Origin of the sequence: Thioalkalivibrio sp. AKL17 (assembly GCF_000377885.1) — a bacterium.
Taxonomy (GTDB): Bacteria; Pseudomonadota; Gammaproteobacteria; order Ectothiorhodospirales; family Ectothiorhodospiraceae; genus Thioalkalivibrio; species Thioalkalivibrio halophilus.
The window spans coordinates 1-57,671 of sequence record NZ_KB898770.1; the positions used below are offsets into that span (position 1 = coordinate 1).

Consider the following 57,671-nt stretch of genomic DNA (forward strand, 5'->3'; position numbering starts at 1 on the left):
CTTGGGCTTGACCTTGCCCGCCTCCAGATCCCGAACCCACATGCAGTCGAGCTTGTTCTTGCTGACATCAATGCCGATATGAGCCATCTCGTCCTCTCGCCTTGTCCGTACAGCCTCACCCGTCCTTCACGGGGGGCTTGGATACCGTTCAAACTTCGAGATGAGAAGGGCGCGGGGACCGATCTACGGAGCAGGTTCAAGACCTCAGGAGGCCAACGGGTTACCCCGAGCCCGGTGCCACAGATGGTAGCGCTCCCTCTGCGACGACACACAAGGAGGCCAGCCCCCTGGCCGATCGGGGCCCGACGACCCTCCGAGGCGGATCGGCCGGAGGGCCGGCCTCCTACCGGTCGGGTGTAGTAGGAGGCCAGCCCTCCGGCCGATTTGGCGCCGATTCGGCCCCGATTCGGCCCCGATCCGGCCCCGATACGGCGGTCGGAGGCCCGCACTGGGGTATGATGCCGACATGGACGATACCGTGATCCAGCCCGTGATCCTCGCCGGCGGTTCCGGGACGCGCCTGTGGCCGCTCTCGCGCGAGGCGCATCCCAAGCAGTTCCTGGCCCTGCCGCATGCCGATGGCCCGACGCTCCTGCAGCAGACACTCGCCCGCGTAACCAGTGCCTCCCCCGGCTCGACCACGCCCCGCGGGAGGCCGGCCCTCCGGCCGACCAGCTCCGGCGCCCGATCGGCCGGAGGGCCGGCCTCCTACCGGGCAGGGTTTGGTTGTAGGAGGCCAGCCCCCTGGCCGATCCCCCCGGAGTCTGCTGCGGAGCCCGCCCCGGACCCCGCCCCACGCTTCGCCCCCGCCCGCGTCCTCGTCGGCGCCGAACACCGCTTCCTCGCCGCCGAACAGCTCCGCAGCGCCGGCCACACCGACCTGCCGCCACTGATGCTGGAACCCGAGGGCCGCAATACCGCCCCCGCCATCGCCCTGGCCGCCGCCTGTGAAGAAGCCGCGGGCCGCGACCCGCTGCTGCTGATCCTGCCCGCCGACCACTACATCGCCTGCACCCGCGACTTCCACGCGGCCGTGGCCCGCGCGACCCCGCTGGCCGAAGAAGGCTACCTCGTCACCTTCGGCGTTTCCCCCGAGCGCCCCGAGACCGGCTACGGCTACATCCGCCGCGGCGAGTCACTGGGCGACGGTGGCGCCCGCGTGGCCCGCTTTACCGAAAAGCCCGACGCCGCCACCGCCCGGCGCTACCTGGAAGAGGGCGGCTACCTGTGGAACGCCGGCATCTTCCTGTTCCGCGCCTCGCGCGTACTGGCCGAACTCGAACGCCACGCCCCCGACATCCCGCGCGCCGCGCGCGCCGCCATCGCCGGCGCCCGGCACGACCTCGACTTCCTCCGCCCCGACCCCGAGGCCTTCCGCCAGGCCCCCGCGCGCTCCATCGACTACGCCGTGATGGAAGCCACCGAGGCCGCCGCCGTCACCCCACTGGACGCCGGCTGGACCGACATCGGCTCCTGGGAGGCGCTGGCCGCCCTGCAGGCCCCGGACGCACAGGGCAACCACACCCGCGGCGACACCGTACTGGAAGACTGCACCCGCAGCCTGGTGGAAGGCCACGACACCCTCGTCGCCGCCCTCGGCCTGCAGGAGACTGCCGTGATCGCCACCCCGGATGCCGTGTTCGCCGCACCCCGCGACAGGCTCCCCGAACTGCGCGCCCTGGTCGAACGCCTGCGCGAACAGTCCCGCCCCGAGGTGCACCAGTACCCCACCGTGCACCGCCCCTGGGGCCACTACCGCAGCATGGAGACCGGCGAGCGCTACCAGGTCAAACACCTGCACGTACGCCCCGGCGCGCGGCTCTCCCTGCAGCGCCACCGCCACCGCGCCGAACACTGGATCGTGGTCGCCGGCACCGCCCGCGTCACGCGCGGCGAGCAGGTGTTCGACCTGCACGAGGATCAGTCCACCTACATCCCCGTCCACGGGATCCACCGCCTGGCGAACCCGGGTCCGGGGCCGCTGGAGGTGATCGAGGTGCAGACGGGGGATTATCTGGGAGAAGACGATATCGAACGGCTGGAGGGGCAGAGGACCGGGTAGGCCCCTTGTAGGTGACACGCTTTGTCACCTCGGGTGACGAGATTTGTCACCCTGCTGGGAGTGACGAAATTCGTCACCCCTGTTGGAGCGGGCTTCGCAAGTGAAATCCCGCATAAACAGAAAGATAGGCATTTTCATTATTTTGGCATGGGTGATGCATGACTCCGGGTGGCTACCCAAAGGTGGCTGGACTCTGGTCCCGCTAATCCATGTCAAGGAGACATACCATGCAGAAAATGCATCGCTCCGCCCAAAAGGGCTTCACCCTGATCGAACTGATGATCGTCGTCGCGATCATCGGCATCCTGGCCGCCATCGCGCTGCCGGCCTATCAGGACTACACCGCTCGTGCCCAGGCGGCAGAAGGACTTTCCGTAACCTCCGGCCTCCGCACCGATATCGCTGAGCGTGTGGCCACCGGTCGTACCGTCGATTTTTCGCCTGATGTGACCGAACTCGAACGCGGTGAATATATCGACTCTATCGAGTATGCTCATGACGGCGCTGATGGGCCGACGATTACTATCACTTGGGATTCGGAGAATTCGGGCCTGTCGGGTGATATGCTGCTGTATCCCCGTGACTGGGATGACGATGCGGACGCCGAGAATAACAACATTGCGGGCTGGATCTGCGCCGAACTGGATCTGCGCCGAAGATGGTGACATGGCCGAAAATCACCTCCCGGGTGGTTGCCGCGACGACTGATCTAGGGCAGTGAAGCGTCAGCCGGAGTCTTCTTCGGCACGGTGAGAAAGGCCGCCCTTCGGGGCGGCCTTTTTTGTTTCAGAAAATGTGTCTGACTCCTCATTTTTGGCACATGAAATGCTTTTTGTAGCTTGAGCGCTGGTGCAGAGGCCTCTGCAGGGTCGGCTGCTCCGGGCAATCCATAAGGCATTTATCGGGCTTCGAGGAGAGAGTCACCATGACAGGCAGGACGACGCAGGGCTTCACGTTGATCGAATTGATGATCGTTGTGGCGATCATCGGCATCCTGGCCGCGATCGCGGTTCCGGCCTATATGGAATACACCGCGCGGGCGCAGGCCGCCGAGGGTGTGACGATTACCGCCGGGTTGCGCCAGGACGTGGCGGAAAGGGTGGCTCAGGGAAGGAGCCTGGAGGGCATGAATACGGATGGCTATGATTTCGAGCCAGCGAAGTATATCCGTGAAGTGGAGCTGGAAAACGACGAGGATGATGGCCTGACGATCATAATTCGCTGGGATGGGGACAACTCGGCGCTCGGGGACACGAGCATGACGTTCCGGCCGAAGAATGCGGATTATGCGGATGACGGCAACGTGGCCGGCTGGTACTGCGCCGCAGCCGACGACATGGCCGAGCGGCACCTCCCGAGAGGATGTGTCGAAGAGTGATCCAAATGAACTCCCGGGGCAGTGCCAATCGACCATGATCGTGTCCTCGTTTTGCCCTGGCCTTGCGCACACGCGTGGGCGCGTAACCGGGTATGGGGGGCTCATTACATGAGTAAGCTCGCGTCGGGTTGGGGTGGTCGCCTCGGGTGGCTCCTGTGTTTGGGGTTTCTCCAGGTCGCCCCACTGTCTGCGGGTGAGATCACCGTCCACGCGGTATTCGATGGGCAAGCGGTGATCTCCGTGGACGGCGAGCGGGCCGTGGTGGCCGAGGGCGAGAGCGGTCCCGGCGGGGTTCGGGTGCTGCAGGCGGGCGGCGGGCGTGTGCAGGTGGAGTTCGCGGGGGAGACCCGCTGGCTGGACCGCGGGGCGGGGGCTTCGCGTGGTGGCGTGACGGGTGGAGCGGGTGGTGCCGCAGGGAAAGCCGTCGGCCCCGGGGTCACCGTGTACACCGATTCGCGCGGGGTGCACAGCCTGACCGTGGGCGTGAACGGCCGGGCCATCACCATGGAGGTGGACCGCGAGGCCGAATCGGTGATGCTGCGCGAGCGCGACGCCGAACGCGTCGGGGTGGACGCCGACGCCGGCAATACCGTGCACCTGCGTACCGAGCGCGGCCGCGTGAACGCCCGCCGCGTCACGCTGGATGAAGTGCGGGTGGGTGGCATCCGCCGCAGTGGCGTGAGCGCGGTGATCGTGCCGGACGATCACATCCACCGGGCGCGCCTGGGGCGGACCTTCCTCGATCGGGTGGAGGTGGAGCCCAGCGGTGACGCGCTGATCCTGCGGTAGGGGCGGTTCGCGCCGGTTCGCCTGCAAGCAGGCTCCTACAGACGGGCGGTGGGGCACCGTAGGAGCGGCCTCGGCCGCGAACCGGACGTGCGTTCGCCCGGGCTCCGGCTGTTCGCCTGCAAGCAGGCTCCTACAGGCGGGTGGGGAGGCTGTTCGCGTGCGGGCGTGCTCCCACGATGGGCGATGTGTCCTTGCCGGTCCACGGGGGGTATGGTCCAATATGCTCCATTCGTTCAGGGGGTGAACGGCGCCGGCCGTGCGCCGCCGTCCGGATCCCCCGCGTATCCCGGCACCGACGTGCCGAAAGCCCCTCGAAGGCGGTGAATTGCAGCGAGACGAGATCCAGTACCGAATTCTGAAGATCCTTCAGGACCATCCCGAGCTGAGCCAGCGCGAACTGGCGGAACGGCTGGGGGTGTCGGTGGGCAGTGCGCATTATTCTCTGAGGGCGCTCATCGACAAGGGCTGGGTCAAGGCGGGTAACTTTGCCCGCAGTGAGAACAAGACCCGCTACCTGTACAAGCTTACCCCGCATGGCGTGGCGGAAAAGGCCCGGCTGGCCCGTGCGTTCCTCCAGCGCAAGCGCGAGGAGCATGCCGCCATTCAGGCGGAGATCGCGGCGCTGGAGGAAGAGCTGAGGCAGAGCCGGTAGGAGGCCAGCCCCCTGGCCGATGGGGCCGTGTTGTAGGAGCGCAGCCCCCTGCGCGATGGGGCGTGTCCCGGGCCCGATCGGCCGGAGGGCCGGCCTCCTACGGTGTTGTAGGAGCGCAGCCCCCTGCGCGATGGGGCGTGTCCCGGGCCCGATCGGCCGGAGGGCCGGCCTCCTACGGTGTTGTAGGAGCGCAGCCCCCTGCGCGATGGGGCGTGCCCCGGGCCCGATCGGCCGGAGGGCCGGCCTCCTACGGTGTTGTAGGAGCGCAGCCCTCTGCGCGATGGGGGTGTCCCGGGCCCGATCGGCCAGGGGGCCGGCCTCCTACGGGGGCGGGAAATTAAAACAGACCAGGAAGGATGACGGAATGAAGATTGCAGTGGCCGGAACCGGTTATGTGGGCCTGTCGAATGCCGTGCTGCTGGCGCAGCACCACGAGGTGGTGGCGCTGGACGTGGTGCCGGAGAAGGTCGAAAAGATCAACCGGGGCGAATCGCCGATCATCGATGCCGAGATCGAGGAGTTCCTGGGCAACGGCTCCCTGAACCTGACCGCGACCCTGGACCCGCAGCAGGCTTACCAGGGCGCGGAGTTCATCATCATCGCCACGCCCACCGACTACGACCCGCAGACCAACTACTTCAATACCCGCTCGGTCGAATCCGTCATCCGCGACGTGCTGGCCATCAACCCGCACGCGACGATGGTCATTAAATCCACCGTTCCAGTCGGCTACACGCGCGAGATCAAGGCGCAGATGGAGACCGACAACGTCGTGTTCTCGCCCGAGTTCCTGCGCGAGGGCCGGGCGCTGTACGACAACCTGCACCCCTCGCGGATCATCGTCGGTGAACAGTCCGATCGCGCCGAAACCTTCGCCAACCTGCTGGCCGAAGGCGCCGTGGACGACGACACCCCGATCCTGTTCACCAACTCCACCGAGGCCGAGGCGATCAAGCTGTTCGCCAACACCTATCTCGCCATGCGCGTCGCCTACTTCAACGAACTGGACAGCTACGCCGAGACCCACGGCCTGGACACCCGGCAGATCATCGAGGGCGTGTGCCTGGACCCGCGCATCGGCAGCCACTACAACAACCCTTCCTTCGGCTACGGCGGCTACTGCCTGCCCAAGGACACCAAGCAGCTGCTGGCCAACTACGACGAGATCCCCAATAACATCGTCAAGGCCATCGTCGACGCCAACCGCACGCGCAAGGACTTCGTGGCCGATGCCGTGATCGCCCGTAACCCGAAGGTGGTCGGCATCTACCGCCTGGTGATGAAGAGCGGCTCCGACAACTTCCGCGCCTCCGCCATCCAGGGCGTGATGAAGCGCATCAAGGCCAAGGGTATCGAGGTGATCGTCTACGAGCCGGAGCTTCCGGACGACGAGTTCTACCGCTCCCGGGTCATCCGCGACCTCGAACAGTTCAAGCGCGAGGCCGACGTGATCGTCGCCAACCGCATCACCGACGACATCCGCGACCAGACCCACAAGATCTACACCCGCGACCTGTTCAACAACGATTAACGCTCCGTAGGAGGCCAGCCCTCTGGCCGATCGGGCCCGTCCGGAACCCCAATCGGCCGGAGGGCCGGCCTCCTACGGGGTGCCGGGTTGCCGCAGGAGGCCAGCCCCCTGGCCGATCGGGCCTGTCCAGACCCCAATCGGCCGGAGGGCCGGCCTCCTACGGGGTGCCGGGTTGCCGTAGGAGGCCAGCCCCCTGGCCGATCGGGCCTTGACCGAAGGCAATGGAATGCATTCCCAGAGATTTGAACGGCGGGTGACCGTAACGCGCCACGCGCAAGAACGAATGAAGCAGCGCGGTATCTCCGAAGCCGACCTCCTGGAATTGCTTGAGCGCGGCGACTTGCGTTACAAGGACGAGATACGGCTTTGGGTGGCGAAACACTTCGAGGGGCGGTCCGATAATCTTATCTGTGCAGCCGTGATCCTTGAGGAGCAGTTGGTGGTCAAAACCGTTATGCACCACTTTGACTGGAGAGAATGACGATGCGCACCACGTATGACGAAGCGGACGACGTTCTCGTGCTCCACCTCTCGGACAAGCCGATCACGCGCGAATGCTCGCAGGACTGGAATACCCATGTGAGCTACGCAGAAGACGGAACGATCGTCGAAGTCGTGATCCTCGAAGCATCCAAACAGGGCGCATGGCCACTCCTGCGATCCAGGGCCGCTTGATCCCCGTGACCCGCCAGAGGCGCGAACCTCACCTGTAGGAGCCCAGCCCCCTGGGCGATTGGGGTTCCGGACAGGCCCCATCGGCCAGGGGCTGGCCTCCTACGATGGGCCCGGACATCCTGTAGGAGCGCAGCCCTCTGCGCGACAGGAAGCCGAACAAGGCCCGATCGGCCAGGGGCTGGCCTCCTACGATGGGGCCGGACATCCTGTAGGAGCGCAGCCCTCTGCGCGACAGGAAGCCGAACAAAGCCCGATCGGCCAGAGGGCTGGCCTCCTACGGGGGGGCTGTGGCGCCAAACCACGTCTTTGTCATCCCGGTCGCGGCGAAGCGACAAGCCGGGATCTTTGGCGAAAGAGCAAGCGGTCGAGTTCGTCCTGGATGTGAATGAGCCCGTGCCGTACAATTCCTTCAAATTTGCCATACATGCCGGGAGGTGATCGTATGGAACAGGAAACCACCAAGGTGACCGTGCGCCTGCCCAAACAGGATGTAGAGTTCGCGAAGGCCTATGCCAGGGCACACGGGATGAGCATGACCGAGGTGATTGACCGCCATCTGCGCCACCTCCGAGCGCTCGAGCGGCATACGCCAAGCGCCGAGCTGGAAGCCATTACCGGCCTGATCCCCGCCGATGTGGATGCCGAGAAGGCCTATCACGACCACCTGCGCGACAAGCATTCATCGTGATCATGCTCGATTTGGACGTCCTGCTGGACGTTCTGCAAAAGCGCGAGCCGCACTATCGTGTTTCGGCGGCAGTCCTGGAGCAAGTGCTACAGGGCGAAGAAGCAGGTGCCCTCAGCGCACATGCGGCGACCACGGTGCACTACCTGGTCGCACGGTATGCGGATCGCACGTCTGCGGATCGGGCATTGAGCTGGCTGCTCCAGCATTTGCACGTATCCGCGGTGGGACGCACAGAACTCGAACGAGCCCGGTCGCTCGGTTGGGCGGATTTCGAAGATGCCGTGGTGGCAGCCACTGCCGAGCGCGCGGGTTGCGCGTCCATCATTACGCGCAACCTCAAGGATTTCGCCGGTTCGCCTGTGCCCGCGCTGACGCCGCAGGAGTTTCTGCTCCGCTAACCAACGTTGTATGGGGTTTCTGCGTACCAAAATCGGCCAGAGGGCTGGCCTCCTGCGGGGGGGCGAGACGACAATGGATGATGCAATGGAATTGATTACCCCATACGGCGGTACGCTCCGCGATCGGACCTGGCCGGTGCCCCGTCGCCGAGGGGGCTCGGCCACCGCAAACGCAGGAGGCCAGCCCCTGGCCGATCGGGCCCATCCGGTGCCCCATCGCCGAGAGGGCTCGGCTCCTACGGGGGTCGAAGCCACGATAGCCAAGGGTTCAACCCCTTGATCCGATCCATCCTGGACAGTCTGAAATGGAGCAGCCGCCTGGGCGCCAAGTTCTTCTGGGCGGCCCCGGCGGCGACCAGCGGGGTGGTGTTCTTCACGCTGGTTTCCCAGCTCTCCATGCTTTTGGCCTTCTTTCTCCCATTGAAGGTCATCATCTTGCTGGGATCGGACGGCATCCCGCGGTATTTCCCGCCGGCGTTCGAACAAGTGGATCGGGACCAGCTGATCATCAGTCTTTCGGTGGCCACAATCCTGTTCTACCTTCTCTATCTGGGGTCCGAAAGGCTGGTGGAGTGGGGGGCGGAGCGTGGTGCGGCCCGGCTTCTCGCCCGCGGGCGCAAGATGGTCCTGTTCGAGGGGCAGGACGAGATGGCGCGTCGCTCCTACAAACGTTATGCCTCGGCGCTTGCGGGCGGTATCTTCGTGTTTCTGGCGGTGGTCCTGCTGGTGTGGCTGTATCCGGCCGTGGCCGGGATCATTATTGCCTACCTGGTTCTCACTTCGGGTGTGCTTCTCGCCGCCCTGATCGTCAGCGAGTCGTTTCGTCAGCACCTCGATAACGCACTTTCATCGTGGACGGCCGTGCTGGCTGCACTGGGCTTCATGCTGGCCTTCATCTACCTGGTAATCGATTTCCTCTTCCGCGAACCGCCCGGGCTTATCCCGGCCATCATAGCGTTGCTTCTGTCGCGCCAGGCATTCAACCGGTTATCCGGCGCTGTCCCTGCCATTCAGCAATTGTATCGCCAGCGTCCCAAGCTGGACGCGCTGTTCTTTCACAAGGCGGCCTACATTCCCCGGTCCGGTGGGGAATCGCACCCGGTGCGTACAATCCTCCAGCCGGAGCAGCGCGAGCGCTGGGTGGGACAGGTCCTGTCGGAGCTGGTTTCGGAGTCGGCGGACCAAGGGCTGAGTATCCAATGGCTGGAACTCAATGTGCGAGGTGTCTACGCGCTCTGGTGTGGCACCGACTCGGGCGAGACTTATCTGGTCAAGCTGTTCGACAGGAACCGTTCCGGTCAGGCGCGTCACGAAGCCACGCTGCTGGCTTCGCCCCCCGGGACCCTGGCTTCCCCCGGCTGGCTGGGATCCACGACGATTGATGGCTGGCATGTCCATCTCTTTCGGTGTCCGGTGGCGGCGACGGAGCGGGTGCCTGCCTCAAAGAAGATGATCTGGAATTTCCGGTACCGGATGCTCGAAACGGAGCTGAGCCCGTCATTCTTAAAACAATATGAACGTTCCCGTTCGTATTTATGGCAGCGCCTGTCTCCATCGATGTTGACGGACCTTCGGGCGGCTGCGTCAGACGATGAGCGAGCCCGGCTGAACAGGCTCGAACACTGCTTTGAGCAGTGGCTGGGCTGGCTGGCAGCCACGCCGGTCGCTCTCGCATCGCCCGACGTGGGTCCGTTCACGGTCGTGCCCGCGCATTCATCGGGTCCCGTGTTGTTGCACTGGGGGCGGTGGTCCCTGGAGCCGGCCGGTTCCGGATGGCCCATAAATAAGGTAGGTTTTCGGGATCTTGGCACGGCATATCAACGGGCTTCACGATTCCGTGCTGCACACCACGCGGTGAGCCTGAACCAGCTATGGCTGGCGGCGCTGACCTTTCAACTCGAGTCCGACTGGCAGAAGGAACGATACTCCCAGGCACTGGGTCATTTGCCGCTTGTGGAGCAATGTCTCCAGGAACTGCAGGCAGGCGGTGAACCAGAGGTGGAAGCCGTTTGATGTACGGGACGTGCCTGATATGCTCCGCACCACGTTCGCGGCACCGGTCAGTCTCCGCCTTCGAGGTCCCGGCCATCACGCCGGGTCAGGGGGGGTGCATGTACCCGGGCCATGATCCCGACCCGTTCAAGGAACCGATCAGTGAATCACCTGAAAAACAAACGAATACTGGTGACCGGTGCGTGTGGCACGGTGGGCCGCGAGCTGGTCCGCCAGGCGCTGGAAGAGTTCGAGGTCGCCGAGTGTATCGGCATCGACAATAACGAGAGCGAGCTGTTCTTCCTCGACCAGGAGTTCGGTGCCGATGGCCGGGGCAAATTCTTCCTGGGCGATGTGCGCGACCGGGACAAGCTGATGCGTCGGCTGCGCGGCGTGGATGTGGTATTTCACGCCGCTGCACTCAAGCACGTGGGCCTGTGCGAGCGTTCGCCCTTCGAGGCCGTGCAGAGCAACATCCTGGCCATCCAGAACCTGGTGGGGGCCGCCTGCGAGAACGGGGTGGAGCGGGTGGTCTTCACCAGCTCGGACAAGGCCGTGAACCCGACCAACGTGATGGGCACGTCCAAGCTGATGGGGGAGCGGCTGATCTCGGCCGCCAACACCACGCTTCACGGAGACGGGCCGGTATTCGTCTCCACGCGGTTCGGCAACGTACTCGGTTCCCGTGGCTCGGTACTCCCCATCTTCAGGCGGCAGATCGCACAGGGCGGCCCCGTCACGCTCACCGACCGCGAAATGACCCGTTTTGTGATGAGCTGCGAGCAAGCGGTTCGCCTGGTGCTCGATTCGGCCCATCTGGGTTGCGGGGGAGAAGTGCTGATCACCAAGATGCCGGTGGTGCGCATCGAGGACCTTGCGAACGTGATGATCGAGCGTCTGGCTCCCAAGTACGGGCATGATCCGGCGAATATCGAGATACAGGAGATCGGCGCCAAGCCGGGCGAAAAGATGTACGAAGAGCTGATGAGCCAGGAAGAGACCGGTCGTACCTGGGAGCTGGACCGCTACTTCGTGGTGCGCCCCGCGTTCCCATCGCTTTATCGCGACATCGAGTACGACTACGAAAATCTGGTCTCGCGCGAGGTCACCAACCCGTACAATTCATCCTTGGAGCCGGCGCTCTCGCGCGATGAGGTAGCCCGCTTCCTGGAGGAGAACGGTCTGCTCGAACCGGCCGACTGCGCCGACGAGCCAGCCGAACGCAACTTTCCGTAAAAGGGTGCAACGATGCATATCCTGATTCTGGGTGGCGACGGCTACCTCGGCTGGCCCACCGCCATGCACTTCTCCGCACGCGGCCACGAGGTCACGGTGGTGGATAACTACCTGCGCCGGCACGCCTGCACCGATCTGGACGTCGGCATGCTCTATCCGGTGCCCACGCTGCCCGAGCGCGCCAAACGCTGGCACCAGCGCACCGGCAAGGAGATCAAGGTGGTCCTGGCGGATCTGGCCGACCCGGAAGCCATGCGCGGGCTGTTCGAAGGCCGGGTGCAGTACGACTGGGCCATCGACTCGGGCTTCACCGGCGAGCCGGACGTCGTCGTCCACTACGCGGAGCAGCCATCCGCCCCGTACTCGCTGATGAACTACAAGCGGGCCAATCTGACCGTCAGCAACAACCTGCTGGTCACCAACAACCTGATGTTTGCGCTGCGGGATCTCGCGCCGAACACCCCGGTGGTCAAGCTCGGCACCATGGGCGAGTACGGCACGCCCAACATCGACATCGAGGAGGGCTGGCTTGAGGTCGAGTACAAGGGCCGCAAGGACACCTTCCTCTACCCGCGCCAGGCCTCCTCGCTCTACCACACCACCAAGATCATGGACACGGACCTCATGTGGTTCGGCGCCCGCATGTGGGACCTGCGCGTGACCGACCTGATGCAGGGCCCGGTCTACGGCATCGAGACCGACGAAAACGAAGGCCAGGAAGATCTCTACCCCATCTTCAATTACGACGAGATCTTCGGCACCGTCATCAACCGCTTTATCGTCCAGGCCATTGCCGGCTACCCGCTCACCATCTACGGCGCCGGCGGACAGACCCGCGGCTACCTCAACATCCGCGACACCCTGCAGTGCGTGGCCAAGGCCGTGGAACACCCCGCTGGCCCCGGCGAACTGCGCATCTTCAACCAGATCATGGAAACCTTCAGCGTGCGCGAGCTGGCCGAGCAGACCCAGCGCGTGGGGCAGGCCCTGGGCTACCCGGTGGAGCTGCAGAACCTGGAAAACCCGCGCAAGGAAGCCGAAGAACACTACTACAACCCCACCTACCAGGGCCTGCTGGACCTGGGCGTCAAACCCCACTACCTGACCGACGAGGTGATGGAGGGCATGTTCCGCATTGCTGCCCGCTACCAGGAGAACATCCGCAACGACGTGATCTTCCGGGGAGTACGCTGGTAATGACGGATACGGCCGAGCAGGACGCCCCCATCCTTGCCACCCGGCCGCTCTCGGATGCGGCCATGGAACAGGTGCCGTACTGGAACCCCGGCATCCCGCCCTGGGAACCCGTCAAGGAACCGAACTCCAGCCTGCGCATCGCCGCCATCGTCAGTGATCGACTGTACGAGGGCCTGCGCTTCGAAGGCGAAGTGTTCCTGCTGACACCGGACAACGCTCGCCACACGCTGGATTACGGCGCGCCGGACCTGCTGATCGTCGAGTCCACCTGGGAGACCGCCACCGGCCACTGGTACCTCGCGCAGCCCGCGCCCGGGGCGGAGGCCGATGCGCTGCGCGAACTGGTCGCCCACGCGCGAAGCCGAGGCATCCCTACCGTGTACTGGTTCACCGAGGATCACGTCTACCACGAGCACTACCGCGAATTCGCCACACACTTCGACCATGTGTTCTGCGCGGATCCGGAAGAGACCCAATGCCTGCGCGCCGAAGGCATCCAGGCCGAGGATCTGCCACCCTGCGTGCAACCCGCCCTGTACAACCCGTTCCGCAAGCACGAGGAATACGACGCCATGGACCTCGGCGTACTGTTTGACGGCTGGGGCGACCTGGATCGCAACCCCGATCACTACGCAGTACTGGAAGAAGTGCGGGAGGAGCACCGGCTCAGCATTCTCGAATCGCGCTACCTTCTGACCAACAATCGGCTAAAGGCAGAAGAAAAGCACCAGGGCTGCATCCTTGGCTGCGCCACGCGCGAAAGCCGCATCCTCGCGCTGAAGTACGCCAAAGCCACCATCAGTTTCGAGAAGACGCTTTCCACCCCCACCACCCAGCGCTGGGAGGCCCTGCAGGCCACGGCCAGCTACTGCCCGGCCATCCATTTCGGCACCTTCCCGGAGGGTGACATCCGCCACGGTCTGGTCCAGTGCTTCGGCGAGGACCTGGACGCCCTGGTCGAGCTCATTCGCATGGAAGAGGACGACCTCTACCGACAGCGAATCGCCCATCGCGCCTGGCGCGCGACGCTCCAGAACCACACCTTCTCCCACCGCATCCGCCAGATCTGCCAAACCCTCGGAATCGCGCACGACTGGGACGAGTATCCGAAGGCCAGCGTCATCACCCCTACCTGCCGCCCGGACATGGTGCCGCAGGCCATCGAGACCTACCGCACGCAAAGCTACCCGAACCGAGAGCTGATCCTGGTATACAACGGCGTGCAGCCCGAAGAATTGCCCGAGGAGTGCGAGGCCCCCGATATCCGAGTGGCACATGTGCCCGGAGATCGCTTTGCTGGCGCTGCCTTAAATCTGGGGGCACAGCTCGCCAGCGGCGCTTGCTGTTTCCGCATGGATGACGACGACATCTATGGCGAAAACTACCTGCTGGACATGATGCTTTGGCTACGCTGTGCCGATGCCACTGTGTGGGGAAAGGGGCCGGCCCCCCTGAAATTCGAAGAAGCGCCGGAGGTGTACGTACGCCCCGGCTCTCGGCAGCCGTTCCAGATCGTATCGCCCGAGGTGCTTCACGCCGGTCAATTCTGGCTGTGCGGCAACTCGATCGCCTATCGGCGCACGCACCCGGAAGCCAGTGGCTACCGGGATGCGGCCCTTGGAGCGGCCGATACATTCTTTAACCGGGAGGCCGCATCGAATGCGATCGTTCTTGTTCTTGATCCGTTCAATGATGTGGCCGTCCGGCAGTCCGATTCCGGAGGACACACTTGGCGGATAAACCCGCAAGACCTGAAACGGGCTGCAGATTGCTACCCCGGCGTTGAGGACCTTCAGGTTTGAATGGCCCAAGCCCTGTTTTTGCGAACGAATTTTGGTGAACTGGGAAGGCCGGCAATAAAGCCCACTCAAACCCAAGATCGGCAGGTCAGGCCCGAGTGAAGGCGAGAAGTGAAAATTCCACCTTAAGCGATCGATGTAGAGTTAATTCGTTCTTGGGAGATTCAACAATGACGGCGCCGTGGATTAAAAAAAACTCTACAAATTTCCATCCGTGGAGTGCGCTATTAACAGAAATCTTCGGGCGGTGCACGGCATCTGATCAGGCAACCCGATGCGCCTAATGTTTATTTGCGAAAGCCTAGCCGTGGGTAAAGGGGGTGCTGAGCGCGTGATATCGGAGTTGGCGGACGAGATGGCTACTCGCGGTCACCTCGCTTATCTAGCGTATAAGGACCGTGGCGAGCCAGCGTATTCGGTATCCAGTGAGGTTGTTCTATTGCCATTCGCCGACTTGGACGACCTTCAGGCGAAAGCGGCCGATGCTGATCTCGATGTAATCGTTGGCTTCTACACACGGGAGAATGTCACGCGCTATGCGGCTTTGGCTGATGCGATCGGTATTCCTCTTGTGGTGCAAGAATGCACAAACCCGGATCGTGCACGGTTCAACAACTGGCGGTTAGCTAAAGTGTCCAGATTCCGCGCGAGCTGGGAGCGTGAAATCGTGACCTCCGCCGCCGCTCGCCTGCGCTTGGTCATGCCAGGGTATACCGACTCATTCGCCGCTTTCCAGCAATCCCAGATCCGGGCGATGCCCAACAGTTGCCCGAAAGTGGATGCCCGGGCGTGCCCGGATCAAAGTTTGGATGGGCGCTGGCGCATCCTGCTGGTGAATGGATTCAAGGGCAACAAGAACCTGGTGGATGCGGTCGCCGCCTTTGCCCGGCTCGCACCGCTGCACCCCGACTGGGTTCTGCGGGTGGTGGGGAAGGAGCCGTCGTGGGAGGCTCCGCATGCGAAACAGGTAGCGGAAATCCTTGATGAGCACGCGCTTTGGGGGCGTTTCGAGATCGCGGGGGCCACGGACGATATTGCTGCCGAATATTGCGGTGCTCATATCCACCTGATTGCCTCGCTCAGTGAAGGCTGCCCGACCGTCGTGCTGGAGGCCATGGCCGCGGGGCTGCCGAGTGTGGGCTTTGAGGATTGCCCCGGCACGAACGAGCTGATTCGGCACGAAGCCAACGGCTTGCTGGCCCGGGCCGATGATCGGGTGGCCGGGCTGTCTGCAGAGCTGGGTCGGTTGATGGTGGAGCCTGAGTGGCGCGCCGCTCTTGGGCGGCAGGCCGGACAGGATGCAGCCGAGTTCGATCCCTGTAACACCTATGATCAGTGGGAGCGGTTGCTCACCGAGGCGGCCGGCTACCGCGATGACCCGGAGCGGCTGTTTCGAGAGCAGTACGAAGTGGACCCCGAGCGCGCCCTGCATGCACGACGGATGCGAAACAAGATTCTGGAGAGATAACGTTGCCGATTGACGAGCGAAAGATATTGATCACGGGCGGATGCGGTTTTATTGGTACCGCGCTGATCCGGCGCCTCAGACTGCATTATCCCGGCGTTCGGCTCGTGGTTCTGGACAGTCTTCTGACCGGGACTCCCGAAGACCTGGGGTCAGTGGCACCGGTGCAGCGGATGACCGATGTTCCTGATGCACCGGATTCGGGTGCTGTTGTGCTGGTGGAAGGTGACGTACGGGATGCCTCAATGGTGGCGCGGTGCGCTCAGGGCTGTGATGGGATCGTGCATCTGGCGGCCAACACCGGCGTGGGCCCGTCGGTGGAGGACCCGCGGCTGGACATGGAGGTGAACGTCGGCGGGACGTTCAACGTGCTGGAGGCCGCTCGCCTGGAGGGTGTGCCGCGTGTGGTCTTTGCGTCTTCCGGCGCCCCGGCGGGCGAGGTGGAGCCGCCCATCCACGAGGAACTGCCGCCCCACCCGGTGAGCCCGTATGGCGCGTCGAAACTGGCCGGCGAGGGCTACTGCTCCGCCTATAACCGGACGTTCGGGATCGATACGGTCTGCCTACGCTTCGGCAACGTGTACGGGCCGGGTTCCGGCAAAAAGATGAGCGTGGTCGCGAAGTTCATCCGCCAGGCGCTGTCCGGCGAGCCCTGCCGGATCTATGGCGACGGCGAACAAACGCGGGATTTCCTGTACATCGACGACCTCATTCGCGCGGTCGAGCTGGCGCTTCTGCGCCCGGTCGGTGGCGAGACCTTTCAGATCGCCACGGGCATGGAGCGCACGGTGGGGGAGATGGCCGAATCCCTGCGCGAGTGCCTGGCCGAACGGGGCGTTGCCATGGAGATCACTCACGAAGGCCCGCGCCTGGGGGACGTGAAACGCAACTTCTCGGACATCACCAAGGCACGCAACCTGCTCGACTGGACCCCGGAAATGGAGCTGCGCGACGGTCTGAACCGGACCGTGCAGTGGTTTCTTGACGAAGGGAGGGGGGCGCGATGAAGACGGTTTATCTGCGCATCGGCGCCGACAACGCAAGGACGGTATCGATTACCAACCTTGCCTCGGGAAATCAGGACGTCTTTGGACGATTCGATTGCTTTGCGCTCCCGAGGAACGCTCTTCACCTCTTTGAATGGGTTCGTAACAGGAATGGCGTCGACGTGGCGAATGGATTCCATGACCGCAATGGCAGACGTCGGGCGGTGGTGGAAGGTTTCTTAGCGGACCATGAAAGTGGCGCGTATCGCGACACGAATATGCTGCTGGTTACAGAGACGCTTTGGGGCAGATTGTCCAAGCGTGATCTGGAGCCCGTACGTTCCGAGGTTGTCCGGTTTCTGCGTTCGATCCGCGAGACGTTTTCGGAGCACGAGTTCAAGGTGGTGCTGCACCTGCGGCGAATCGACCTCTATCTGGAGTCGCTGTACAAGCAGGACATCAAGGCCGGTCGGCCGGTAACCCTTGAAGGGCTCCGCCAACGGGTGACGGCAGAGCGGGCGTTTGCGTTCTTCCGGATGCTGGAAGAGGCCTTCGGGTCCGAGAATCTGATCGTACGGCCCTTCGAGCGTTCGCAGCTCCATAATGGCTGCGTCGTAGAGGACATGCTGCACACCATGGGCCTGAGCGATCACGTGGACGAATTCCGGATCGAGCATGGAAACGAAGGGCTGCACCGGGACCTGATGGAGGTTCTCGTCTCCATGAACGAACGGTACGGCAAGGTGACCCCGAACAACCGTCTGTTGCAGATCAGCGCCCGACTCGTCAAGGAGTACGGGTTCGAGGACGTGAAGTACCTGCTGGACCGGGCGAGCCGCGAGAAATTGCTGGACCAGTACGCGGAGTTCTACAGCTACCTGGCGCAGCACTATGGGGATGGCGAACCGTTCTTTCGTGATCCGCTGCCGGACGACGATCACCTCGCGTATGAACTCGATCCCGAACGTGCGGAATTGATCGAATCACTGGTGTTGGAGCAGGCAGACGATCAGATGGCACAGGTGGTGGCGCGATGAAGGCGGATGACGCAAAGGATGTTGTCTCGGGAGCAAGCAGCCCTGAAAAGGCCGCGACCGTCACGGTGGTTCTGACACCGGGCCGCAGCGGTTCCTCGCTGTTGATGGAGATCCTCGGCAATCTTGGCTCGGCGTTGTCGGACGATCTGATCCCGGGGCGTCTGGAGAACCCGCACGGGTTTTTCGAGGATGCGCAGGTGGTGGAGATCCACAAGGGTCTGATGTCCGATCTCGGGGTTCGACCGGGGCGCCCGATGCCCGAGGGCTGGCTGGATCAGCAGGTGACTCGGAAGGCCAAATGGGCGCTGACGGATCTTGTCCGCAAGCAGACCGGTTCCGATTCCGGCAACTGGGCCATCAAGGATCCGCGGATCTCGGAGCTGCTGCCGCTGTGGCTGCAGGTGTTCAACAGTGCGGGGGTGACGCCGCGGTTCGTGCTGGCGTTGCGCGACCCGGCTGCGGTGGCCACGTCGCTGCGCCGCGGTATCAATCGCGACGAACGGCTGACCGAACTCCAGTGGCTGTACCGCACCACACAGGCGCTCTACCACACGGCGGCAGACTGCTTCGTAGTGCATTACGAGGACTGGTTCGAGCGGCCGGTGGAACTGGCACAGGGCCTGGCGAGTTACGTCGGCCTGCCGGACGTTTCCGAGGAACAGGGACGCCAGGCGGTTGAAAAGGCGATCGACCAGCGCCTGGATCGCTCGAGCTGGCAGGAGTATGAGGTTCGTCACCCACTCGTGAAGCGCCTTTACGCCACGCTTCGGTCTTGTAGCGGGGTGGATTTCGAGCGAGCCAGCCTGGTGGATGACGTGCGTGAGTGCCACGGCTTGATCGAGAGCTTCAGTTGGTGGAGCGCCACAACGGGCGGCTCGACTCCGCCGCAAGCGAGTTCCGGCGGCAAGGAAGCGGCTGTACAAGGGGCGGGAGCTCCGTTGAGCGGGAACGAGCAAGATCAGGTACTGGCGTATCACAAGGTGCTCAGGGAGTTGAAAGAGGTCCAGGACGAGGTGGCGGAGTTGCGCGCGAGGCTCTACGCTTCGGAGCCCGTGGCAACCGCGGCGCCGCGCCAAACCGCCGGGAAGCAGTCAGCACCACCCAGTACCTCAGCCGCCAGAACATCGGGGCCGGATTGGACGAAATCCGTTCGGTACCGGGTGGGGGATGTTGTCGTCAATGGCTTTTCTCGCCCCGGGCGCAACACCCTGCGAATGCCGCGAGCGTTGTGGCGTCTGGCGCGCGAGGCGCGCAAGCAAGGTCGTGACGACACGGGCCGCCGTAAAACGGAGATCACGGCTGCAGAGCAGAAAGTGCGAGAGTCGGTGCGTTATCGCATCGGCGAAGTGCTTGAAGCAGCAGTCCGCCGTCCGGGCAAGAATACATTTGCGGCCCCCGTACGTTTGATCCGTCTCCTCCGCGAAGGCAAGCAGAGGCGGCGCACAAGGAGTGGAGGCTAGGGCATTGGCGGGCTGGAAGGGTCTATTGCGATCGTGTCTCGGACGCCGCTGGCCGTATCCTGCCGCGTGTCCCGTCCATCTATTGCATATCGGCAAGACGGGTGGGAGTTCAGTCAAGTTCGCGCTGGCGGATCACTCTGCGGTGGAGAAACAACGGATTATTCTCCATCGCCATCGGACCAGCCTGAGCGACATTCCGGAAGGCGAGAAGGTCTGTTTCTTTCTGCGTGACCCTGTGTCCCGTTTTGTGAGCGCCTTCTACAGTCGGCAACGAAAGGGTCAGCCCCGTTATTACTCGGAATGGAACGCGGTCGAGCGAGAGGTGTTCGGACAATTCGCCACTGCAAATGATCTGGCTATGGCGCTCGCCGACAAGGATTCGTCTCAGCACGATCTGGCCTTGAGGGCGATGGATGCGATTGGCCACTTTCAACCATATCGAAAATGGTATGGCAGCCTGGATGAGTTCCGACGGCGGCAGCGCGATGTCTTGTTTGTCGGTTTTCAGGAGGAACTGGAGATGGACTTCGCCAGATTTCTCCATGCCGTGGGTATCCGCGAAGAGCTGCAGCTACCGGATGACGACGTTGCTGCCCACCGCAATCCTGCGCACGCGGACCGAAGCGTGAGCGAACCGGGTGCCGCGGCATTGAAGGATTGGTACGCAGAAGATTATGAGTTCATTGCCTTGTGCAAGGAGTTGATGGACGGCCGAGGCTGTTGAGCAAGGCTCCGATCAGAGAGAACGTATGAGGAAGATTTATCGAAATCTGTATTCGCTGAGTGTCTTGCAATATGGGGTGTTGAAGGTCGCCGGTAAGGCATTTCGCGCGAGTGTACTCGCTTCTGTCCTGGACGGACATGACCGGGGTGCCCGCTGATGATGGGTCTGGTTGCGGTTTGGTAACGGGGAGCTGACAGGTATGGCGGAGGCAGACCGGGTCCTTGAGCGTATACATTATTGGCGGCCGGGTGTGGACCCATCTCGGCCGGCGTTGGCCGGGCGTTCCAGTCTTCGCATTGGACTTGTGGGTTCAAACGAGTTTTACCTCAATGTGGCCCCGGAGGGACAGCTCTTTTTGTTGGAGCCGGACAATTACGCCGAGGTGATCGAGACGGTATCGCTCGATCTGATCCTGGTGGAGTCCGCCTGGAACCCCTTGTCGAAAGGCTGGTACCAGTTCCAGCTTGACGGAACCCCGGCCCAGCACATGCTTCACGATTTACTGGAACGCGCATCGGAGCGTGGTTGCCCTTCCTGTTTCTGGTTGACCGAGGGAGTTGCTTACGCAGCTGATTATGCTGAAACGGCGCGTCGATGCGATGCGGTGTTCTGTGCCGACCACGCGGCAGTTGAGTCGTTTGATGCTCTCGGGGTTCGGGGGGCGTATCTGCCTCCCTGCGTCCAGCCAGCGCGCTTCCACCCGTTTCATGACGATCCCTTCCGGCGCGATCGCGGTCCAGCGGTCTACTTCGACGGCTGGGCAGATATCGACCGCGGTCTGGTGGAGAATGGGGTGTTGGAGGCGGTTGCGGACAGGACAGGCCTGTCGGTTTTTGAGTCGCGCTACCGCATGCTGTCCTCGCGGTTATCTGCGTTATCAGGGTTGGCACCAAACGTTGAGGGCTGCCTGACGCCGGGCCTGCATCCGGTGGCCTTGCGAAGTGCGGAAGTCGTCCTCTCTCTGACCGGCCCCGAATCCGAACGGGTGGCCCGGCAGTGGGCTGCGATGAAGGCTGCAGCGACGGGTAACGTGCTGGTGCACCTCGGAGAGCTCGAAGGGGGCGATATTCGCGGCGATCTGGTTCGCACGCATGCCGATCGAGAAGCGTTTCTCGCGGATATCGAATGGCTGCGGGAGCACTCGTGGCCCAGGGCGCGGTTGGCGCATATCACCTGGCGGCGTGTGATGCAGGAACACACCATGGCGCATCGGCTGGGGGACATCTGCGCTGCGCTGAATGTCGAGCATGATTGGAGTCCCGAGCCCTCTGTCTCCGTGGTGACGCCGACCCGGCGGCCGGAAAACGTGGAGCGCGTGCTGGAGAATTTCGATCAGCAGCGCTACCCGCGCAAGGAATTGCGCATCGTGGTGAATGGAGAAGTGCCCGCGGAAGACGGCCGTTGGCGGGAGCTTTCCAGGCGACCGGACGTGACCGTGGATGCCGTGCCGGCGGATCGCTTTGCGGGCGCTTGCATGAATCGGGGGCACGCAGCCTCACAGGCCGATTACGTTATGCGGATGGACGATGATGATCACTATGGCGAGCATTATATATCAGACGTGATGCTTGCCTTGCAGTGTGTGGACGCGGATGTGTTTGGCAAGGTGCCAGTGCCCATGCGATTTGAGGGGGAGACGTGCGCTTATCGAAGGCGGCAACGTTTCCATCCCTGGAGCGTGACCACGGGACAAACCCTTCGGGAAGGCAAGATGTGGCTAGGGGGCAATTCTCAGGGCTACCGCCGGCTGGCGATGGGTGCACCGGTATTCCCGGATGATGTGCCGGGAGCAGCGGATACCGTGTTCAACGGGAATTGTCCGGAGCATGCCACAGTCCTTGTGCTGGACCCCTTCAATTCGCTGGCAGAACGCACGGGGGATCCCCGAGCCCATACCTGGCGGATTGAACGCAAAGAATTCGAGGCCAATGCCGACATCCTCGAAGACAGTGCGGATGTCATGGTGTAGTGGAGACGGGACAGGATATGGCGGATTCCGAAAAGGACAACGAGCGAGATCCGCATGCGCGGTTGGTAGAGCTTGTGGAGGAAAATAACCGACTGCGGCAGCAGATTCATCAACTGGAAGGCGAGATCGAGGAATACCGGGTTCAGCTGGCCGGCAGTAGCGTCAATGGCCGTATGGGGGGCGCAGGAAATGCTCTGCGATGGCAGGTCGGGGATGTGGTCGTTCAGGGGCTCTCTCGCCCGGGCTGGGCGACGGTGCGTATGCCGGATCGGTTGATTCGACTGGTCTGGCGGGCATTTCGTCGCCGACATGCGGGCTGAGGTTCGTGCCTGCGCCGGCGGAAACCAATCCCGGGAGGTCAGTGCCTCAACGCCCCCGCGTGATCCTGGTCGCACCGGAACACCGCCCATGGGGGAACCGCATCGTGAGAGAAGCGGTGTCCCTGGTGCAGACAGGGGCCGAGGTGGTGGCCATCATGAAGATGGAGCATGGCTTCGAGCGCGACGGCGTCCGATTCGTGCCCGGGCCGAAGAGCCGCGGTCGAGCAGGTCGATTCCTGAGGCTCGGAAAGGTTCTACAGCAAATCATCGCAGAAGAGGGGGATGTTTATCATCTCCACAATCCCGCCATGATTCCGGTCGCGATAGTGTTGAAGGCCTTCGGTAAGAGGGTGATCTACGACACGCACGAGGACTTCAGCCGAAGGTTGATGATTCGTCGCTGGATCCCGCGCCCATTGCGGCGCCCTGCATGCTGGGGGGTATCGCGGACGGAGTTTCTGGTGAGTCGCATCGTCGATGCCACATTGGTGACGCAGGGTCGCCAGGTGGATGCCTTCGGTGGCAGGGCCACCTTGCTGCGCAATGCACCCGCGCTGGCAGGGGCCCGGGGGGAAACCGTAGCCGAGCTTTCCCGACGTTTTTCGGAGGAGCGCAGTTTCTACCGGTTGCTCTACGTCGGTAGTCTCTCTCGTGCGCGGGGTATCGACCGGATGCTGGACGTGCTGGCCGGCGTTCGCGCCAAAGGCCTGGATGCCCGCTTGTGGTTGATCGGGCCTGACGATGACGGTGTGGTGGAGGATCTGCGGACGCATCCGGCCTGGGATGCGGTGGATTACCTGGGCCTTAAGGGGCATGAGGAGGCGTTCGCCTACATGGCCAATGCGGATGTCGGGATGGCGATCCTCCCGGATGTGGCCGATCACGCGGATGCGATGCCCAGCAAGTTGTTCGAGTACATGGCGAAGGGGCTTCCCTTTGTAGCCAGTGATTTTCCGGTGTGGCGTTCGTTTATTGGTGATGAGGCGGGATGCTGGGTGGACCCCGCCAAGGCGGGTCAGGCGGTTGATGCGGTTTGCAAACTTCTTGCGGATGAGGAACGCAGGCAGGGCTGCGCTGAAGCCGGCACGAGCTTCATTGATCATTTCAATTGGGAAAACGAGCAACAGGTGCTGCTTGAAACCTACCGGCGCGTTCTGGCCCGGTAGCCAGGCATGGGCTCTGGGGAGTGCCCTGTCCTGCTCTCCTCTCCCGTAACCCATCAGGTGTTGGTATGTGCGGCATTGTCGCGGCGGTCGCCGCCAGGGATGTTTCGGACTTTTTGCTGTCCGGGTCTGCGGAAGCTGGAGTACCGGGGGTATGACTCTTCCGGTGTGGCGCTTCTGGGCGGGGAAGGCCTGCAGAGGGTCCGTGTGGCCGGACGTGTGGCGGATCTTGAGCAGGCGTTGGCGACTGAAGGGGCCCGGGGCTGCGCCGGGATCGCGCATACGCGCTGGGCGACGCACGGGGCGGCCACCCGGGACAATGCGCACCCCCATCGCTCGGGTGGGGTGGCGGTGGTGCACAACGGGATTGTGGAGAACCATACGGCTCTGCGCGCAGACCTCGAAGGGCTTGGGTATGTCTTCGCGTCGGAGACAGATACAGAGGTAGTGGTGCATTTGATTGAGGCGTGTCACTCGGGTGTGTACGGGGGTGATGCGGTCGGTTTGCCTCAAGCCGTTCAGCGCGCTGTGGGCTATTTGCAGGGGGCGTTTGCGCTGGCGGTGGTGCACGAAGATGAGCCGGATGCGGTGATGCTGGTGCGGCAGGGATCGCCGTTGCTCGTGGGGGTGGGTGAGGAGGGCATGTACGCGGCTTCCGATGCGGCGGCGCTGATATCGGCCACGCGCAGGCTCATGTAGCTGGAGAACGGTGATCTGGCACGACTGACGCGGGAAGGGTTCGAGGTGTTCGACGCTACCGGGGGTGCAGTGGAACGCGAGGTGGTGACCTCGGCTCTGCAGGGAGATGCGGTTTCGCTGGGACCCTACCGGCATTTTATGCAAAAGGAGCTTTTCGAACAGCCGGAGGCACTGGCGGCAACGCTGGGGCCGGTGGCGGCAGCCGAAGGGACGACAGAAGAACTGTTCGGTGGGTCGCTGGAGGCCGGTTGGTCGACGCGGGTGGATTCGGTCCTGATTCTAGGCTGCGGGACGTCCAGCCACGCGGGGATGGTGGCGAAGTAGTGGGTGGAAGAGATCGCGGGGCTGCCTTGCAACGTCGAGATCGCTAGCGAGTACCGCTATCGCCGATCGGTTCCACGAGAGTCACAGCTGGTGGTGGTGATTTCCCAGTCGGGTGAGACGGCGGACGTAATGGCGGCTCTGGAACATGCGCAGGCGCTGGGCCATCGCTACACGCTGGCTATTTGCAACGTTCCGGAGTCGAGCCTGGTGCGGCAGGCCGCGTTGAGCTTCATCACTCGGGCCGGGCCCGAGATCGGTGTGGCTTCGACCAAGGCCTTTACCACGCAGCTCTCCGCGTTATTCCTGCTGGTGTTGCTGCTGGCCAGCCGCCAGGGGCGCCTGAGCGCCGATATGGAGCGTGAATACCTGGCTGAACTGCGTCATCTTCCGGTGGCCGTTGGCAGGGTGCTGGAACTCGAAGACGCGGTGAAGGAGTGGGCGCGGGAGTTCGGTGACAAGCACCATGCGCTGTTCCTGGGGAGGGGACGCCACTACCCGATCGCACTGGAAGGTGCGCTCAAGCTCAAGGAAATCTCCTACATCCATGCGGAAGCCTATCCCGCCGGGGAGCTGAAGCACGGTCCGCTGGCACTGGTGGACGGCGAAATGCCGGTTGTGGTGGTGGCACCGAACGATGAGTTGCTGGAAAAGCTGCAATCCAACATGCAGGAGGTTTCGGCCCGGGGCGGGCAGCTGTACGTGTTCGCCGACGGGTGCGGGCCGGTGCAATCCGGCCGTGGTGTGAACGTGCTCCCGATGCCCGAGCACTACGGAGCGCTGTCGCCGGTTCTGCATGTCGTGACCCTGCAGATGCTGGCCTATCACGCAGCACTCCTGAAAGGCACCGACGTGGACAAGCCCCGTAACCTCGCCAAGAGTGTGACGGTGGAGTGAGTTACGACATCGTTGGGGGGGCTGTTTTGAGCACGGGAATGGGGGCGCTTGAGGGCGGGCCCCGGATTTAACGGGAAAATAAATCTGTCCCCAATTTGCCCACCTCCAGTTTGTCTCCTGTTCCCCGCGCGTATATGCTTATGGCATATCCTTTTCGAGGTGGGCCAGGCCATGAAACGACGCATCGCGAGCCTGTTCCGGAATGGTCGCAGCCAGGCCGTTCGGCTGCCGAAGGGTTTTACCTTTGATGCCGACGAGGTGGTGATCGAAAAGAGTGGCGACGCCTTGATCCTGCGCGCCAAACCCCGGTCCTGGGATGATTATTTTCGGGGTCCCGGCGAGACCCTTCCCGAAGACTTCCCCGATTCGATCGAGGATCACGTGGCGCAGGACCGCGAGGCATTGTGAGCCGTGCGCTACATGCTGGACACGAACATCTGCATCTACATCATGAAGCGCCGCCCGCCCGAGGTGCATGAGCGGCTGCGTCATGTTCCGGTGGGCGATGTGGGGCTGTCCGCCGTGGTGGTGGCCGAACTGCGGTACGGGGTGCGGCGCTCGCATTACCGCGAACGCAGCGAGGCCGCACTGGAACGCTTTCTGGCGTTCACGAAGGTCTGCGACTGGCCGGAAGAAGCCACCGAGCATTATGCCGACATCCGCGCGGAACTCGAACGCGCTGGCACGCCAATCGGCTCCAACGATCTCCTTATCGCGGCGCATGCCCGCGCCACCAACGCCGTCCTCGTCACCAACAATGGGCGGGAGTTCGATCGCGTGCCGGGATTGCAGGTCGAAAACTGGGTGTCGGCACACTGAGGGGGAAGGAGCCGCTCATTCCGGAAGATGTATCTGTCCCCGTTCGTGGTCGGTTTTCTATGTAAAGTGGTATCTGTATTTACAATTTGCATAAATGGCGGTAGGGTACGCGCATGATACCGCGCACTGCCGAAACACTGGTCAGGGAGCTGTTGAGCGGCTTTCCCATCGTCACGGTCACGGGGCCGCGCCAGTCCGGCAAGACGACGCTGGCGCGCGCGGTGATGGCGGATCGGCCCTGTCGCTCCCTGGAAGATCCGGATGTGCGTGCGCTGGCGCTGGATGATCCACGCGGGTTTCTGTCGCAGTGCCCCGATGGGGCGGTGCTGGACGAGGTTCAGCGGGCACCGGAATTGTTCTCCTATCTGCAGACCCATGTGGACGGCGATGGCCGCATGGGTCGGTTTCTGCTCACGGGGTCGCAACAGTTCGGGATGATGTCGGGGATCTCGCAGTCGCTGGCCGGGCGTTCGGCGTTTGTGGAGCTGCTGCCCTTGAGTCATGCCGAGTTAGTGGGAGCCGGACAGGCGCCATCGGCTCTGGATGCGATGATGTTCACCGGTGGTTACCCGGCATTGTATGACCGCCCGGTTTCTCCCCGTCAGTGGTTTCCGGCGTATGTGACGGCGTACGTGGAGCGGGATGTGCGCCAGTTGCTGCAGGTGCAGGATCTGGACGCCTTTCAGCGTTTTGTGCGGCTGTGTGCCGGGCGTAGCGGTCAGGTTCTGAACCTCTCATCCCTTGCGGCGGATTGCGGTATTACCCACAACACCGCCAAGGCGTGGATCTCGGTGCTGGAGGCCAGCTATGTGCTGTTTCTCCTGCGGCCGCACCATGCGAATTTCAACAAGCGGCTGATCAAGTCGCCGAAGCTGTATTTCTACGACACCGGGCTGTTGTGCTGGCTGCTGGGGGTGCAGACGCCGGATCAGCTGGTGGTGCATCCGTTGCGCGGGCAGGTGTTCGAGACGTACGTGATTTCGGAGTTGCGCAAGGCCTTTCTCAATCGCGGCGAGCCGCCGCTTTTCCACTTCTGGCGGGACAGTAATGGCAATGAGGTCGACCTGCTGATCGAGTGGGCGGGTGGCCTGGTGCCGGTGGAGATCAAGTCCGGGCAGACGTTGAACCGGGATTTCTTCACCGGGCTGGACCGCTGGACCGCGCTGGCCGGTGACATGGCCCGTTCGCCGACACTGATTTACGGGGGCGAGGGCGAGCACCAGCGCAAGGATGTGCGGGTACTGGGCTGGGAAAAGATTGGCGAGGTTGTGTAGATGTCGGGCATGCAGCGTGTGGACCGGACGTGCGGGAAGGCGTCCATGCCGCGGGTTTCTGTGGTGATGCCGCTGCACAACGCGGCGGATCGGGTGGTTGAAGGCGTGCGTTCGGTGCAGGGGCAGTCGCTGGCGGATTGGGAGCTGCTGGTGGTGGATGATGCCTCCACGGATGACTCGGTTGCGTGGGTGGAGGCCAGGTGGCGGGCCTTTTCGCGTGGATCAGGGCAGGACGTATACGAGGGCTCGTAAGTGGCTGTGTTGATGAGGCGAATCGATCCGCGTAACTTAGGGTAAGAATTTTTACCTTAAGGTGTGTCCGAGTGGCGGAATCCGGAGAGTGGGCGTTCTACGGCCGGCAGACGGAGCTGGGCCAGTTGCAGGAGATCCTGTCCAGACGGCGCTGGTTCTTTCTGCAGATTTCGGGGCGGCGCCGGATTGGCAAGACGACCTTGATTCAGCAGGCGCTGCAGGCGGCGGGCGTCTCTAAGACGCTGTACATCCAGATTCCGGATTCGGACCCGGCGGGGGTGGTGGCGGCTTGCAACGGCTACCTGGAGACGTTCGGGCTGGAGGAGCGTGTCCATAGCCTGGGCGAGCTGGCCCGCTTGATCGCGAGTCTGGCGGAGTCGGGGTATGTGGTAGCGCTGGATGAGTTCCAGTACTTCCATCGCAAGCCGCTGTTCGACTTCTGCTCGCTCCTGCAGGCGGAGGTGGACCGGCTGAGCGCCCGGGCGGGGCAGGTGCCCGGCGGATTGATTGTGCTGGGGTCGCTGCATGCGGAGATGACGGCGCTGCTGGATGACCGGCAGGCGCCGCTGTTCAACCGGGCCACGGACACGCTCGAGCTGGGGCATCTGGATATCGGGTCGGTGCTGGAGATTCTGCGCGCACATGCGGACGAGGACCCCGAACGCCTGCTCTTCCTCTGGAACCTGTTCGAGGGGGTGCCGAAGTTCTACCGGGATGCCTATGAGCAAGGTGTGCTGGATGCGGACCGCGAGACGCTGCTGCGCAAGCTGTTCTTTTCGAGTTCGTCGCCGCTTCGCAATGAAGCGGACAACTGGTTCCTGCGTGAACTGCGCGGGCGCTACGACATGGTGCTGCAGTTTCTGGCATCGCATCCCGGCTGCAACAACGCGGCGATCGAGGCCCATCTGGCGGAGGTCTCCGGTCCGGGAGAGGCACGACAGGTGGGTGGGCATCTGAAGATCCTCAGCGAGCGGTACCGGATGATCGAGCGGCGCCTGCCGATCTTTGCGCGACCGAAGGCTCGCAGCGGGCGCTACTACATTCGCGACAATTTTCTGCGCGCGTGGCTGTCGGCGCTGCAGAAGCCGGTTTCGGCCTCGGCCTTTCGGCCGATGGACATGCTCGTGTCGCAGGCCGATGAGCGTTTGCGCGAGGTTGAAGGCTATGCCCTGGAGGATTTGGTGGCGCAGCTTTATGAGGAGCGCAGTCGCCTGGGGCTGGGCGACTTTGCGTTGTCCGAACGGATTCGGGGGTACTGGGATCGCTCGGACGTGGAGATTGATTTGGTGGCGGTGTCGGAGGACCAGAGCGCTATTCGGTTCGGCTCCTGCAAACGCCAGGGCGAGAAGCTGGCCAGGTCCATTCCGACTCTGGTGGCTGCGGCGGGGCGGTTTTTGAGCGCCCATAAGGCTTACCAGAGCTGGAATGTCGAGTACGTTGCGATTGCGCCCCGGATCACCGAAGCGGAAGCCGCGGAGATCCGGCGCCAGGGGGCGGCTCCGCAGAGCCTTGGGGAGCTCTGTGATGGGTTGTGATCCGTCCACAGGTGGGAGTATGTCTCCGGCGGATTTGTCCACACCGCTGGTTTCTGTGGTGATGCCGCTGCACAACGCGGCAGATCGGGTGGTTGAAGGCGTGCGCTCGGTGCAGGGGCAGTCGCTGGCGGGTTGGGAGCTGCTGGTGGTGGATGATGCCTCCACGGATGACTCGGTGGCGCGGGTGGAGGCGCTGGCGGCGGAGGATGCGCGCATTCGGGTGTTGCGGCTGGAGCGCAATGGCGGGCCGGCGGTGGCGCGGAATGCGGGGATTCGCGAGGCGCGCGGGCGGTATATCGCGTTTCTGGATAGTGACGATGCCTGGGCGCCGGAGAAGCTGGCGCGGCAGGTGGCGTTGATGGAACGGGGCGTGGTGTTCAGCTTTTCGGCGATGGAGCGGTTCGACGAGCAGGGCCGGCGGTTGTCTGCGGCGGGGGTGCCGGAGCGGGTGTCTTATGCGGAAATGCTGAAGACGAACTACATCGGCTGTTCCACGGCCATGTACGATACGCAGTTCTTCGGCAAGGTGGAGATGCCGCTGATTGATCGGCGCCAGGATTATGGCCTGTGGCTGCGGTTGTTGAAGCGGGTGGAGTTTGCGTACGGGCTGAATGAGCCGCTGGTGCGGTATACGGTTCGGTCGGGCTCGGTGTCTTCGAACAAGCTGACGACGGCGGGGTACACCTGGCGGGTGTATCGGGAACTGGAGGGGTTCTCGTGGGTGCGGTCGGCGTACCTGCTGGGGCATCAGACGGGGCGGGCCCTGGTGCGGAACCGGTTTCCGCGTGTTGCCCGGTGGTTGGGGTGGTTGCAGCCGGTGGGGGAGTGATTGGGGGCAGAGTGTTGTTCAGGCGGTTGTCGGCTATACTTGTATAGCACCTGATCTGGAGGGAAACACATGTTGGCTTTGCGTCTACCCGAAGATGTCGAGAAGCGCCTGGCCGCCCTGGCGAAAGCGACGGGGCGCAGCAAGAGCTTCTATGCACGGGAAGCCATCATGCAGCATCTTGAGGAGCTCGAAGACATTTATTTGGCCGAGCAGCGCCTGATTGACCACCGCAAGGGAAGCGGAGAAACGGTCTCCATGGATGAGATGAAGCGCCGACTTGAGCTGGACGATTGAGTTCGACAAACGCGTAGAGAAAGATCTGCGAGCGCTCGACAAGAAGGCCGCGAATCGCATTCTGAAATATCTGGCTGAACGGATCGCGTCCGCGGACGATCCTCGCCGTTCAGGCAAGGCGCTTTCGGGGCAGTTGGGCGAATATTGGCGGTACCGCGTCGGGCCCTATCGCGTGCTGGCCATCATTGAGGACGAGGCGCTGCGTATCCTCGTTGTCCGGGTGGCGCACCGGAACCATGTATACCGACAGTAGCGCATTGGCCCCGGGCATCAATCTCCGCTTCGTTCATTGGTCCTCGCAGGCGGGTTTGGGCCCGCGCAGGAGTGGGCTCTGGCCGCGAATCGAACGGGTCGTGAACGGGATGGAGGACTGGATGCGGCGTGTGCTGGTGACGGGGGCTTCGGGGTTTGTGGGGCGGGCCGTGATGGCGCGGCTGGCCGAGGAAGGTTCGGGGCGGGCGCCGGTGGCCGGGGTTCGGCGGGCTGCCGGGGCGTTCCGGGAGGAATGCGCGCTGGGGCCGCTCGAAGAGTTCGGAACCGGCGGCGCGCTACCCGAGGGACTGGATGCGGTGGTGCATCTGGCGGGGCGGGCGCATGTGCTGGATGAGTCGGAGGCGGATCCGCTGGAGGTGTTCCGGCGGGTGAACGTGGAAGGAACGTTGAACGTGGCGCGCCAGGCGGCGGACTCGGGGGTCCGCCGTTTTTTGTTTGTGAGTTCGGTGGGGGTGAACGGGAACGTCTCGAGGCGGCCGTTTACGGAGCGGGATGTGCCGACGCCGCAGGAGCCATATGCCGTTTCCAAGTATGAGGCGGAGCAGGGGCTCCGGGAGCTGGCGGCGGAGACGGGAATGGAGGTGGTGGTGATTCGGCCGCCGCTGGTGTACGGGCCGGGGGCGCCGGGCAACTTCGGCCGTTTGCTGCGCTGGGTGCAGCGGGGGGTGCCATTGCCGCTGGGCGCGATCACGCGGAACCGGCGCTCGCTGGTGGCGCTGGATAACCTGGTGGATCTGCTGGTGACCTGTCTGGATCATCCCGCGGCGGCGGGGGAGACGTTCCTGGTGGCGGACGGGGAGGATGTGTCCACGGCGGGGCTGTTGCGCCGGGTGGGGGATGCTCTGGACCGGCCGGCGCGTCTGTTGCCTGTGCCGGTGGGGATGTTGCGGGCCGGGGCGGTGGCGCTGGGCCGGCGGGAGATGGCACGGCGGCTGCTGGATTCTTTGCAGGTGGATATTTCGCATACGCGGGAGACGCTGGGGTGGGAGCCGCCGGTGTCGCTGGATGAGGGGTTGCGGCGGGCGGTTGTGTCGTTGCGTCGTTAGGATTGGTGGTTTTCGGGCTTTGGCGGGGGCTTCGCGGCCGAGGCCGCTCCCACGGGGGGTAGCATTGGTTGTAGGAGGCCAGCCCTCTGGCCGATTGGATGTTGGACAGGCCCAATCGGCCAGAGGGCTGGCCTCCTACAGGGGGGTGGCAGCGGGGGCCTTGGAATGTGGTTGGGCGGGGGATATGCTAGGGGCATATGCAAAGGATCTGGGGTTTGGCCATGAAGCGGCGCACGGCGAGTTTGTTCCGGAATGGACGCAGCCAGGCAGTTCGGCTGCCCAAGGGTTTCGCGTTTGATGCGGATGAGGTGGTGATTGAGAAGCGTGGCGATGCATTGATCCTGCGGGCCAAGCCGAGATCCTGGGATGATTACTTCCAGGGGCCCGGAGAGACCCTGCCGGATGACTTCCCCGATTCGATCGAGGATCGTGTGGCGCAGAACCGCGAGGCGTTGTGAGCCATGCGCTACATGCTGGATACGAACATCTGTATCTACATCATGAAGCGCCGGCCGCCCGAGGTGCATGCGCGGCTGAGTGGTGTGCCAGTGGGGGAGGTGGGCCTTTCCGCCGTGGTTCTGGCGGAATTGTGGTACGGGGTTCGCCGGTCGAATCAGAGGGAACGTAGCGAGGCCGCACTGGAGCGCTTTCTGGCCTTTGCGAGGGTGTGCGACTGGCCGGAAGAAGCGGCCGAACATTACGGGGACATCCGGGCCGAGCTGGAACGCGTGGGTGCTCCCATTGGTGCAAACGACCTTTTGATTGCAGCGCATGCTCGGGCCATTGGGGCCGTGCTGGTAACGAATAACGGCCGTGAATTCGAGCGTGTATCCGGGCTGCAGGTGGAGAATTGGGTGGCGGCGCATTGACCGCGTGTCGGTATCGCGGCGGCGGGGGCTTCGCGGGCGAGCCCGCTCCCACAGGGGTAGCAGTCGGTGTAGGAGGCCAGCCCTCTGGCCGATTGGGGCTGTCCAGCATCCAATCGGCCAGAGGGCTGGCCTCCTACAGGGGGGTGTTGTTTTGCGTGGGTGATCGGCCAGGGGGCGGCGGGCTGCTTGGTTTATGGGTTGATTCCGATATTGATTGGTTATCGGGTTGGGCGCATAATCGGGCGTTATGACATTGCTTGCGCGAACACCCAAGCAGATTGGGACGATTGTGCGCCGGGTCCGGCGAAAGCAGGGCCTGACGCAGGCCGCTCTTGGCGAGAAGTCGGGATTGCGTCAGGAGACGATCTCCCTGATCGAGAACGGGAACCCGGCCACCCGGTTGGAGACCTTGCTTGCGGTTCTGGCGGCGCTGGATCTGGAGTTTCAGGTTGCTCCCCGTGCGCGGTCGACTGCGTCCATTGAAGAAATCTTCTGATGCCGCGCACGCGACGCCATCCGCCGCTGCGTGTCTTGCTGAATGGTCGCCTGGTGGGGTTTTTGGAGAAGTCGGCGGCCGGGGCGATCCGCTTTCGGTATGACGCCAGCTGGCTGGGCTGGGAGCACGCGCTGCCCGTCTCACTCTCGCTTCCGTTGCGGGAAGATGCCTACCACGGCGAGCCCGTGGCCGCGGTGTTCGAGAACCTGTTGCCGGATGCGGATGCCCTGCGGCGGCGTGTGGCGCAACGCGTGGGCGCGGCTGGGACGGATGCCTACAGCCTGCTGGCGGCGATCGGGCATGACTGTGTGGGGGCGTTGCAGTTTTCGCTGTCGGATGCGCAGGAATCCGGGCCCGCTGGAGGGATTCGGGGGGAGCCGGTCGACGATACGGACATCGAACAGCTGCTGGGCGGTTTGGCACAGGCGCCGCTGGGTCTGGGGAGCGACGAGGCTTTCCGCATTTCGATTGCTGGTGCCCAGGAGAAGACGGCACTGCTGTGGCATGAGGGTCGCTGGCTCAAGCCGCATGGCTCGACGCCGACTACGCATATCCTGAAGCCCGCGATTGGGCAGTTACCCAACGGGCTGGATCTGTCGGATAGTGTGGAGAACGAGTTTTACTGCCTGCGATTGCTGGCGGCGTTCGGTATGCCGGTGGCGCGTGCGGAGATCGGGCGCTTTGGGGGCGCGCGGGCGCTGGTGGTGGAGCGGTTTGATCGACACTGGGCGCGCGATGGGCGGCTGCTGCGCTTGCCGCAGGAGGACTGCTGCCAGGCACTGGGCGTGCCGCCGAGCCGCAAGTATCAGAGCGAAGGTGGCCCCGGGCTGGTGGATGTGCTGGGGCTGTTGCGGGGCAGTGATACGCCGGGGGCGGACCAGGCGACGGTGCTGAAGGCGCAGATCCTGTTCTGGCTGATCGGCGCCACGGATGGGCACGCCAAGAATTTCAGCGTATTCCTGCAGCCGGGCGGCGGGTACCGGCTCACGCCGCTGTATGACGTGTTGACGATATTGCCCAGCGTGGCCAGCCGGCAGGTCGAACGCAAGCAGGTTCGGCTGGCACTTGCTGTCGGGCACCGCAACCACTATCGGGTGGATGGCATCCAGGGTCGCCATTTTCTGGAGACGGGCGCTTCGGCCCGTCTGCCTGCGGCGATGGTGCACGAGGTCCTGGCATCCGTGGTTCTGCAGGCCCCATCCGCACTGGATCAGATGGAACAGGAATTGCCGGCGGGTTTCCCGGTTGCTATCCATGACGCTGTGCGGTGCTCGGTGGAAGCGGGTATTCAGTCGCTGGAGCGGGTTCTTTGAGGCCAGGCGCGCAGGGGCGGCGCTGGGTGCAGGAGGCCAGCCTCTGGGCGATGGGGGCGATGGGCTGGCGTGGGTGATCGGCCAGGGGGCTGGCCTCCTACGGGCGGCCCCGGCTGACCGGAAGCTGGTCGTCCTGAATGCGTGGGTGATCGGCCAGGGGGCTGGCCTCCTACGGGGGAGGGAGATTTTGTTGGCGTTTTTGGGATTGCTGGTGGCGATGGTGATGGTGGCGGGCCTGACGGGTCTGCTGCGTCGCTATGCGCTGGCGCGGGCGATGATGGATGTGCCGAACGCGCGCAGCTCGCACGAGGTGCCGACGCCGCGGGGCGGCGGGCTGGCGATTGCGCTGGTGGTTCTGGCGGGTCTGGCGGTGCTGGGTGCGGCCGGTGCGGTGGCGCCCGGGGTCATGCTGGGGCTGGGGGGTGCCGGGTTGCTGGTGGCGCTCGTGGGCTGGTGGGACGACCGGGGCGAGGTGCCGCCGCTGTGGCGTTTGCTGGCGCATTTTGTGGCGGCCGGCTGGGGGCTGGCGTGGCTGGGCGGGTTGCCGCCGTTGCCGGTGTTCGGGGTGGTGCTGGATCTGGGCTGGTTCGGCCATGCGCTGGCGCTGGTGTATCTGGTGTGGCTGCTGAACCTGTACAACTTCATGGATGGCATCGATGGCATTGCCGGGATCGAGGCGGTCACCGCGGGGCTGGGCGTGGCGGTGCTGATGGCCTGGCTGCTGCCGGGCGCCGACTGGCTGCTGCCGGCGCTGCTGGTGGCGGCCACGCTGGGTTTTCTGCCGTGGAACTTCCCGCGGGCGCGGATCTTCATGGGCGATGGCGGTGCCGGGTTCCTGGGGATTACGCTCGGGCTGCTGTCGATCCAGGCGGCGTGGGTGGCGCCGGAGTTCTTCTGGGTGTGGCTGGTGATGCTGGCGCTGTTCGTGGTGGATGCAACGTACACCCTGGTGCGCCGGGGAATGCGCGGGGAACGGGTGCATGTGGCGCACCGGGCCCATGCGTATCAGCACGCGGCCCGGTTGGCCGGTTCGCACGTGCCGGTGTCGCTGGGCGTGGGGCTCATCAACCTGCTCTGGTTGCTGCCGGTGGCGGCACTGGTGGCGCAGGGGCATCTGGATGGTGCACTGGGGGCGCTGATCGGCAGCGTGCCACTGCTTGCGGGTGCGGTGTGGTTCCGCGCGGGGGAGCCGGAGCAGCCGGAGTAGCCCCGGCCCGGGACCCGAGACGCGCGGGGACGGAATCGGTACCATTCGCAGATTCAATGACCCTATAAGTCGCCAACGGGAAAGAGCCAAGTCATGGATCTGATTGCCCCCTACGGCGGGACGCTTTGCGACCGCTACGTTGATGAATCCACCGCGCGCGAGCTCAAGGAGCAGGCGCAGGAGATGCCGAGCTGGGATCTGACCGAGCGTCAGATCTGCGATGTGGAGCTGCTGCTGAACGGCGGTTTCTCGCCGCTGACGGGCTTCATGCGGCAGGCCGACTACGACGGCGTGCTGGGCAACATGCGCCTGGCGGACGGCCAGCTCTGGCCGATGCCCATCACCCTGGACGTGAGCGAGGCGTTCGCCGAGCAGGCGGCGCCGGGCACGCGCATCGCGCTGCGCGATGCCGAGGGCGTGCTGATTGCCGTGATGGACGTGGAGGACCGCTGGACGCCGGACAAGGCGCGCGAGGCGCAGCAGGTGTTCGCCACCACCGACGTCGCGCATCCGGCGGTCAACTACCTGATGAACCGTGCCGGGGCAGTGTACCTGGGCGGCACGCTGCACGGGGTCGAGTCCCCGGTGCATTACGACTTCCGCAACTATCGCTACAGCCCGGCGGAGCTGCGCGAGTACTTCCGCAAGCTGGGATGGAACCGCGTGGTCGCGTTCCAGACGCGCAATCCCATGCACCGTGCCCATGTCGAGCTCACGCGCATGGCCGCGCGCCAGACCGAGGCTAACCTGCTGATCCACCCGGTGGTGGGCATGACCCGCCCGGGCGATGTGGATCACTACGTGCGCGTGCGTTGCTACGAGCACGTGCTGCGTCAGGCGCCGGAGCAGACCACCCAGCTCAGCCTGCTGCCGCTGGCCATGCGCATGGGCGGACCGCGCGAGGCGCTGTGGCACGCCATCATCCGCCGCAATTATGGCTGCACCCACTTCATCGTCGGGCGCGACCACGCCGGCCCCGGCCCGGGCTCCGACGGCGAGGACTTCTACGGCCCGTACGACGCCCAGGAACTGATCCAGAAGTACGCCGACGAGATCGGCATCGAGATGGTGCCGTTCCAGGCCATGAGTTTCGTGGAGGACCGTGCCGAGTACGTGCCGGCCGACGAGGTGCGCGAGGACGAGGAGGTGCTCAACCTCTCCGGCACCGAGTTCCGCCGCCGCCTGCGCGAGGGGCTGGATATCCCCGAGTGGTTCTCCTACCCGGAGGTGGTGGCCGAGCTGCGCCGCAGTTTCCCGCCGCGCCATCAGCAGGGCTTTACCGTGTTCTTCACCGGGCTTTCGGGTTCGGGCAAGTCCACCATCGCCAACGCCCTGCGGGTCAAGCTGATGGAGCTGGGCGGGCGCGCCGTCACGCTGCTGGACGGCGATATCGTGCGCAAGGAGCTCTCCAGCGAGCTGGGCTTCTCGCGCGAGCACCGCGACATCAACGTGCAGCGCATCGGCTTTGTGGCCAGCGAGATCACCAAGAACGGCGGCTGCGCCATCTGCGCCCCCATCGCCCCCTACACCGACATGCGCCGCCGCGTGCGCGAGCGCATCGAGGACGCGGGCGGGTTCCTGGAGATCCACGTGGCCACGCCGCTGGAGACCTGCGAGCAGCGCGACCGCAAGGGCCTGTACGCCAAGGCGCGCGCCGGCCTGATCAAGGAATTCACCGGCATCGACGACCCGTACGAAGAGCCGGAGCACCCGGAGCTGCGGATCGACACCCGCGAGATGAGCCCGGACGAGGCGGCCCACCGGATCCTCCTCAAGCTGGAAGGCATGGGGTTCATCCGCAACCCGTAACCGGTGGGAGGCCAGCCCCCTGGCCGATCGGGCCACGCCAACCCGCCGGGGCGGATCGGCCGGAGGGCCGGCCTCCTACGGGCCGGGGCCGCCGGGGTACCTCGTAGGAGGCCAGCCCCCTGGCCGATCGGGGCCTCGCCAACCCGCCGGGGCGGATCGGCCGGAGGGCCGGCCTCCTACGGGCCGGGGGGCGCCGGCGCACCCGTAGGAGGCCAGCCCCCTGGCCGATCGGGCCTGGCCAATCCACGGGGGCGGATCGGCCGGAGGGCCGGCCTCCTACCGGCCGGGGCCGCCGGGGTACCTCGTAGGAGGCCAGCCCCCTGGCCGATCGGGGCCACGCCGACCCGCCGGGGCGGATCGGCCGGAGGGCCGGCCTCCTACCGGCCGGGGGGCTGGCCTCCTGCGGGTCGAGGGCGCACGATAACCGAACAAAAGCCGAACAAGGATACGACATGAAGATCCTCATCACCGGAACGGCCGGGTTCATCGGCAATGCCCTGGCCCTGCGCCTGCTGGAACGCGGCGACGAGGTCGTCGGTGTCGACAACCTGAACGACTACTACGACGTCTCGCTCAAGAAGGCGCGCCTGGCCCGCATCCAGGACCACGAGCGCTTCACCGAGGAGCGCGTGGACATCGCCGACCGCGAGGCGATGCAGCGGGTGTTCCGCGAGCACCGGCCGCAACGCGTGGTCAACCTGGCCGCCCAGGCCGGCGTGCGCTACTCGCTGGAGAACCCGGCCGCCTACATCGACACCAACCTCGTCGGCTTCGGCAACATCCTGGAAGGCTGCCGCCACAACGGCGTGGAGCACCTGGTCTACGCCAGCTCCAGCTCGGTCTACGGCGCCAACGAGGAGATGCCGTTCTCCGTCCACCACAACGTCGACCACCCGCTCAGCCTCTACGCCGCGAGCAAGAAGGCCAACGAGCTGATGGCGCACACCTACAGCCACCTGTACCAGCTACCCACCACCGGCCTGCGGTTCTTCACCGTCTACGGCCCGTGGGGCCGGCCCGACATGGCGCTGTTCATGTTCACGCGCAAGATCCTCGCCGGCGAGCCCATCGACGTCTTCAACTACGGCAACCACCGGCGCGACTTCACCTACATCGACGACATCGTCGAAGGCGTCATCCGCACCCTGGACCGCCCGGCCCAGCCCAACCCCGAGTGGAGCGGGGCGCAGCCCGATTCCGCCACCAGCGCCGCCCCCTACCGGCTGTACAACATCGGCGCCCACCGCCCGGTGGAGCTGATGCACTACATCGAAGTGCTGGAAGAGAACCTCGGCAAGAAGGCCGAGAAGAACCTGCTGCCCCTGCAGCCCGGCGACGTCCCCGACACCTACGCCGACGTCGAAGACCTGCGCGCCGACACCGGCTACGAACCCACCACCACCGTCGAAGAGGGCGTCGCCAGCTTCGTCGCCTGGTACCGCGACTACTACCAGGTCTGACCCGCCGCCGTTCGCGGATGGGGGCATCACCGTAGGAGCGGCCTCGGCCGCGAACCGGAATTCTGGACGCAAGGAGATGCCAGTGACTGACGAGAACGGTCCCCGGTGGCGATACGAACGTGGAGAAGGGCGAACCAAGCACCTGTGGCACAATGATTACGCGGGTTTTGAGCCGTCGCCCAGGGGTCCGGTCGGAAAGTGCCCGAAAAGCATAACCCGTGACCTGGCCGAGGAACTGCTCAACAAAGAGGCGATTCCGTTCTACGAATCAGAGGACAGCCAGTGGCCCGATCGGTTTCACGCGGTTTACAGGGGAGTGATCTACGAAGCCGTGCCCACACAGCCCGGGTATTCCTACCATGCATATCCATGGCGTGGTGATCTTCGGGGCCCTACCTTTCTGACTCGCAAAACGCTGAAGGCGCTGCGAGAAAAAGCAGACAAAAGGGGCGAAACGAAAGAGCTTGAGAGCTGGCTCCGACAGTTCGGGGGAGCATTGCGATGATGTTCGGATACGCTGACGGATTACAGATCGAACTGGATCTGGAGCCGGCCTCGCTCGAGGGGCTTGCCGAAGGTCGTTGTCGCATGTTCCTGGCGGGTGAGCCGGTGTGGGTGGGCGAGGGCGAAGCACCGGACGGCTGCGGTGGGTACCTCGAGTGGACATGGGTCGACATGCTGGAATTTCTGGGGCGTTGGTGGCCCTGGCTGGTGCTGGAGGAGGATTATCCTGTACCTGTTTCGCCGGCATTCCCTTCCCAGTTTCTGGCCGAGTGCGAGCGCCGTTGGGACGGCATGGCAGACGAGCAGGTCGATGACGAAGAGCTGGAAGCCCATCGATTCCTGGCGCGTCACGACCTCGCATCGGCACCCAGGGGGCTGTTCCTGCCTTCCCTGATCATCATGCGACAGGGGAAGACCGCTCAGATTTCGGCTCCGGGGTTGCCGCGTGAGGTTATTCGCCCCTGGCGCGAGGTCGAGACAGTGCTGGAAGCCGCAGGCGAACATCTGTGCACCGCCTGCGCGGAAAGCACGCAGCCGCGTGCCCGTCAGGCCGTGGGTTGGTGGCAGGAGCGCCGAGAGCGAACCGAGGCTCGGGAGTGGATGCTGACCACGCGGCTCGAGGAAGATGCGCCCGGACGGTTCGAGCAGGCCGGCATTGATGCCGACGAATGGCAGTGGCCGGAACTGCGCGCCGTGGCACGGATGGCCTTCGACAGCGTTGTCAACGCCGATCAGCAGGCTGAATTGCTGCGCCGCATCGTGGATTGTCCCGCTCGCGCAACGCCCGAGCTCGATCGCATTGAAGCGGCGCTCGGGGAGCAACTGGACGATACCGAGCCCCCCTATCGGCAGGGCTACTGGGCGGCGAGCTGGCTGCGTGAGTGGCTGAGCCTGTCGCCCGAAGCCGCTGTGGAGCCGGGTGAATGGCTGAAACGCTGGGGTGTGCATGTTGAGGGCATCAATCTGGGAGCATGCCCGATAGAAGCCGTGACCGTGTGGGGCGAGCGCCATGGCCCCCTGGTGCTGGTCAACCACGCGTCGGAATCGCGTGCCGGTCACGAATACGGGGAGCGCGCCACACTCGCCCACGAGATTGCCCATCTGCTACTGGACCGGCAGGGCGCGCTCCCGGTGGCGGAAGTGCTCGGCGGACGAACACCGGAATACCCCGAGAAACGGGCTCGAGCCTTTGCCGCCGAACTGCTCTTGCCACGTGACGTGGCCGCCAGGGCCGTGGAACAAAGCGCCGACCTCACCGAGGCAGCCGAACGGCTGCGCGCCGATTACCGGGTGAGCCGGGAACTGCTGGCATGGCAGATCACCAACTCGGGAGCCGCAAAACAACTGCAGAGCCGTCAGGAGAAGGCACTGCTCGAGCAATGGCGCTCGGGGAGGGCCGGGGTAACTTGACCGGCACGGCCCGGGCCCCTTCCGGTTCGCGTAGGAGCGGCCTCGGCTGCGAACCGGACGGGCGTTCGCCCCGGGCTCAACCTGTTCGCTTGCAAGCAAGCTCCCACAGGGCCTCCCGGGCGTGGGGTTCGCCGTGGACCAGGCGGATGTCCTGCGGGCCGGTGCGGATGCCACGCACGAAGCGCAGGAGGTCGGCCTGGTCCGCATGGGCGGAATAGCCGCTGATGCTGTCCACCCCCGCGCGGATGGCGTAGCGCTCGCCGTCCAGCTCCACGTGGCCGCCACGGCCGGCGGCCTGGATGGCGCGGCCCGGCGTGCCCTCGGCCTGGTAGCCGACGAACAGCACGTGGTGGCGTTCGTCCTCCAGCATGGCCTTGAGGTAGTTCACAACCCGGCCGAGGGCTTCGAACAGATGATCGGCCCGTCAAAACCCGCCGCCAGCAGATACGGCAGCCGCCCGATGTGGTCGATATGCACATGCGTGACCACCAGCGCCCGGATATCCTCCACCGGAAACTCGATCGCATGGCGCTCCAGCGTATCGCCCGGCCCGTGGTCGCGCCCCTGGAACAGCCCGCAATCCACCAGAAACGAATCCCGCGCCGACAGCCGCAGCCGATGGCAACTGCCCGTCACGCCTTCGGCGCCCCCGTGATGCACGATCTCCATATCGTCTTCCCTGACCGTAAGCGAACCCCGACGATACATCGGACCATGCCCAAAGCGCACTTGATTCGCCCCATTTTTCGTGGCCCAATCCGCATCTCGTTCAAGCGGTGAACAACCCCGGTTCCCCGGTCCGGAACATCCGCTGCTCGAGGAGCGGGAGCCGGAATTGAGCCAATGGCTGAAGGGAGAGACGTCATGAACGCACAGGACTACGGGATCACGATACGCCGGGTTATCGAGGAGGGAGAAGCCTGCTTCGAGGCCCGGGTACGAGAGCTGCCGGACGTTGTCGAATACGCCGACACCCACGACGAGGCCTACGAGCTCGCGATCGATACCATCGAGACCACCGAGGCAGCGCTGAAGGAAAGCGGACGCGCGCTGCCGCAGCCCTTGCCGCCCGCGGATGACTTCAGTGGGCGCATTACACTGCGGGTGCCCAGAACGCTGCACCGCGCACTGGTCTCCCTGGCCGAAGACGAAGGCGTAAGCCTCAACCAGCAGATCGTCGCCGTATTGAGCTACTACGTCGGAGTGCAGACGCCAACCCGTACGGTTTTCGCCGAGTGGCATGCAGAGCCCGCCATTGCCCGACCCGGCGGCAAGGCTGCAACGGCTTGCCCGCAAATCATCCATGACATCGGCGCGGGCGACTCCAGCAAAGCCGATAAGTGGATGGCGCCAGCTGTATGACGGATTCCCCGATCCAAGCAGCCATCGATTGCCTGCGAATCCACGGGGTAAGCGTGCGCCAGTCCAGTGCCTGGCTGGCGGAAGATCATGACCCGCGGTTTTCACCCGTCGAGGCATACCAGCCGCAGTTCAAGCACCATGTGGAACGCAGCTATCTCATGGAAGTCCGCGAGGCGGAGACATCGTATTATGTCTTCCGGGTGTTCATCGGGCTGGGCCTGCGCTTGTTGCCAGCTTCTCCCGCTCGGGAAGGGGAAGACCCGGAGAAACACGAAGCCGGTGAGGCAGAAAGCGATGGTGTGCTGGCGCAGATCGAGGCGACATTTGTTGCGGAGTACGACACCGATACCGACCCGGGTCCGGAAGCGCTCGAAGCCTTTGCACAGAGGAATGCCAGCTACCACGTATGGCCATACTGGCGTGAATTCGTAAGCAATCAATGCGCCCGCATGGAGTTGCCGAGGGTCGTCATCCCGACGGTTCAGTTTGCTGTTCCGGCAGATACCCAATAACCCCGCATCCCGAACCCAACACCCGACCCTGAGGCCGCCCAGTTACCCCATGCTCAGCACCTACCGCAAAGCCCTGGCCCTGCTCAGCCGCAAGGAAAAACGCCGCGGCGGACTCGTGCTCGGCATGGTCATCGTCATGGCCGTGCTGGAAACCGCCGGCGTCGCCTCGGTCATGCCGTTTCTGAGCGTGCTGGGCAACCCCGAAGTGGTGCAGACCAACCCGGTACTCAACACCGTGTATGACGGCCTCGGCTTCACCTCGGTGGATGCCTTCATCCTCGCACTGGGTGCCGCCGCCTTCGGGCTCATCCTGTTCTCCGCCTTCTTCCGCTCGCTCACGCACTACGCGATGAACCGCTTCATCGAGATGCGCCGCTCGCAGAGTCCTGCCCATAAGGGTAGAGGCCATATCGTCCAGGGCATGGCCGAACACAGTGCACTTTGAGTTAACGCCAGGGAGCCGGTAACCCCGTTATGCACCACCTTGCCCATGTCCGGATACAGAACTTCCGCTCGTGTCGCGATGTTGCCCTCGCGCTCGGCGATTGCACCCCCATCGTGGGCTACAACAACGCCGGCAAGTCCAACGTGCTGGCCGCTCTCGAATGGTTCGTAACCTCCACGTCTCTGCGCGCAACCGACTTTCACGATGCGGAGAGCCCGGTAACGGTGGAAGGCACGCTCACGGGTCTGGACGGCGAGCACCTGACCAGAATCGCGGACAAGCACCGTACCAGGATCGAGCCGTACATCCGGGACGGGCAACTCCATGTACGGCGCACACAGCAGTCTCCCGGCGCGAAGAAGACCGAAATCCTCCTGGAAGTGCGCGATCCGACCGCCGAAGACGACAGCGATGGTGCCTGGAAGCGCAACCCCAGCGGGATCGATAACGCACTCAAGGCGCTGTTCCCGGAACCCATAAGTATCGGTGCCATGGAGGATGCGGCCGAAGACGCCACCAAGGCGAAAAACACCTCCACCATCGGCAAACTGCTGGCGCAGTTCACCGGCCCGGCCGAGGCCAGCCACGGTGCCGAACTGGAGCAGGCACTGGCGCCACTACACGACAAGCTCACGGCCACCGGCACCTCGCGCGCCGCAGAACTCAACCGGTTCGATAATGAGGCCACCGAAGCCCTGCGCCCCTTCTTCCCCGGTATCCAGCTCCACCTCGATATCCCCGTGCCCAGCGTCCAGGATCTCTTCGGCAAGGGCACCATCAAGGTGAGCGAACAGGGCCGCGATGCCGTCCGCGACTTCACCGCCCTGGGGCACGGCGCCCAGCGCAGCATCCAGATGGCACTCATCCGCTATCTCGCCGACGTCCGCGCCGACGAGCACGCGACGGCGCAGCGCCGGCTCCTGCTCATCGAGGAGCCCGAACTGTTCCTCCATCCACAAGCGATCGAGCAGGTGCGCACGGCGCTGGACAGCCTCTCTCACCACGGCTATCAGGTCGTATTCGCCACACATTCTCCCGTCATGGTGGACCGCGAAGCCGCGGCCAGCACCCGCATCGTCCGCAAGGATCCGGAAACCGGGGAGACCCGCATCATGCTCACGGCCCATGAAGCCCTGGAACAGCGTGTACAGGACGCGAACAAGCGCCTGCACGCGCTTTTTGCCCTGGAGAATGCCAACCACTGGCTGTTCAGCGATCGCGTGCTCATCGCCGAAGGCCCCACCGAGCGCTACCTGCTTCCCTTCATCTACGAAGCCGTCACAGGGCGAAAGCCCGCCGACGATGGCCTGGCCATACTCGGGCTGGATGGCGCTGGGAGCTTGCCCGAATCGCTTAGCGTCTTTCGGGAACTGGGCATCGAAGTACGTGCGCTGGCAGACCTGGATTTCGCCGCAAACCAGGCGGTACAGCACGGTCTCATCGCAAAGGATGACGAAGACCTGCGCGAATGCCTCAGCCAGATCCAGGGCATGGCGAATAACGACCCCGCCATTACCCTCGACGGCAACGGCCGCCCCCGCTCCAACAAAGACAACCCGGCGGGCAACAAGAAACCGGCTGTCGTGTTCCGGGAGTGGGCCGCCAGTCCGGCTGCCTTTCCCGTGACGGAGAACCTGCACCGCAAGCTCCGCCATCACCAAGTCTGGCTCTGGACAGGTGGAGACATCGAACACCACCTGGGCCTGACCGGACCCAAGGACATCAGCAGCTGGGCACCGTACCGCCAACGACTGGCGGGCGAGTCTTTCGCAGAGGTCGTAAACGATCACGAGGCGGTGACAGCATTGGTTCAATGGCTGCGACCGGGAGGGGCATCCGCGTGAACGCCGCCTCGTGGGCCAAGCGCATTCAGCGCCTGACGAGTGGTGACGGCCTGCGAGCGCAGCTTTTCCGGGGCGGCGTGGGCTCGTTATCCGTGAAACTGGCGAGCGTGCTCCTGGGGTTTGTGCTTGCGGTCATTCTGGCGCGTACCCTTGGCCCCGAGCAGTATGGCGTTTATGGATTTGTTCTTACGCTGGTCACCCTGATCGCAATCCCGGCGCAGGTCGGGTTGCCGCACCTGGTCGTTCGGGAAACCGCCAAGGCCGGCGCGAGTCAGGATTGGGCCCTGATGCGCGGCATCTGGCGCTGGGCGACTCGGTATGTTGCCGTAACCTCACTCGTCCTGTTGCTCGTCGTCGGTGCTGGGTTGTACTTTGCGGGGCAAAATCTCAGTGAAGCGCGGTATCAGGCCCTGATCATCGCTCTGCCTCTGATTCCGCTGATCGCCCTGGGGAACATTCGCGGTGCCGCCCTCCGCGGATTGCGTCGGGTCGTACTCGGACAGTTGCCGGAGAAGGTCATTCGTACGGCGGTGCTGATCCTGCTCGCTCTGGCCTTCCTGACCTGGGGTGTCGGGGCAGGATACGAATTTACGGCCAATACGGCGTTAGGGCTTTATGTGGCGGCGGCTGCCGTTGCCTTCCTCATGGGGGCGTGGCTCCTGTGGCGGGCGCGACCTGAGGGAGTCGTTCATGAGCCCACCCGTCGGACCGAGGGGCGGGAATGGCAGCGAGCCGTCCTGCCACTCGCGCTCATCAGTGGCGTGCAGGTTCTCAACAGCCATGTCGATGTGCTGTTTCTGGGCTTACTGCGTAGCGACGAGGAGGTTGGCCTTTATCGAGTGGTAATCCAGCTCGGAAACCTGGTGATTTTCGGCTTGACAGCCATCAACATGGTGCTTCACCCGCATATCTCCCGTCTGCATCAGCAAGGCAATCGAGAAACCCTGCAGCGCATGGTGACCAACAGCGCACGAGTGATACTTCTGCTCGCCCTGCCTCCGGTTGTCCTTTTTGTATTTTTCGGTGAATGGGTCTTGATCCTCGCTTTCGGGCAGGACTACACGTCCGCTCACGTCGCGCTTGCGATACTTGCCCTCGGGCAACTGGTCAATGCAGGCATGGGATCCGTCGGGGCGTTGCTGAACATGACCGGACATGAACGGGACACCATGCGCGGGATGCTCATGGCCCTCGCTCTTAATGTGGCATTGAATCTCCTGTTAATCCCGCTCTTTGGCATCGAGGGCGCCGCACTGGCTACTGCAATAACCTTTGCCACCTGGAACGTGTTCCTTTGGCGTATGGTCTGGAAACGCCTTGGAATCAAAAGCACAGCCATCGAGGGCTTCCGGTGACGCATACCCCGCGCCCGTCCGAGAAACCAGCAAAGCCCCGGCATGGTGGCGTATAAACAGGGAGCGCTTCATATGAAGATATTGATGCTCGGTATGGATGGCGTCCAGCGTGAGACGTTCAAGCGGGGCTGGACACCATTCCTGGAGTCCCTGATCGATGATGGTGAAGCTCTTGAGCTTGACGAGGATATTATCAGTCGGGGGTGGGTCGAGATCTTTACCGGTCGGCACGGAACGGAAACGGGAGCTCTCTATGAGCGACCTGAGCTCGATGGCAGCTACCGCTGGACAGACAAGTGCAGTCTCTCGGGAATCCCGGGCCTGGGAGAACGTGTCAAACCGATATGGCAGCAGCTGAACGAGCGGGGTTATCGAGTCGGTGTAATGAATGTCCCGACCACGAATCCAGCACCAAAAGTTGATGGCTTCTTCGTCTCCGGCGGCGGCGGCGGACGGGGCGTGCAACAGGTTGTCGCCGAGGAGCAAGTCTATCCCCACTCAGTGAAGGCCACGCTGGATGCCATGGGATACATTGTGGACGAGCGGCTAGGGTCCTTGCTTGATGAAAAGGCTCTCTATGAACCGGAAGATTTTTTCCAGCGTCTGGCCCAAATGGACGCTCTCAGATGTGAAGCATTTTCGGACCTGTCGTGCAAATTTGATGTGGATCTCGGTTTCGTGGCGAATCGCTCCATGGTGATGGCGGAATCGTTCCTTCTTCCGGAGCTGGACCGAAAACAGCGAGGACAAACTTGCAACGAGGAATTGATCGAAGCAGGAAAACGATATTACGGGAAGATTGATGAGGCGGTGAGAAAGCTGCGGGATGAGTTTCCTTCCAGCGAGCTGATTCTTGTCTCGGACCACAGCACTGCCGCAAGAACTCACTCAGTCAACTTTAATGCGGTTCTGAAGGAAATGGGCTATCAAATACCAGCGGCGGGGCGCAGCGGGATCATCTCGGCTTTGAGAAAGCTGCGTAGAAGGCTTCCGTCGTCTTGGGTGCGCCGAGTAAAGAACAATACTGCGATTACGAAGCGAGTTAGGTCCGTTACGCCGTTCGATCCAGGGGAAAGCCTGGCCTTCATGATTACGCACCATCAAGCGAGTCACGGGATATTCCTGAATGATGAACATCGATTTGGGGGCCCGGTGACGGTATCGGAAAAACCGCAGTTGGCGTCGCAGTTGCTCCATGCGTTCAATGAGCATCCGGTTGCGAAAGAGCATGGTATGTGGGCGCAAATACCGGACGTGCCGGATTGCGAGTTCCGTGATGCATATCCCGACTTATATGTACGGCTTCCCGAGGGATATACACCCTCTACCGAAAAGGCAGATTTTGTGTCGGAGTTTGAGTATCGGGATGAGCCTATTGATTTGCGAACGATTCGCACCAGGGGAGGGCGCGTGAGCGTTAAGGGGCACTATCCGCTTGCGGTCGTATGCGGCGGACAATGGTGTGTCGCGCCATCAGAAGGGCGCAAGGATCTCCGTTTGATTTACGATCATGTTTTGGCTCGATTCGAATGAGCGTCCAGCTCGTTTGGTGGTGGTATGAATTCCGTGGCCGCACCAAGGTGGGCGCGGGGATTAAGGGTAAGACCCCTGATAATTAGGGCGTAGAGAGTGGGTTCGCAAGAATGACGAAGATTTTTCTATCAGGGCATAGGGATTTTGGCAACCGGGGATGCGAGGCGATTGTTCGTTCTACCGTGGATATTGTTCGGAAAGCGATTCCTGGCGCCGAATTTGTGGTTCCTAGCACGAATATCGAACGGGATCGAGCACTCTGGCCGGAAGCGGAAGGGTATGGGGTTACTTTCAGTGATTGTTTGAGGCAGTCGATCCCCATGAGAGTGTTCGGTAAGGCTCGCAAACGCCTGGATCGGTTGAACAACCGCTATCCGCCTGTTCGGCCACCGGCGGGTGCACGTCGTCTGATTGACGATTGTGATGCGGTTCTGGCTGTTGGTGGGGATAACTATTCTGAGGATTATTCTCTTCCATTTATGCCGGTTATTTTGGATCGGTATGCGATGGATCAGGGGCTGCCCGTTGTCTTGTGGGGAGCGTCTGTGGGGCCTTTTGGCCGGAGCAAGAGGTACGAAGAGTTCATGGCGCGCCACATGCGTCGCTACTCAATGATTCATGTGCGTGAGGCGAGGAGCGAACGCTACTGCAGGGAAGTGCTGGGTGTAAGTCGGCTCAGGAGGTTTTCGGACCCTGCGTTTGCCTTGGAGCCACAGACGGAGGGTCTCTTCGAACTCGGGGAGGAGAACTACATTGGCGTGAATGTCAGTCCGTTGGTCCTGGGAAAGCTCGGAGAACGGGCGGAGGCTTTCATCAGGGAGTTGGTGTGTGCTCTGAAGGCGGCCCATGATCAATACGGGTTCACGGTGCTTCTGCTTCCTCATGTGATGTCATATCAAGGTCCGAATGATGACCGGAAGGCGCTGGATAAGGTAAAGCGTGGGCTTGATTCGGAAGGGGTAGCCAACGTGGCGGTCACCGATGAAATCAATGCCGCGCAAATAAAGGGCCTGATTCGGCGGTGTCGGGTGTTCATGGGCGCGCGGACCCATGCAACGATTGCCGCGATGTCCATGGGGGTTCCGGTGATTTCCATCGGGTATAGCGTCAAGGCGACTGGTATCAACGAAATGGTCTTCGGTCATGATCGCTTCGTAGTGGATTATCGTGGACTTGAGTCGGCGGGCCTGCTGGCGCGGATAAATGAGGTGTTGGAGGCCGATGAGGCGGTCGCTGGAGAGAGTGTTCGAGAAAGATTGCGAGCGGATGCGGAAAGGGCGGGGGAATCTTTTCGTGAACTGGTCCGGCCGCGTTCGGGTGCGCAAGAGACTGAACGATCCAGCGGTACGAATGGGGCAGGTTGAATGAGCCGGGTCAGTGTCGTCATCCCGAGCCATGAGCGGCATGAGGAAGTCCTGCGTGCGGTGCGGAGCGCGCTCGCCCAGACGCTGGCGCCAGTGGAGGTGATTGTCTCCAACGACGGGCCCGATGCCGAGAAGAGTCGTTTGCTGGCGGAGCTGGGGGACGAGCGCGTGCGGTTTGTCGAGGCGCCGCGGCGCGGGAGCGCTTCGGCGACGCGAAATTTCGGTGTGCAGCAGGCCCGTGGGGACTGGATTGCACTGCTGGATGACGATGATGTCTGGCTGCCGGGCAAGCTGGAGGCGCAATTCGCGGCACTGGAACGCAGTGGCCTGGAGGAGGCGATTCTGGCCGGGGTCGAGGTGGTCTATGCGGATGGAGAGCGTAGCCATGTGCGACCCTCGGGCGTGGTGCCTTCGGGAGTGCCCGTGTCCGAAGTGCTGTTCTGCGGCTATGGTGGCGCAAACACTTCGACGCTGATGGCGCCGCGCTGGGCTTTCGAGAAGTATCCGTTCGACGAGGAACAGGAACGCCACGAGGACTGGAGCTGGATGCTGGAGGCCGGGCAGGAGCTTGGGTTGGTGGTGGCGCCGGAGGAGGTCTGCGAGCGCCATCTGGCACCGGGCGAGGGTCTGAGCCGACCCGGCGGATACCCGTTCAGCCGGGGGTGGTATGACGGGCACAAGGCCCTGATGACGCCTCGGGCCCGGGCTGCGTTCGTGGCGAACATCCTGTCGCGTAAGGCCGCTCACGACCGCAAACTGGGCGCGCTTACGTGGATCGTGGCAGAAGTGGCACGCCAGCGAGGGTTCAGCCGAACGAACCTGGTTCGTCTGGTCACGCCATGGTTGGTTCCAGCCCGGGTGCGGAAGGCGATCAAAGCCGCGAGGGTGGGTCAATGAGTGGCAAAGCCCCGAATTTCTTCATCCTGGGCGCACCCAAGTGCGGGACGACCTCTCTTGCGCGCTGGCTGGAGCAGCACCCGCAGGTGTTCATGTCCTCCATCAAGGAGCCGCACTATTACAGCGTCGACCTCGCCAATCGGAGTATTCAATCGGCGGATCGCTACGCCAGGCTCTTTGACGGGGTGGCGGAAGCGCATCGGGCAATCGGGGAGGCGTCAACCTGGTATCTGTTTTCGCAGGAGGCGGTTGCCAATATCGAACGGGAACACCCGGGTGCCCGGTATATCGTTATGACGCGGGACCCGGTGGCGATGGCGCATTCGCTCTACCATCACAACCGGCGAGTACTGCACGAGGATCAGCCGACGTTCGAGGCGGCCTGGCGGCTGCAGGAGCAACGGGCGATCGGGCGGCATTTACCCAGGGACTGTACCGAGCCCGCATTTTTGCAGTATTTCGCGGCCTGCAGCCTGGGCTCGCTGTTGCAGAGGCTCTATGTGCAGGTACCTGCGGAGCGTGTGCTGCACGTGCCGCTGGAATGGATGCAGGAAGACCCGGCACGCCAGTACCGGCGGGTGCTCGGGCATCTTGGCGTGGACGATGACGGCCGCGAGGATTTTCCACCGGCGAACGAGGCCAGGGGCCACCGGAGCCGTGTGCTGCAGAAGGCCCTTCGGCTGGGTGGGCGTATGCGTGTTGCGCTCGGCGTCAACAAGGGGTTTGGTCTCGGGCGGCTGAATGAGCGGGCCCTGGCGAAGGAAACGCTTTCGCCGGAGTTTCGCGCGGAGCTGGAGGCGGCGTTTGCGGAGGAGCGTGCCCTGCGGGAGCAGTTTGTGGCCGAAGCGGCGGACGGGGCCGCAAACTCGCATCCGAACGCTGCGGACGAGAAGGTGCATCCGTGATCCGGGGTACCCGGCCCGACAGCCCGTACCTGGCGCTGCTGCCGCTGGAGCGCGGCGCAATTATTGGCGGGCTGTTGTTGATTGTGGTGCTTAGCGGCATCGTTTCGTTCGGGGCGGAGCACGGGTCTCATCCGCTGCTTTTTGGCGCATTCCTGGTCTATGTGGGCGTGCTGGCCTTGCCGCTGTTCGGGGCCTTTCTGCGTACACCGGGGCTGTTCCATCCCCTGTTCTTTTACGCAACCTGGACCGGGTTGCGGTCCCTGCTCACGGGCGATGCCGTTCTGGGGGCAACGGGGCTGGAGTTTCACCGGGCTCTGCCGGGCATGGGGCGGACCGAGCTGGAGATGGTTGCGGCCCAGTCGTTCTTGCTGGAAGCGCTCGCGCTGGCCGCCCTGTATGTTGGCTACGGGCTGTTTCGGAACATTCGGGTGCCGCGGCTGCGCCAGCCTGCACAGCCGAGGCGGCTGGCGAAGGCGGCGGTTCTATGGATGGCGCTGCCTACAGCGGCGGTGGCGATACTCGCCATGGAGGCCGGGGGGCTGGGCCAACTGCTGCTCCAGCGCGGCATTGCCTCCGATCAACGCATTGGCGCGGAGATTGGCGGGCAGTGGCACTACCTGGCGGGTGTGGGCACGATTGTGCCGGTCGTATGGCTGGCCTTCGACCGCTATGCGGTGAAACATCCCGTGTTCTGGATGGTGGCGCTGTTCGCCGCATTTCTGGTGTTCGCAGCTACAGGTTCGCGAAGTAGCGCGATATGGCCGTTTATCCTGATCGCCCTCATGTGGGCGCTGCGGAACCGGACGATTCCATATCGGGCACTGTGGGTGGCAGCGGGCATCGCGATCGTCCTAGTCGGCCTGTTGGGCGAATTCCGGGCCGCCACACGTGGAGCGGCTACGCTGGCGGACGTCGAGTTCCAGGCCGAGATCTGGTCCAGCGCCCAGGCCGGCTATGGCGAGATGGTTCGGCACAGCACGACCAATAACGGGCAGATCGCCGTTCTGGGGAGCGTGCCCGGCCGAGTGGATTACCTCCTGGGCGAGTCGTATCTGTCGATTCCGTTCGTGGTGATTCCGGGCAGGCTGTGGCCGGGGGATACGCCGGCTGCGGCTGGCAAACTGAATGCCACCTATATCTACGGAAATCCCCTGAGCGGCATACCCACCGGGCCGGTGGGCGAGGCGTACTGGAACTTTTCCTATCCCGGGGTGGTAATGGCTTTCCTGTTGTTCGGCGGGGTGTTGCGGCTTGCCGCATCGCTGTATCGGACCAACCCCGAGCATCCACTGATTATTCCGGTTTATCTGTACACCATCATGGCCCTCGCGCCGGGAAGTAACGAGATCTACAACTTCGTTCACGCATTCGTTCCAGTGATTGGCTTTTATCTGTTCGTTCGCGTGGTGGACCGGATTCGGGTGGGCGGAACATCTGCTCGGCGCGCGGCTGGAGTGGGGGGCGGCCAATGAAAGTCTTTGCCTACATGCCGACCCCGGGCGGTCTGACCGGGGCGCCCCGGAGGCTGCTCACCCTTGCCTCCGTCCTGCGTGAGCAGGGCATCGAGATGTGTATCGCCACCCAGCGCGACAGCGACCTGTTTCGGGCGGCGGAGGAACAGGGGCTCGATACGGTGGAGGTGGAGCCGGTCGGGGTGCTCCGCCAACGTCACGGTGCGTTGTTCGGGGGTAATGCCGTATTCCGCCTGAAGGCGCTGTTCAGCCTGCTGGTGCAGAACCTGGGTATCGCGCGGAAGATTCGGAAGCACGGTGCGGATGTCGTCTGGATTCGCGGCAGCAAGGGGATTGCGTTTGCCGGGCTGGGTGCGCTTCTGAGCCGGCGGCCCCTGGTATGGGACGTGGATTACGAGCTGCCATCCCGGGGTGTTGTGCGCTGGCTGCATCGGCTGGGGCTGTGGGCGGCCAAGCGCGTGGTATTCCAGTATTCGGCTGCGCCGGATGCGATTTTCGGTCTGGAGCTGGCCGCGCGGTACCGACAGAAGTTCCGGACAATCATCCCCGGCATCGATCTGCCATCGCTGGAACCGTTCCGGGCCAAGCGAATGGCGAGCGAGCGCCGGGAGGGCGATCCGTTTGTGATTCTTCAGGTCGGCACGATCTGCGATCGGAAGAATCAGCAGCTGTTGATTGATGCGCTCGGCCGAGTACGGCAGGCACGCCCGGATGCTCCGATTCGCGTTCAGTTGGCCGGCGGGGTGTTTGAAGAGGCCTATGCCGAGGCTTTGAAGGAAAAGATCAATGCCGCGGGGCTCGGCGAGGACGTGGAGTTCCTGGGTTGGCGCTCGGATGTCCACGAACTGATGGCGAGCGCGGACGTATTGGCGATGCCCTCTCGGGACGAGGGCGTGCCCAATACGGTGCAGGAAGCGATGGCCATCGGCCTGCCCGTGCTGGTCAGCGAGGCCGGGGGGATGCCGGAAGTCGTCACCGAAGGGGAGACCGGGTGGATTCTGCGGGGGGACAGCCCGGAGAGCTGGGCGCACCGGATCGGGTGGTGCCTTGAGAATCGGAAGGGATTGGATGAAGTCGGGCAACACGCTACCGAGTTTGCGGTGGAGCGCTTTGGAACCTGGCAATGGGGTGCGGAATACGGGCGGCTGATTGCCGAAACATGACAACGCTGATCTGAATTAAGAAGCATCCCTTGGCTGGGTTCTGCGCATATTTGTATCGGTTCAGGAGTATGTATGGTTGATGGTATGGAAGAGTATCCGCTTCGTGCGAGATGGCAATGCCCGAAATGTGGCGGGAGTATAATCGAAAACGGATTGGGGTTGGTATGCGATGCTTGCGGGAGTGAGGCCGCCATTGATGCAGCTCACCGCCGTATAGAATGGCTTGGGGATGATGTTACGGGAGCCATCGCTTCGGAAAGAGAAAAATATGACCAGTGGGCCGAGTCTGTATCTGTAACGAAAACGGCGCCGGAGAATCGAGGTCGATGGTGGGGTGGAAGTCCGGGGCTTTCATGGGCGAAAAAGAAGCTTCAGGGTGCCCATGGGGGAGAGGCAATCCTTTCTGGAAAAGATGTTCTTGACATAGGCGGGAGTTGTTTGGATTCCTGGAATTTATTGTACGAGGGTGCCAGGCTTCTAGCGCAGGTGGAACCGTCGCCAGAGTCTCAGGCTTTGGGGAAAAAGAGGCTACAGGTGGAGCTGGATTTGTCTGAATCGGATCTTGTTCGTCAGGCCGAGTTTCATACTGCAACCTGCGAAGCGCTTCCGTTTAAAGATGAAAGCTTCGACTTCGTGTTCTCTCGCGCGACGATTCATCACACGCACCGGCCGCAGTCATTTGATGAGATATATCGGGTGCTCCGTCCGGGGGGGTGGTGTTAATGATAGAGCCAGTGTTTCCTCGGGTGCTTTATAAGTTAATGTGGTGGGCGAGGAGGGTTCGCAGGGTTGATCGGGGTACAGATGACCCGCTCACCGTTGAAGATGTTTACATGATGAGATCGAGATTTCAAGATGTTTCCTTGTATCGAACCGGAACGGGGTTGTCGCGCGTTGAATGGTTGATGAGGAAGATTGCAGGGCAAAATGTTAAGTCGAAGGATTTGTGGTTCGGGAGGTGGGAGAAAAAGATAGGGCAGGTCCCGGTGATATCTCGGCTCTTTGGTGGTAACAGCGTGATCGTGGGAAAAAAATGATGGCAGTGGGCAGTTTTTGCTGGCCGGAGCCAGAGGAGATACGCATTGCGGTCATCGGCCTGGGCTACGTGGGCCTGCCGCTGGCGGCGGAGTTCGGGCGCGTGTTGCCCACACTGGGGTTCGATATCGACGCCCAGCGCGTGGCGGAGCTGAACCGGGGGCATGATCGCACGCGGGAGGTGGAGCCGGAGGAACTGGCGGCGGCCACGCAACTGGAGATGACGGCGGACCCGGCGGCGCTGGCGGACTGCAATGTGTTCATCGTGACGGTGCCCACGCCGATTGATGCGCACCGGCGGCCGGATCTGGGGCCGCTGCTGGCGGCCAGCCGTACGGTGGGGCGGGCGCTGGGCGAGGGCGATGTGGTGATCTACGAGTCCACGGTGTATCCCGGGGCCACGGAGGAAGACTGCGCGCCGGTGCTGGCGGCGGAGTCCGGCCTGACCGTGAATGAAGGGTTCTTCCTGGGCTACAGCCCGGAGCGGGTGAACCCCGGGGACAAGGCGCACCGCATTCCGGACATCGTGAAGGTGACCTCGGGCTCCACGCCGGAGGTGGCGCGGTTTGTGGACGAGCTGTACGCGCGCATCATCCGCGCGGGTACGCACCGGGCGCCGAGCATCCGCGTGGCCGAGGCCGCCAAGGTGATCGAGAACACCCAGCGGGACGTGAACATTGCGCTGGTGAACGAGCTGGCGCTGCTGTTCGACCGGCTGGAGCTGGATACCGAGGCGGTGCTGGCGGCGGCGGGCACCAAGTGGAACTTTCTGCCGTTCCGGCCCGGGCTGGTGGGCGGGCACTGCATTGGGGTGGACCCGTACTACCTGACGCACAAGGCCCAGGCGGTGGGCCACCATCCGGAGATGATCCTGGCCGGGCGGCGGGTGAACGACGGCATGGGCGGGCATATTGCCGACCGCCTGGTGAAGGCGATGATCCGCAAGGGCTTCCCGGTGGTGGGGTCGCGCATCCTGGTGATGGGGCTGGCGTTCAAGGAGAACTGCCCGGATGTTCGCAACACCCGGGTGGTGGACATCATCGAGGACCTGCAGGGCTACAACGCGCAGGTGGACGTGTGGGACCCGTGGGTGGATGCGGCCGAGGCGCGTGAGGAATACGCCCTGGACCTGCTGGAAGGTGAGCCGGATGCCGGTGCGTACGATGCGATGGTACTGGCCGTGCCGCATCGGGAGTTCGTGGCGCTGGGCGGCGAGGGCGTGCGCCGCCTGGGGCGCGAGAATGCCGTGGTGTTCGACGTGAAGTCGGCCCTGCCGCCCGAAGCGGCGGATTTGCGGTTGTAGGGCGTGCGGCTTCTCTTTGTCGTCAACGACTTCGGCTTCTTTGTGTCGCATCGGCTGGCCGTTGGCGTGGGTGCCCGGGATGCAGGGTTTGATGTGTACGTGGCGGCGCCGGGCGAGCCGCCGGCGGAGCTTGGTGAGCAGGGCCTGAAGGCCGTGCCGGTACCGATGTCGCGACGCGGTGCCAATCCGTTCGCCGAGGCGCGTTCGCTGTGGGCGTTGTATCGGCTGTTCCGGCGGCTGCGACCGGACCTGGTGCATCTGGTGACGATCAAGCCGGTGCTGTACGGCGGGATGACGGCACGGCTGGCGCGGGTGCCGGCGGTGGTGTCCGCGATTTCCGGATTGGGGACGCTGTTCACCACGTCCGGCGGGCGTGCCGGCTTGATGAGACGGGTTGCCCAGGCCATGTATCGCGCAGCCCTGGGCCATGGAAACCAGACTGTGATCCTGCAGAATCCGGATGATCGGATGGCCTTGATCGGGGAGGGTGGTCTCAGGGAGGAGAAAAACGGAGATCATCCGCGGCTCGGGAGTGGACCTGGAAGGGTACGCCTGCCACGCCGAACCGCCCGGAACCCCCGTGGTGGTGATGGCGGCTCGTCTGCTGCGCGAGAAGGGGATCGTGGAGTTCATCGAGGCCGCCCGGCTGGTGGTTGCGCGGGGAGTCCAGGCCAGGTTCCTGGTCGTGGGCGACCCCGATCCGGGTAATCCGTCGTCGGTCAGCGCGGAGGACGTGGATCGGTGGAAGGCCGAGGGTGTTGCGGAGTTCCTCGGTTTCCGGCGAGACATCGCCCGGATCTTCCGTGAGAGCCATGTGGTGGTTCTTCCGTCCTATCGAGAAGGGCTGCCGAAGGTGCTGATCGAAGCGGCGGCCTGTGGCCGGGCGGTGGTCACCACGGATGTGCCCGGCTGTCGCGATGCCATCGAGGACGGCGAGACTGGGGTGCTGGTGCCGGTGCGCGATGTGCCGGCGCTGGCCGATGCGCTGCAGGCGCTTGTGGAAGACCCGGAAAGGCGGCAGGCCATGGGGCGTGCCGGGCGGGCGCTGGCGGAGCGGGAGTTCGCGATCGAGAAGGTGGTGGATGCCCACCTGGAGATTTACAGGCGTTTGCTGGGTTCAAGGCAGGCAGGAATGGACACTTGATCCAGTTACAGAGGAGGTACGCGGCGTGAGCTTTATGCTGTTCATGGATGAAAGCGGCCAGGACCACAGGCATTCTCCCTATGAGGTGTTGGCCGGCGTGTGTGTGGAGGATCGGGACCTCTGGAACCTGGTCTGTGAAGTACAGGATGCGGAAAGGACTTTCTTCGGCCAGCGGATCTCGCCGGATGAGCTGGAGCTCAAGGGCAAGAAGCTGCTGAAGCGCAAGACGTTCCGCTTGGCCGGGCAGATGGAGGCGATCACGCCGGAGCGAAGGGCTGCATTGGCGCGTGTGTGTCTTGAAAAGGGGTCGAGGCAGCGTCGTGAGGATGCCGGTGCAACCGGTCCCACCAAGGAAGAGCTTACGGCCTTGGCTCAGGCGAAGATCGCCTTCGTGGGGCACTTGCTGGAGATTTGTGCGCGTTACCGCGTGCGTACGTTTGCGAGCATCGTGGATTGCGAGGCTCCGCGACCGGAGGGGCAGCTTCTGCGCAAAGATTACGCTTACCTGT

54 protein-coding genes and 3 pseudogenes (1 of these 57 running past the window's edge) are annotated in these 57,671 nt (G+C 63.6%); 55 read left to right on the plus strand and 2 right to left on the minus strand.

Annotation, left to right across the window (positions count from 1 at the left end):
* Positions 1–466 precede the first annotated feature (466 nt).
* The 40 genes and pseudogenes from D577_RS0112005 to D577_RS0112195 all read left to right on the plus strand — a co-directional run bounded on the left by D577_RS0112005 (position 467) and on the right by D577_RS0112195 (position 40,828).
* Positions 467–2,062 carry a mannose-1-phosphate guanylyltransferase/mannose-6-phosphate isomerase gene (locus D577_RS0112005; protein ID WP_018947713.1) on the plus strand — a complete coding sequence of 532 codons (1,596 nt, stop codon included), beginning with the start codon at positions 467–469 and terminating at the stop codon, positions 2,060–2,062.
* A gap of 236 nt (positions 2,063–2,298) precedes the next feature.
* Complete coding sequence (locus D577_RS0112010; protein ID WP_244263464.1) at positions 2,299–2,727, plus strand: prepilin-type N-terminal cleavage/methylation domain-containing protein; 429 nt, start codon at positions 2,299–2,301, stop codon at positions 2,725–2,727.
* A 260-nt stretch (positions 2,728–2,987) separates the two neighbouring features.
* Positions 2,988–3,440: a pilin gene (locus tag D577_RS0112015; protein WP_018947715.1), complete on the plus strand. Its 453-nt coding sequence runs from the start codon at positions 2,988–2,990 to the stop codon at positions 3,438–3,440.
* Between the two features lie 231 nt (positions 3,441–3,671).
* A complete protein-coding gene (locus tag D577_RS0112020) occupies positions 3,672–4,229 on the plus strand; it encodes a TIGR02281 family clan AA aspartic protease (protein ID WP_018947716.1) in 558 nt (185 codons plus the stop codon).
* A gap of 325 nt (positions 4,230–4,554) precedes the next feature.
* Entirely contained in the window at positions 4,555–4,881 is a 327-nt protein-coding gene (locus D577_RS0112025) for a MarR family EPS-associated transcriptional regulator (protein ID WP_018947717.1), read from the plus strand.
* A 364-nt stretch (positions 4,882–5,245) separates the two neighbouring features.
* A complete protein-coding gene (locus D577_RS0112030) occupies positions 5,246–6,412 on the plus strand; it encodes a nucleotide sugar dehydrogenase (RefSeq protein ID WP_018947718.1) in 1,167 nt (388 codons plus the stop codon).
* Positions 6,413–6,638: 226 nt separating this feature from the next.
* Positions 6,639–6,893, plus strand: coding sequence for a DUF4258 domain-containing protein (locus D577_RS0112035; protein WP_081618834.1), 255 nt, complete (start codon positions 6,639–6,641; stop codon positions 6,891–6,893).
* Between the two features lie 2 nt (positions 6,894–6,895).
* Positions 6,896–7,087, plus strand: coding sequence for a DUF2283 domain-containing protein (locus tag D577_RS0112040; protein ID WP_018865174.1), 192 nt, complete (start codon positions 6,896–6,898; stop codon positions 7,085–7,087).
* A 442-nt stretch (positions 7,088–7,529) separates the two neighbouring features.
* Positions 7,530–7,775, plus strand: a complete 246-nt coding sequence (locus tag D577_RS0112045) for a DUF6364 family protein (protein ID WP_018947721.1) — start codon at positions 7,530–7,532, stop codon at positions 7,773–7,775.
* Positions 7,772–8,173 carry a PIN domain-containing protein gene (locus tag D577_RS0112050; RefSeq protein ID WP_018947722.1) on the plus strand — a complete coding sequence of 134 codons (402 nt, stop codon included), beginning with the start codon at positions 7,772–7,774 and terminating at the stop codon, positions 8,171–8,173. Before D577_RS0112045 ends, D577_RS0112050 begins: the two co-directional genes overlap by 4 nt.
* A 276-nt stretch (positions 8,174–8,449) precedes the next feature.
* Positions 8,450–10,186: a hypothetical protein gene (locus D577_RS0112055; RefSeq protein WP_018947723.1), complete on the plus strand. Its 1,737-nt coding sequence runs from the start codon at positions 8,450–8,452 to the stop codon at positions 10,184–10,186.
* Positions 10,187–10,327: 141 nt separating this feature from the next.
* Complete coding sequence (locus tag D577_RS0112060) at positions 10,328–11,401, plus strand: polysaccharide biosynthesis protein (RefSeq protein ID WP_018947724.1); 1,074 nt, start codon at positions 10,328–10,330, stop codon at positions 11,399–11,401.
* A gap of 12 nt (positions 11,402–11,413) precedes the next feature.
* On the plus strand, positions 11,414–12,598 hold the full coding sequence (locus tag D577_RS0112065; protein ID WP_018947725.1) for an NAD-dependent epimerase/dehydratase family protein: 1,185 nt from the start codon (positions 11,414–11,416) through the stop codon (positions 12,596–12,598).
* Positions 12,598–14,400, plus strand: a complete 1,803-nt coding sequence (locus D577_RS0112070; protein WP_018947726.1) for a glycosyltransferase — start codon at positions 12,598–12,600, stop codon at positions 14,398–14,400. The genes D577_RS0112065 and D577_RS0112070 overlap by 1 nt, the downstream gene beginning before the upstream one ends.
* A gap of 451 nt (positions 14,401–14,851) precedes the next feature.
* A complete protein-coding gene (locus D577_RS14100) occupies positions 14,852–15,865 on the plus strand; it encodes a glycosyltransferase (RefSeq protein ID WP_208854545.1) in 1,014 nt (337 codons plus the stop codon).
* Positions 15,866–15,891: 26 nt separating this feature from the next.
* Positions 15,892–16,869 carry an NAD-dependent epimerase/dehydratase family protein gene (locus D577_RS0112080; RefSeq protein ID WP_244263458.1) on the plus strand — a complete coding sequence of 326 codons (978 nt, stop codon included), beginning with the start codon at positions 15,892–15,894 and terminating at the stop codon, positions 16,867–16,869.
* Positions 16,866–17,885, plus strand: coding sequence for a hypothetical protein (locus D577_RS0112085; RefSeq protein ID WP_155985571.1), 1,020 nt, complete (start codon positions 16,866–16,868; stop codon positions 17,883–17,885). Before D577_RS0112080 ends, D577_RS0112085 begins: the two co-directional genes overlap by 4 nt.
* Positions 17,882–19,345 carry a sulfotransferase family protein gene (locus tag D577_RS0112090; RefSeq protein WP_018947730.1) on the plus strand — a complete coding sequence of 488 codons (1,464 nt, stop codon included), beginning with the start codon at positions 17,882–17,884 and terminating at the stop codon, positions 19,343–19,345. Before D577_RS0112085 ends, D577_RS0112090 begins: the two co-directional genes overlap by 4 nt.
* A gap of 4 nt (positions 19,346–19,349) precedes the next feature.
* Complete coding sequence (locus D577_RS14105) at positions 19,350–20,069, plus strand: sulfotransferase family 2 domain-containing protein (protein ID WP_167539486.1); 720 nt, start codon at positions 19,350–19,352, stop codon at positions 20,067–20,069.
* Between the two features lie 304 nt (positions 20,070–20,373).
* Positions 20,374–22,038 carry a glycosyltransferase gene (locus D577_RS0112100; RefSeq protein ID WP_167539487.1) on the plus strand — a complete coding sequence of 555 codons (1,665 nt, stop codon included), beginning with the start codon at positions 20,374–20,376 and terminating at the stop codon, positions 22,036–22,038.
* A gap of 17 nt (positions 22,039–22,055) precedes the next feature.
* A complete protein-coding gene (locus tag D577_RS14275; protein WP_155985572.1) occupies positions 22,056–22,358 on the plus strand; it encodes a hypothetical protein in 303 nt (100 codons plus the stop codon).
* A gap of 116 nt (positions 22,359–22,474) precedes the next feature.
* Entirely contained in the window at positions 22,475–23,524 is a 1,050-nt protein-coding gene (locus D577_RS0112105) for a glycosyltransferase (RefSeq protein ID WP_018947733.1), read from the plus strand.
* Positions 23,525–23,589: 65 nt separating this feature from the next.
* Positions 23,590–25,438: pseudogene (glmS, locus tag D577_RS13680) on the plus strand (glutamine--fructose-6-phosphate transaminase (isomerizing)).
* Positions 25,439–25,609: 171 nt separating this feature from the next.
* The gene (locus tag D577_RS0112115; protein ID WP_018145920.1) at positions 25,610–25,846 is read left to right on the plus strand and encodes an antitoxin; all 237 of its coding nucleotides are present in this window, start codon (positions 25,610–25,612) and stop codon (positions 25,844–25,846) included.
* 3 nt (positions 25,847–25,849) lie between these two features.
* Positions 25,850–26,257 carry a type II toxin-antitoxin system VapC family toxin gene (locus D577_RS0112120; RefSeq protein ID WP_018947737.1) on the plus strand — a complete coding sequence of 136 codons (408 nt, stop codon included), beginning with the start codon at positions 25,850–25,852 and terminating at the stop codon, positions 26,255–26,257.
* Positions 26,258–26,370: 113 nt separating this feature from the next.
* Positions 26,371–27,531: an ATP-binding protein gene (locus tag D577_RS0112125; RefSeq protein WP_018947738.1), complete on the plus strand. Its 1,161-nt coding sequence runs from the start codon at positions 26,371–26,373 to the stop codon at positions 27,529–27,531.
* 45 nt (positions 27,532–27,576) lie between these two features.
* On the plus strand, positions 27,577–27,783 hold the full coding sequence (locus D577_RS0112130) for a glycosyltransferase (RefSeq protein ID WP_038036363.1): 207 nt from the start codon (positions 27,577–27,579) through the stop codon (positions 27,781–27,783).
* A gap of 125 nt (positions 27,784–27,908) precedes the next feature.
* On the plus strand, positions 27,909–29,318 hold the full coding sequence (locus D577_RS0112135; RefSeq protein ID WP_026289053.1) for an ATP-binding protein: 1,410 nt from the start codon (positions 27,909–27,911) through the stop codon (positions 29,316–29,318).
* Between the two features lie 61 nt (positions 29,319–29,379).
* Positions 29,380–30,147 carry a glycosyltransferase gene (locus D577_RS0112140; RefSeq protein WP_018947741.1) on the plus strand — a complete coding sequence of 256 codons (768 nt, stop codon included), beginning with the start codon at positions 29,380–29,382 and terminating at the stop codon, positions 30,145–30,147.
* 69 nt (positions 30,148–30,216) lie between these two features.
* Positions 30,217–30,441 (plus strand): DUF6290 family protein, encoded by a 225-nt coding sequence (locus D577_RS0112145; protein WP_018947742.1) that lies wholly within the window; start codon positions 30,217–30,219, stop codon positions 30,439–30,441.
* Positions 30,425–30,694, plus strand: coding sequence for a type II toxin-antitoxin system RelE/ParE family toxin (locus D577_RS0112150; RefSeq protein WP_018947743.1), 270 nt, complete (start codon positions 30,425–30,427; stop codon positions 30,692–30,694). The genes D577_RS0112145 and D577_RS0112150 overlap by 17 nt, the downstream gene beginning before the upstream one ends.
* A gap of 121 nt (positions 30,695–30,815) precedes the next feature.
* Positions 30,816–31,760: an SDR family oxidoreductase gene (locus tag D577_RS0112155; RefSeq protein ID WP_026289054.1), complete on the plus strand. Its 945-nt coding sequence runs from the start codon at positions 30,816–30,818 to the stop codon at positions 31,758–31,760.
* A 221-nt stretch (positions 31,761–31,981) separates the two neighbouring features.
* The gene (locus D577_RS0112160; RefSeq protein WP_018947745.1) at positions 31,982–32,218 is read left to right on the plus strand and encodes an antitoxin; all 237 of its coding nucleotides are present in this window, start codon (positions 31,982–31,984) and stop codon (positions 32,216–32,218) included.
* A gap of 3 nt (positions 32,219–32,221) precedes the next feature.
* Positions 32,222–32,629, plus strand: coding sequence for a type II toxin-antitoxin system VapC family toxin (locus D577_RS0112165; RefSeq protein WP_018947746.1), 408 nt, complete (start codon positions 32,222–32,224; stop codon positions 32,627–32,629).
* Between the two features lie 247 nt (positions 32,630–32,876).
* Positions 32,877–33,125 (plus strand): helix-turn-helix domain-containing protein, encoded by a 249-nt coding sequence (locus tag D577_RS0112170; protein WP_018871325.1) that lies wholly within the window; start codon positions 32,877–32,879, stop codon positions 33,123–33,125.
* The gene (locus D577_RS0112175) at positions 33,125–34,438 is read left to right on the plus strand and encodes a type II toxin-antitoxin system HipA family toxin (RefSeq protein WP_018947747.1); all 1,314 of its coding nucleotides are present in this window, start codon (positions 33,125–33,127) and stop codon (positions 34,436–34,438) included. The genes D577_RS0112170 and D577_RS0112175 overlap by 1 nt, the downstream gene beginning before the upstream one ends.
* Positions 34,439–34,655: 217 nt before the next feature.
* Complete coding sequence (locus D577_RS0112180; protein ID WP_051073650.1) at positions 34,656–35,645, plus strand: glycosyltransferase family 4 protein; 990 nt, start codon at positions 34,656–34,658, stop codon at positions 35,643–35,645.
* Between the two features lie 93 nt (positions 35,646–35,738).
* Entirely contained in the window at positions 35,739–37,454 is a 1,716-nt protein-coding gene (locus tag D577_RS0112185; RefSeq protein WP_018947749.1) for a bifunctional sulfate adenylyltransferase/adenylylsulfate kinase, read from the plus strand.
* A 452-nt stretch (positions 37,455–37,906) separates the two neighbouring features.
* On the plus strand, positions 37,907–38,914 hold the full coding sequence (locus tag D577_RS0112190) for an NAD-dependent epimerase (RefSeq protein WP_018947750.1): 1,008 nt from the start codon (positions 37,907–37,909) through the stop codon (positions 38,912–38,914).
* A gap of 501 nt (positions 38,915–39,415) precedes the next feature.
* On the plus strand, positions 39,416–40,828 hold the full coding sequence (locus tag D577_RS0112195) for an ImmA/IrrE family metallo-endopeptidase (RefSeq protein ID WP_018947751.1): 1,413 nt from the start codon (positions 39,416–39,418) through the stop codon (positions 40,826–40,828).
* A gap of 76 nt (positions 40,829–40,904) precedes the next feature.
* Here the strand turns inward: D577_RS0112195 and D577_RS14445 are convergent, their stop codons facing one another.
* Entirely contained in the window at positions 40,905–41,216 is a 312-nt protein-coding gene (locus tag D577_RS14445) for an MBL fold metallo-hydrolase RNA specificity domain-containing protein (protein ID WP_026289055.1), read from the minus strand.
* Positions 41,213–41,497: an MBL fold metallo-hydrolase gene (locus D577_RS14450; RefSeq protein ID WP_026289056.1), complete on the minus strand. Its 285-nt coding sequence runs from the start codon at positions 41,495–41,497 to the stop codon at positions 41,213–41,215. The genes D577_RS14445 and D577_RS14450 overlap by 4 nt, the downstream gene beginning before the upstream one ends.
* Before the next feature lie 195 nt (positions 41,498–41,692).
* On the opposite strand from D577_RS14450, the gene D577_RS0112210 reads away from it, so the two are divergent.
* The 15 genes and pseudogenes from D577_RS0112210 to D577_RS0112270 all read left to right on the plus strand — a co-directional run.
* Entirely contained in the window at positions 41,693–42,190 is a 498-nt protein-coding gene (locus D577_RS0112210) for a toxin-antitoxin system HicB family antitoxin (protein ID WP_244263459.1), read from the plus strand.
* Positions 42,187–42,702: a hypothetical protein gene (locus tag D577_RS0112215; RefSeq protein ID WP_018947753.1), complete on the plus strand. Its 516-nt coding sequence runs from the start codon at positions 42,187–42,189 to the stop codon at positions 42,700–42,702. Before D577_RS0112210 ends, D577_RS0112215 begins: the two co-directional genes overlap by 4 nt.
* A 49-nt stretch (positions 42,703–42,751) precedes the next feature.
* Positions 42,752–43,078: pseudogene (locus D577_RS13690) on the plus strand (hypothetical protein); the annotation flags it as partial.
* Between the two features lie 98 nt (positions 43,079–43,176).
* The gene (locus tag D577_RS0112225; RefSeq protein WP_018947755.1) at positions 43,177–44,991 is read left to right on the plus strand and encodes an ATP-dependent endonuclease; all 1,815 of its coding nucleotides are present in this window, start codon (positions 43,177–43,179) and stop codon (positions 44,989–44,991) included.
* Positions 44,988–46,346 carry a flippase gene (locus tag D577_RS0112230; RefSeq protein WP_244263460.1) on the plus strand — a complete coding sequence of 453 codons (1,359 nt, stop codon included), beginning with the start codon at positions 44,988–44,990 and terminating at the stop codon, positions 46,344–46,346. Before D577_RS0112225 ends, D577_RS0112230 begins: the two co-directional genes overlap by 4 nt.
* A gap of 72 nt (positions 46,347–46,418) precedes the next feature.
* Positions 46,419–47,879, plus strand: coding sequence for an alkaline phosphatase family protein (locus tag D577_RS14280; RefSeq protein ID WP_155985573.1), 1,461 nt, complete (start codon positions 46,419–46,421; stop codon positions 47,877–47,879).
* 110 nt (positions 47,880–47,989) lie between these two features.
* On the plus strand, positions 47,990–49,243 hold the full coding sequence (locus D577_RS0112235) for a polysaccharide pyruvyl transferase family protein (protein ID WP_081618840.1): 1,254 nt from the start codon (positions 47,990–47,992) through the stop codon (positions 49,241–49,243).
* A complete protein-coding gene (locus tag D577_RS13695; RefSeq protein WP_018947758.1) occupies positions 49,244–50,140 on the plus strand; it encodes a glycosyltransferase family 2 protein in 897 nt (298 codons plus the stop codon). It abuts the gene before it with no gap.
* Positions 50,137–51,045, plus strand: a complete 909-nt coding sequence (locus D577_RS0112245) for a sulfotransferase (protein ID WP_018947759.1) — start codon at positions 50,137–50,139, stop codon at positions 51,043–51,045. The genes D577_RS13695 and D577_RS0112245 overlap by 4 nt, the downstream gene beginning before the upstream one ends.
* Positions 51,042–52,517, plus strand: a complete 1,476-nt coding sequence (locus D577_RS0112250; protein WP_018947760.1) for an O-antigen polymerase — start codon at positions 51,042–51,044, stop codon at positions 52,515–52,517. The genes D577_RS0112245 and D577_RS0112250 overlap by 4 nt, the downstream gene beginning before the upstream one ends.
* Positions 52,514–53,680: a glycosyltransferase family 4 protein gene (locus D577_RS0112255; protein ID WP_018947761.1), complete on the plus strand. Its 1,167-nt coding sequence runs from the start codon at positions 52,514–52,516 to the stop codon at positions 53,678–53,680. Before D577_RS0112250 ends, D577_RS0112255 begins: the two co-directional genes overlap by 4 nt.
* Positions 53,681–53,752: 72 nt before the next feature.
* A complete protein-coding gene (locus D577_RS14120) occupies positions 53,753–54,403 on the plus strand; it encodes a class I SAM-dependent methyltransferase (protein WP_081618841.1) in 651 nt (216 codons plus the stop codon).
* Between the two features lie 313 nt (positions 54,404–54,716).
* Entirely contained in the window at positions 54,717–56,018 is a 1,302-nt protein-coding gene (locus D577_RS0112260) for a nucleotide sugar dehydrogenase (RefSeq protein WP_018947762.1), read from the plus strand.
* Positions 56,019–56,021: 3 nt separating this feature from the next.
* Positions 56,022–57,162: pseudogene (locus D577_RS13700) on the plus strand (glycosyltransferase family 4 protein).
* A gap of 34 nt (positions 57,163–57,196) precedes the next feature.
* Positions 57,197–57,671 carry the 5' portion of a DUF3800 domain-containing protein gene (locus tag D577_RS0112270; protein ID WP_244263465.1) on the plus strand. The gene runs 425 nt beyond the window's last position, so 475 of the gene's 900 nt are visible here — the first part of the coding sequence; the start codon lies at positions 57,197–57,199; the stop codon falls past the right edge of the window.

Bases quoted from the DNA above. Each gene is read 5' to 3' on its own strand.
- D577_RS0112125 (WP_018947738.1), top strand. From the start codon at position 26,371: ATGATACCGCGCACTGCCGAAACACTGGTCAGGGAGCTGTTGAGCGGC.
- D577_RS0112035 (WP_081618834.1), top strand. From the start codon at position 6,639: ATGCATTCCCAGAGATTTGAACGGCGGGTGACCGTAACGCGCCACGCG.
- D577_RS0112165 (WP_018947746.1), top strand. From the start codon at position 32,222: ATGCGCTACATGCTGGATACGAACATCTGTATCTACATCATGAAGCGC.
- D577_RS0112260 (WP_018947762.1), top strand. From the start codon at position 54,717: ATGGCAGTGGGCAGTTTTTGCTGGCCGGAGCCAGAGGAGATACGCATT.
- D577_RS0112195 (WP_018947751.1), top strand. From the start codon at position 39,416: ATGATGTTCGGATACGCTGACGGATTACAGATCGAACTGGATCTGGAG.
- D577_RS0112015 (WP_018947715.1), top strand. From the start codon at position 2,988: ATGACAGGCAGGACGACGCAGGGCTTCACGTTGATCGAATTGATGATC.
- D577_RS0112065 (WP_018947725.1), top strand. From the start codon at position 11,414: ATGCATATCCTGATTCTGGGTGGCGACGGCTACCTCGGCTGGCCCACC.
- D577_RS0112210 (WP_244263459.1), top strand. From the start codon at position 41,693: ATGAACGCACAGGACTACGGGATCACGATACGCCGGGTTATCGAGGAG.
- D577_RS0112115 (WP_018145920.1), top strand. From the start codon at position 25,610: ATGAAACGACGCATCGCGAGCCTGTTCCGGAATGGTCGCAGCCAGGCC.
- D577_RS0112160 (WP_018947745.1), top strand. From the start codon at position 31,982: ATGAAGCGGCGCACGGCGAGTTTGTTCCGGAATGGACGCAGCCAGGCA.
- D577_RS0112170 (WP_018871325.1), top strand. From the start codon at position 32,877: ATGACATTGCTTGCGCGAACACCCAAGCAGATTGGGACGATTGTGCGC.
- D577_RS0112085 (WP_155985571.1), top strand. From the start codon at position 16,866: ATGAAGACGGTTTATCTGCGCATCGGCGCCGACAACGCAAGGACGGTA.
- D577_RS0112180 (WP_051073650.1), top strand. From the start codon at position 34,656: ATGGTGATGGTGGCGGGCCTGACGGGTCTGCTGCGTCGCTATGCGCTG.
- D577_RS0112045 (WP_018947721.1), top strand. From the start codon at position 7,530: ATGGAACAGGAAACCACCAAGGTGACCGTGCGCCTGCCCAAACAGGAT.
- D577_RS0112235 (WP_081618840.1), top strand. From the start codon at position 47,990: ATGACGAAGATTTTTCTATCAGGGCATAGGGATTTTGGCAACCGGGGA.
- D577_RS14450 (WP_026289056.1), bottom strand. From the start codon at position 41,497: ATGGAGATCGTGCATCACGGGGGCGCCGAAGGCGTGACGGGCAGTTGC.
- D577_RS0112145 (WP_018947742.1), top strand. From the start codon at position 30,217: ATGTTGGCTTTGCGTCTACCCGAAGATGTCGAGAAGCGCCTGGCCGCC.
- D577_RS0112005 (WP_018947713.1), top strand. From the start codon at position 467: ATGGACGATACCGTGATCCAGCCCGTGATCCTCGCCGGCGGTTCCGGG.
- D577_RS0112040 (WP_018865174.1), top strand. From the start codon at position 6,896: ATGCGCACCACGTATGACGAAGCGGACGACGTTCTCGTGCTCCACCTC.
- D577_RS0112140 (WP_018947741.1), top strand. From the start codon at position 29,380: ATGCCGCTGCACAACGCGGCAGATCGGGTGGTTGAAGGCGTGCGCTCG.
- D577_RS0112245 (WP_018947759.1), top strand. From the start codon at position 50,137: ATGAGTGGCAAAGCCCCGAATTTCTTCATCCTGGGCGCACCCAAGTGC.
- D577_RS14120 (WP_081618841.1), top strand. From the start codon at position 53,753: ATGGTTGATGGTATGGAAGAGTATCCGCTTCGTGCGAGATGGCAATGC.
- D577_RS0112030 (WP_018947718.1), top strand. From the start codon at position 5,246: ATGAAGATTGCAGTGGCCGGAACCGGTTATGTGGGCCTGTCGAATGCC.
- D577_RS13695 (WP_018947758.1), top strand. From the start codon at position 49,244: ATGAGCCGGGTCAGTGTCGTCATCCCGAGCCATGAGCGGCATGAGGAA.
- D577_RS0112215 (WP_018947753.1), top strand. From the start codon at position 42,187: ATGACGGATTCCCCGATCCAAGCAGCCATCGATTGCCTGCGAATCCAC.
- D577_RS14280 (WP_155985573.1), top strand. From the start codon at position 46,419: ATGAAGATATTGATGCTCGGTATGGATGGCGTCCAGCGTGAGACGTTC.
- D577_RS0112155 (WP_026289054.1), top strand. From the start codon at position 30,816: ATGCGGCGTGTGCTGGTGACGGGGGCTTCGGGGTTTGTGGGGCGGGCC.
- D577_RS0112010 (WP_244263464.1), top strand. From the start codon at position 2,299: ATGCATCGCTCCGCCCAAAAGGGCTTCACCCTGATCGAACTGATGATC.
- D577_RS0112225 (WP_018947755.1), top strand. From the start codon at position 43,177: ATGCACCACCTTGCCCATGTCCGGATACAGAACTTCCGCTCGTGTCGC.
- D577_RS0112255 (WP_018947761.1), top strand. From the start codon at position 52,514: ATGAAAGTCTTTGCCTACATGCCGACCCCGGGCGGTCTGACCGGGGCG.
- D577_RS14275 (WP_155985572.1), top strand. From the start codon at position 22,056: ATGGCGGATTCCGAAAAGGACAACGAGCGAGATCCGCATGCGCGGTTG.
- D577_RS0112185 (WP_018947749.1), top strand. From the start codon at position 35,739: ATGGATCTGATTGCCCCCTACGGCGGGACGCTTTGCGACCGCTACGTT.
- D577_RS0112175 (WP_018947747.1), top strand. From the start codon at position 33,125: ATGCCGCGCACGCGACGCCATCCGCCGCTGCGTGTCTTGCTGAATGGT.
- D577_RS0112090 (WP_018947730.1), top strand. From the start codon at position 17,882: ATGAAGGCGGATGACGCAAAGGATGTTGTCTCGGGAGCAAGCAGCCCT.
- D577_RS0112190 (WP_018947750.1), top strand. From the start codon at position 37,907: ATGAAGATCCTCATCACCGGAACGGCCGGGTTCATCGGCAATGCCCTG.
- D577_RS0112070 (WP_018947726.1), top strand. From the start codon at position 12,598: ATGACGGATACGGCCGAGCAGGACGCCCCCATCCTTGCCACCCGGCCG.
- D577_RS0112130 (WP_038036363.1), top strand. From the start codon at position 27,577: ATGCCGCGGGTTTCTGTGGTGATGCCGCTGCACAACGCGGCGGATCGG.